Source organism: Actinacidiphila paucisporea (assembly GCF_900142575.1).
Classification (GTDB): domain Bacteria; phylum Actinomycetota; class Actinomycetes; order Streptomycetales; family Streptomycetaceae; genus Actinacidiphila; species Actinacidiphila paucisporea.
In genome coordinates this window covers 112,132-169,114 of record NZ_FRBI01000010.1, presented here as the reverse complement: position 1 = coordinate 169,114, position 56,983 = coordinate 112,132, and the positions used below count along the sequence as shown (strand labels likewise).

Below are 56,983 nucleotides of genomic sequence, written 5' to 3'. Positions count from 1 at the left end.
GGAGCTGGAGATCCTCCGCCAGGCCCCGGAGCTGCGAGCCCCCGGGCGGGTCCAGTAGCCCGGCCCGGAGGGGGCGGACCGGCCGCGGCGAGCGCCGCCGAGAAGGGTCCGGGGCGGCGGTTCCTGACGCCGCGTGAGGTGGTGGATCAGCTCCGTGTCATGATTGGTGACGCACTGTGCGAGCCCGTCCCGCGGGTTGCTCCGTACGGGACGGCGTGAGCACTCCCGCATCACCTTCACCAGCTGTTCCGGTTCGATTCCACCGCGAGGAGCACTCCACACCATGTCCACGCAGGTCAGCATTCCCGGTTACCAGGCCGGCACGTGGGTGATCGACGCCGCCCGCAGCGAGATCGCCTTCCTGGCGCGCGCACTCGGCTTCTGGAAGACCCGAGGTACCTTCGCCGACGTCGAGGGCACCGTCGTGTTAAAGGAGGACCCCCTCGACTCGTCGGTCAGCGCGGTCATCCAGAGCGCCTCCCTGAACACCGGGATGCCCAACCGCGACCGGGACCTCAAGCGCGCCGGGTACCTGGACGCCGAGCGGTATCCGACGATCACCTTCACCTCGACCGGGGTACGGGCCGACGGCGACGGCTTCCTGGTCGACGGCGACCTGACCGTGCTCGCGGCCACCGAGAAGGTGACGCTGGCGCTCTCGCCCAAGGGTTTCGAGACCGGCGCCGACGGCACGTCGGTGGCCACCTTCTCGGCCTCCACCCAGATCAGCAACAAGGCGCTCGGCGTGACCAAGGGCTCGGCCTTCATCAACGACACGACCGCGATCAGCCTGGAGATCGTGGCGGTCCGCAAGGGCTGACGGCGTCCGGCGCGGAGCGGTTCGGCCCGCGCGGAGCCGTAAGGCGCCGTAGGAGGGGAGGGGACCGGTCGCGGTCCCCTCCCTCACTGCTTCAGCGCCCGGTCCACCAGCGGCCCCGCCGCCCCGGTGTAGGCGGCCGGGTCGAGCAGCGCGGCCAGCTCCTCCGCGCCGAGCACCCCGCGCAGCCGCGGCAGTTCGGCCAGCACGTCGGCCAGCTCCCGGCCCTCGCGCGCCGCCCGCGCCGAGGCGTCGGCCAGCAGCTCCTTCGCGGCGACCTTGCCCAGCCGCGGTGCCAGCACGGCCGACACGCGCTCGGCGGCGATCCGGCCGCCGGTGGCCGCGAGGTTCGCGCGCATCCGCTCGGGGTGCACGGTCAGGCCCTCGACCAGCTCCACGGCGGTGTGCGCGGCGCCCCCGGCCAGCCGCAGGCACTCGCGCAGCGGCTGCCACTCGGCCTGCCACAGGCCCGCCGCCCGCTCGTCCTCGGCCGGCATGCACTGGGGCAGGACCGCGGCCAGCGCGGGGACCTGCACGGCGGCGGAGCGGATCAGCGTCGCCAGCACCGGATTGCGCTTCTGCGGCATCGCCGACGACACGCCCCGGCCCGCGCCCGCGGGTTCGGCGACCTCGCCGATCTCGGTGCGGGACAGCACCAGGACGTCCGCGGCGATCTTGCCGAGCGCGCCCGCGGTGTGCGTGAGGACGGCGGCCAGGTCGGCCATCGGGGTGCGCAGGGTGTGCCAGGGCAGTACGGGGACCGCGAGCCCGGTCTCGTCGGCGAAGGCGGCCACCAGGTCGATGACGGCGTCGGCCGCCGCGTCGTCCCCGGCGTACTGCTGGTAGCCCGCGAGGGTGCCGGCCGCGCCGCCGAGCGACACGGGCAGCCCGCCGTCCACCACCCGGTCGACGCGCTCGGCCGCCTCCAGCACCACCTGCCGCCACCCCGCCGCCTTCAGGCCGAAGGTGGTCGGCACGGCGTGCAGCGCGAGCGTACGGCCGGCCATCACCGTGTCCCGGTGCGCGGCCGCGGTGGCGGCCAGGGACGCGGCCACCGCCCGCAGGTCGGCGCCGATCAGCCGCAGCGCCCTGGCGGCCACCAGCATCGCGCCGGTGTCGAAGATGTCCTGACTGGTGGAGCCGCGGTGCACGTACTCCGCCGCGGTGGGGGACTGCGCGGCCACCACCGACGTCAGCGCCGCGACCAGGCCGACGACCGGGTTCGCCGTCTCACGCGCGGCCAGGGCCAGCCGGCGAACGTCCAGGTTCTCGGCGCGGGCCGCGGCCGTGATGGAGGCGGCCGCGTGCGCGGGGACCGTGCCGCAGCGGACCTGGGCCCGGACCAGCGCGGCCTCCGCGTCGAGCATCGCCTGCAGCCAGGCGGTGTCGCCGACCGCCGCCTCGACGGGGGTGCCGACCCGCACCGGCGAGAGCAGGCCCGTGTCGGCGTACGGTTCCGCGGTCATGACGTCACCCCGGCGGCGGTGCCCTGCCCGGTGAGGACGACCTGCTCGGGCAGCCGCACCGGCGGCGGCTGCGGCGCGGGCAGCGCGAGGACGGCGGCGGCGATCACGTCGGAGTCCTCCAGGGTGACCGAGCCGACGCCCGGCCTGATGCCCGCCGCGGTCACCCAGTGCACGGACTCGGTGGGCACCCCGTAGGCGAAGCGCCGCGGATGCGCGCGGCCGCAGGCGTCCAGCAGGTTGTACGGGCGCTCGGTCACCGCGAGGCCTCCGGTCTCGTAGTCGCGGCCGTCCGCGCCGGGGACGCGGTAGGGGCGGCACTGGCCGGTGCGCAGCAGCTGGCCCATCAGCGGGTCGGCGGTGCGGCGCAGGTCGATGTCGGGCAGCCGGCCCTCGACCAGTGCGGTGGCCCGCACCAGCACGTCGGGGATCTCGCTGGAGGTGCACACGAACGCGGGTCCTTCGGGGTCGGTGCCGACCCGCATGCCGGGCCCGGTCACTTCCAGCACCCCCGCGTCGATGAGCGCGGCCATCTCCTCGATACGGGAGGCGGGCGGGCCGATCGACAGGTAGGCGTTGAGCGGGGTGTACCAGCCGTCCAGCTCGTCGCGGTGCGACGCGGCGTCGAGACCGCCGTGGTCGACGGCCAACCGTACCTCGTTGCGCAGGTCCCGCAGGATGTCCAGCGCCGCCTTGAACGGCCCGCTGACGTTGCCCTCGTGGGCCTTGCGCACGTCCTCGTCCAGGTAGCCGCGCAGCCAGGCGCGGAAGGCGGCCAGGTCGCGCAGGTCGCCGGTGTCGTACGGGCGGGCGACCCGCTCCCAGTCCCAGCGCTCGGCCGGGGCGATGCCGGCCTCGTCGAGCAGCCGCTGCTCGTCCTCGCCCGGCGCCGCGTCGAGGTAGCGGTTGGCGAAGTCGGCGATCCTGGCCGGGGTTTCCCGGGTGGCGAGCAGCGTCTCGTAGTAGACGCTCTGCACCTCCATGGCGATCAGCGACCACAGCCCGGTGCCGAAGCGGATCGGCTCGCGGGCGGTCGCGGGGGTGCGCAGCGCGGCGACGTACTCGGCGGTCAGCAGCCGGGGGGCGTAACGGCCGTGCGGGCCCTTCTCGTTCTCGCCGCGCGCCTGGTAGGGCACGCCCCGCCGGGAGCCGGCGAACAGCCGCGGCTCGCGGCCGGAGGGGCGGTAGACCAGGCGGTCCCCGACGCGTGCGAAGGTGCCGCCCCTGCCGTGGCTGAACAGCGCCATGTAGTCGAAGAAGTTCAGGCCGAGGCCGCGCAGCAGGACGCTCTCGCCGGGGGCGATGGACGACAGGTCCACGTCCGCGGGGTTGGCCGGCGGGATGTAGGTCAGGCCGTGCCCGGCGGCGAAGCCGGCCAGTTCCTGCTCGGCGGGGGTGAGCCGGACGGGGACGTGGCCCTGCGCCAGCACCACCGCGGACAGCCCGGTCAGCAGCGTTCCGTCGTCCAGCAGCACGGTCTGCGGCCCGGAGCCGCCGATCGTCGCGTCGCCGTCGACAAGGCCGACCGCCCGCGCCTTGTGGACCTGCACCGACACGTGCGCGGGCGCGTTCGCGGCGACGTGCCGGAAGGCCCAGGTCAGGTACTGCCCGTAGAGGGCCCGGGTGGGGTAGGTGTCGGGGCCGAGCGCCCGCGCCTCGGACAGGGCCGCGTCGTTCAGGGACGTCGCGCCGGAGGCGGCGGCGATGTCGCCGAGCGCCCTGGCCCACTGGTAGAGGCTCGGGCCGGGCTCCAGCGGCCCCTTGATCTGCACGCTGGCGTCGGTGAAGACCGTCACCTGGGAGGCGACGGTGTTCATCAGCAGGTGCCGGGACTGGGTGGGCCGCCACACCCGCCCCGCGCCCGGCGGGTCGGGGTCGATCACATGCACGGTGACGGTACCGCTGCGGGGAGACCTGCGCTCTTGCGCGCACAGCCGTTCCAGCAGCGACAGGCCGCGGGGTCCCGCGCCGACGAGGCACACTTCGATGCGTCCGCCGCTCACAAGGGCACTCCGATCACGTGGTGGTGGGCGGCTCGAAGGTGAGCGGGGTGATCTGGTGGACGTCGTAGCGGTCCCGCAGCCGCTGTACCGCGCCGGAGTCCACGGTCCTGCCGTCCGCGAAGATCTCGCAGATCTCCTCGAAGTAGCGTTCGTGGTCCGGCGGCGGCGACGCCTGGAAGAGCATCCGCACCGGCGCCTGGGTGGCGTTGGTGAAAGCGTGCGGGGTGCCGGTGGGCACGAACATGCAACTGCCCGCGCCGGCCCGCAGGATCTGGTCCCCGTCGGGGGACTTCCAGTCCCGCCAGTCCTCCGGCGTGCGCTCCACCGGCTCGAACGCGAAGACGTCCAGCTCGCCTTCGAGGACGTAGAAGAACTCCGTGGAGTGCTCGTGGACGTGCGCCCCCACGTTGAACCCCGGCGGCACGACGACCTCGAAGGTCGAGGCGAAGCCGCCGTCCGCCCCGGTGACCTTGAAGGTGACGTCCTGCGCCTTGGTCAGCAGCTTCCTGCCCTGCCCCGGCGGGACGATGAGGCCCTTCATACGATTGCCCTCCCTGTCGCGCTGACGAGATCGCACCCGGCGGCGGCGTCCGCGCCGCCGCCGGGTGTTGAGCGGCTCACACCCGCTTCTGCAACTGGTCCCGGAGCAGCTGCGACAGCTCGACCCTGCGGACCTTCATCGTCGCCGTCCTGGGCAGTTCGGCCTGCGGGATCTGGACCGGGTCGGCCAGCTGCGGGAAGTCCGCGGCGGCCGCGCGCCAGCGCTCCCGGTCCAGCGGCAGGTCGCCCTCGGTGCAGACCACCGGGATCGGCTCGGCCTTCGGGCCGATGACGACGACCAGTTCGGTCAGCTCGTCGAGGCGGCTGAGCATCCGGTCCTCGATCTCCAGGGTGCTGCTGGTGTCGGGCACCATGTCGACCTCGCGGTCGAGCATGTGCAGGCAGCCCCGCCTGGTGCGGTAGCCGACGTCGCCGGTACGCCACCAGCCGTCGTGCCTGTTGGCCTCGTAGCGCTCCGGCTCACCGAAGTAGCTGTGCGCGATGCCGTCCCAACGCACCTCGATGGCACCGGGGTTGGCCTTCGACGGCGCCTTGCCGTTCCGGCTGACCACCCGGACCTTCGCGCAGCCCGGCATCGGGTAGCCGACGCAGCGGCCGTCCATGCGCTCCGCGGACTTGCTGAAGTACGGGCGGCCGACCGCGGGGCCGACCTCGCTCTGCCCGTAGATCTGGAAGAACAGCGGCACCCGCCGCTTGGAGGCCGAGACGAGCCGGGTGATGGTCCTGGGGTGGATCGCGTCGAAGGTGCTGCTGAAGTACTTGACCGAGGCGAACGGCCGCCGCGGGTCGTCGGCGAGCGGCTCCCAGTCCATGAACGCGTTGGGCAGCGCCTCGATGAAGGTCGGCTTGTGCGCGGCGAACAGCCCCGCGGCGTCGTCGGGCTTCGGGTTGTTCATCAGCAGCACCGGCATGGCCTTGAGCAGCACCAGCGACATCGCCGCGTACATCCGCGAGTGCACGAAGGGCAGGTTGATCGCCACCGTGTCGCGCCGCCACATCAGCGACAGCAGCCACCACTGCGGCCGCAGCCGTACGCCCATGGTCCGCGGGGTGTGCACGACCAGCTTGGGCACCCCGGTGGTGCCCGAGGTGTGGGTGATCATCGCCGGGTCGTCCAGGCCGCGGAAGACCGGTTCGACCCGCGGCGACCCGGCCAGCTCGGTCAGCGTGACCGCGCCCGCCCACTCGCCGGTCGCGGTGATCACCGTCTTCGCCAGGTCCTTGACCGGCACGTCGGCCAGCACGTCGAGCTTGGGAAGGTCGGTGAGCAGGTGGGGCTGGTCGAGGCGGCCGAGCAGGATGCCGACGGTCCTGCCGTCGAGCGCCGGCGAGAGCATCACGGGCACCGCTCCGACGCGGGCGGCGGCCGAGGCCAGCATCCACACGTCGAAGTTGGGGGACTTGTAGATGGCGATGGTGTCGCCGGCCCCGACCCCGGCGACTGCCAGCCGTCCCGCCAGGTCGTCCACCAGCTCGGCGAGCCGGCCCACGGTCAGGCGCCGGCCCGCGTCGGGAAGCACGTCGAGGTCGTGGTCGAGGGTCAGTTGCGTCGAGCTGTTCTTGGCCGCGGCCATTTCCGGCATGCTGCCGAGCTGAAGACCGTGTTCGGCTATCTCACGGTCGACCATGAAGCCCATCATCGGGACCAGCTCCCTTTCCAGGAATGAGAGGGAATTTCGGGCCGTCGCCGGCTCGGCAGGCGCGCGTGGACGCGCTCAACGGGCTCCGAGGCGTCCAGCATCGGCCACCCGGCTTGCGCGGCACTGTCGACCGGCTTGGCGCCGGCTTGGGGGTGAACTGGTGTGCCCCGCAAAGCGGCAGGCGCCCGCGGTGCCGGAAGCGGTGGGGCAAGCATGACGCGTGGTGACAGGCCGCCTTGACATGGAGTCACCGGGTGGACACGCTCGTCTCCGGCCGTTAATCGGTGGCTGTCTGTGGGAATCACGGGGGTGCGACCATGTTCGTGGTCGGGCAGGACAGCGGCGTCGGCGGCGGGTGCGATGTCGCCTCCCACGACCAGGGCACCGGGCGCGGCAGGGTGGAATTCCGGGCGCTCGGACCGGTGGAGGCCGTGGTCGACGGCCGGATGGTCGATCTGGGGACGCCCAAGCAGCGCGCGCTGCTCGCCCTGCTGGTCAGCCGGGTCGGCCGTACCGTCACCGTCGACGTGATGCTGGAGGAGCTGTGGGAGGGGCGGCCGCCGCCCTCGGCCCGTACCTCGCTGCACGCCTACGTCGCCAACCTGCGCCGGGTCCTTGAGCCGGCCAGGGCCCGCAGGACGCCCGCGACCGTGCTGCGCACCCACGGGCAGGGCTACCTGCTCGACAGCCGCGAGGTCCAGGTCGACGTGCACCGGTTCTGCGAGCGTGCGACGGCCGGCTGGCACGCGTGGGGCCGCGGCGACCGGCGGCAGGCCCTCGGCGAGTTCGAGGCGGGGCTCGCGCTGTGGCGCGGGCCGGCCTACGCGGAGGTCGCCCACGCCACGCACGTGGTGCCCGAGGTGGAGCGGCTGGAGGAGCTGCGCCTCTCGCTCGTCGAGGGGCGCTGCGCCGCGCTGCTGGCCGCCGGCGCCCACGAGATGGCGGTGGCGGAGCTGGAGGCCTTCACCCAGGCCCACCCCTTGCGCGAGTACGGCTGCGAGCTGCTGAGCCTGGCCCTCTACCGGGCCGGCCGGCAGGCCGACGCGCTCGCGGTGCTGCGCACCAACCAGCGGCGGCTGGCCAGGGAGCTGGGCATCGACCCGCGGCCGGCGCTCCAGCACCTGGAGAGCGAGATCCTGAACCAGGCCCCGGCCCTGGAATGGCGCCCGCCGACCGTACCGGTGGCCCGCGGCGCCGCCCCCGTCGTGCCCGCGCCGCGCGTCGGCGGGACCCGGGCGTCCGCGCGGGCCGCGGCCGCCGAGGTCTTCGTGGGACGGGAGCCGGTGCTGCGGCAGCTGGCCGACACGCTGCCCGCGGTCGCCGGGCGCGGGCAGGTGGTGACGGTGTCGGGCGAGGCGGGCATCGGCAAGACCGGCCTGCTGCGGCACTTCGCCGCGTCCGCGCCCGTACCCGTGCTGTGGGGCGCCTGCCCCGAGCACGTGGCGGCGCCGCCGCTGTGGCCCTGGCAGCAGGTGCTGCGCGTGCTGGCCGCCCGCCTGCCGCAGCCGTCCGTGCCAGGACCGGTGGCCGAACTGCTCGACCGGGACGCCCGCCGGCCGGCGGACGGCGGCGACGCGGACGCCGACACGCTGCGGCGCTTCGACGCGATCGTCGACTACCTGACGCGCGCCTCGCACCACACACCGCTGGTCGTGGTGCTCGACCACATGCACCGGGCCGACGCCGCCTCGCTGCGGCTGCTGGCCCACCTCGCCGAGTCGGTGCCGGCCGGCCGGCTGCTGGTGGCGGTCTGCCACCGGGCGGGCGAGGCGGCCCTGGTGGACACCTCGGCCGCGCTGGCCCGGGTGGAGACCACCCGGATCGTGCTGGACGGCCTGACCGTCCAGGACACCCAGCGGCTCGCCACCGCGATGCTGCACCGCGAGGTCGGCGGGCACACCGCGGAGGGCCTGTGGGAACGCACCGAGGGCCACCCCTTCTACCTGCGGGAGCTGATCAAGCAGCTGGCCGCCGACCAGCGCATCGACCAGCGGCTGGAGCAGCCCCACACGGTGCCGGTGCCCGTGCCGGTACGCGAGGTGGTGCTGCGCCGGGTGGGCCAGCTGCCGCAGACCGCGGCCTGGCTGCTCGCCGTGGCGGCGGTCGCCGGGCGGCACTTCGACATCGGGGTCGTCGCCGAGGCCGCCTCGGTCGACATCGAGGCGGCGCTCGAAGCGCTGGACGCCGCGGTCGCCGCGGGACTGGTCGCCGAGGACCCGCAGCGCCTCGGCTGGTTCCGCTTCACGCACGGGCTGACCGCCGAGGTGCTGCACGGCGCCACCGGCCGGCTGCGCAGGGCCCATCTGCACAGCAGAATCGGTACTGCGGCGGCCCGCACCTGGCCGGGCAGCGCCTACGCGGGACCGGGACCCGTGGCGACCACCAGATACCGGCCGCAGGACCGGTGATCCCGTCGGCATGCCTCAGCCGAGCCGGGAGAACCAGTCGACGGTCATCGCCAGGCCCTTGTCGAAGTCGACCGCCGGCTGCCAGCCCAGCTCCGCGCGGGCCAGCGCGATGTCCGGCCGCCGCAGCCCCGGGTCGTCGACCGGCCGCTCCACGAAGGTGACCGGCGACGCCGAGCCGCACAGGTCGCGGACCCGGTGGGCCAGCTCCAGGATGGTCAGCTCGACGGGATTGCCCAGGTTGACCGGGCCCGGATGCGGCCCGGCGGCCGCGGCGAGGATGCCGCCGACGGTGTCGTCCACGTAGCACAGCGACCTGGTCTGCGAGCCGTCGCCGGCGACCGTCAGCGGCTCCCCGGCGAGCGCCTGCGTGACGAAGGTCGGCACCGCCCTGCCGTCCTTGGGCCGCATCCGCGGGCCGTAGGTGTTGAACAGCCGCACGATGACGGTGTCCACGCCCCGGGAGGTGCGGTAGGCGGTGGTCAGCGCCTCGGCGTAGCGCTTGGCCTCGTCGTACTGACTGCGCGGGCCCACCGGGTTGACGTTGCCCCAGTACAACTCGGTCTGCGGGTGGACCAGCGGGTCGCCGTAGACCTCGGAGGTGGAGGCGAGCAGGAAGCGGGCGCCCTTGCGCATCGCGAGGTCCAGGGCGTTCGCGGTGCCGTGGGCGCCCGCCCTGAGGGTCTCCACCGGGTACCGGGCGTAGTCGTGCGGCGAGGCGGGCGAGGCCAGGTGCAGCACCAGGTCGACCGGACCCGCCACGTCGAAGGGCTCGCACACGTCGCGGACGTCCAGGACGAAGCCCGGATCGCCGTCGCGTGCCGCGATGTTGTCGACGCTGCCGGTCAGCAGGTTGTCGACGCAAGTGACCTCGGTCCCCTCCGCACGCAACCGGTCGCACAGGTGCGACCCGACGAAGCCGGCGCCGCCCGTGACGACCGCGCGGCGCACCGGCGGCAGCCCGCCCATATCCGTCTCCTTCGTGTCCCTCGTCCGGTCGGGATCGAGCCGTGTCATGGTCAGGACTCCCGCAGCGACCGGCCGGTCCTGGTCAGGAACACGTCGTCCAGCGTCGGCCGGTGCAGCTCGATGGTGGTCAGCTCCACGCCCACCTCGGCCAGCGCCCGCATGATCCGCGGCATCGCCGTCTCGCCGGCGTCCACCGACAGCCGCAGGTCGCCCTCCTCGCGCAGCTCCGCGGACCGTACGCAGTCCTGCTGGGCCAGCACCTCGACCGCCTTCGCGGCGTGCTCGGCGACCTCCACGGTGACCACCTCGCCGGCGATCCCCCGCTTCAGCTCGGCCGGGGTGCCCTCGGCCACGATCCCGCCGCCGTCGATGATGGCGATCCGGTCGCACAGCGCGTCGGCCTCGTCCAGGTAGTGCGTCGTCAGGAAGACGGTCATGCCCTCGGTCCGCAGCCGGCGGATCTCGTCCCACATGTGCGCCCGGCTCTGCGGGTCGAGGCCCGAGGTCGGCTCGTCGAGGAACAGCACCTTCGGCCGGTGGACCACGCCCAGCGCGATGTCCACCCGCCGCCGCTGCCCGCCCGAATACGTACGGCAGTGGCGGTCGGCGTACGCGGTCAGGTCGAAGGCGTCCAGCGCCGCGGCGGCCCGCGTCTGCGCCTCCGCCCGGCCGACACCGTGCATCCTGGCCTGCATGACCAGCTCCTCGCGGGCCGTCACCTGGTCCCAGGTGCCGCCGCCCTGCGCGACGTAGCCGATGTTCCTGCGCACCGCCGCCTGGGCGGTCCGCAGGTCGGCGCCGGCGACGACCGCCTCGCCGCCGTCGGGCGGCAGCAGCGTTGCGAGCATCCGCAGGGTGGTCGTCTTGCCGGCGCCGTTCGGGCCGAGGAATCCGAAGATCTCGCCCTCGCCCACGGTCAGGTCCAGGCCGGAAACCGCCTCCACGGTCGTGGACTTGCGGCGCCGCCCGGTGCGGAAGGACTTCCGCAGTCCCCTGGTCTCAATCATCGAGGCGTCCTTGTCGTCAGTACGTGCAGCGGAGTCGTCACCGGGCTCGCCGGCGGGGCCGTCACCGGGTTCAGCAGCGGAGGGGTCACGGGAACAGGCGGACGGGTCAGGGGAATCGGTGGACGGGTCAAGGGAGTCGGCGGAGCCGTCACCGGAATAGGCGGTGCCGTCACCGGACTTCAGCGGACCGAGCGGGCGAACAGCCGGGCCGACCACGCCAGCGCCAGCACGGCGACGGCGGCCAGCAGCGCGATGCTCTGCCAGACCGAGGCGTCGCCGGTGTGCCCGGCGAACAGCGCGCGCATGCCGACGACCGCCCGGCTGAAGGGATTCCAGTCCGAGACCCGGCGCAACCACAGCGGCGCCAGCGCCAGCGGCAGCAGCGTCCCCGACAGCAGCATCAGCGGCTGGGCGATGTTGTTGACGACCTGGCCCAGCGCGTTGGGGTCGCTGACCTTCAGCGCGATCCCGTAGCTGACCGCCGAGCTGCTCAGCGTGATCAGCGCCAGCAGCGCGTACGCCAGCAGCAGGTCCTGCACGTGGACGAACAGGCCGAGCGGCATGGCCAGCACGATGATGATCGCCGCCTGCACCACCAGCACGACGACGTCGCGCAGTGCCCGCCCCAGCAGCAGCGCCGCCCGGCTGACCGGCGTGACCCTGGCCCGCTCGATGACACCGGAGGCCAGCTCGGCCAGCAGGCCGAACCCGACGTAGAGACCGCCGCCGAGCGCCAGCGCGACCAGCATGCCGGGCACGTAGATGCGGTAGGCGTCGGTCATCGAGTCGGCGCCCATGGAGCTGAGCGCGGGCTTGAGCAGCGGGGCGAACAGCGCCAGGTAGACCACCGGCTGGGCCACGCCCAGCAGGATCGACAGCGGCGACCTGGTCAGCAGCAGCATGTGCCGCTGGAAGACCAGCCAGGTGTCGCGGAGCGTTTTCACGACGGTGTGCCCCTTCGTCCGAGGAGTTGTTCGAGGTGCAGGGCCGCCGCCGCGGCGCCGCCGGCGGCGGCGAAGGAGTCGCGTACGCGGTGCGCGGCGGCGCGGTAGGAGGGGTCGTCCAGGACGGCGAGCAGTTCCTCGCGCAGCGCCTTGGGGCGCACGCCGGCGAACCTGACCCGGCGGCCCGCGCCGACCGCCGCCACCCGGGCGGCGTTGATGGGCTGGTCGCCCTTGATCGGCGCGACGACCAGCGGCACGCCGTGGGCGAGCGCCTCGCACACGGTGTTCAGGCCGCCGTGGCTGACCACCGCGTCCAGCCGCGGCATCAGGTCGAGCACGGGCGCCCGCGGCCGTACGAGGACGTCGCCCTCGGGCGCGTCGGGGACCGTGCCGTCGGGCGCCACCACGATGGCCTGCACGCTGCCGCCGATCGGGCGCAGCGCCTGGACGACCCGGGTGTGGAAGTCCTGCGCCAGGTCCATTGCCAGGGTGCCCACGGTGACCAGGACGTGGCGGCGGCCGGGGTCCAGCCAGTCCCAGGGGAAGGCGGGGTCCGGCGGGCGCGGGGCCAGCGCCGGGCCGACCAGCACGGCATTGCCGGGCCAGTCGAGCGGGCCGTTCAGGGCGGTGCCGGTGAAGGCGATCAGCAGGTGCGGGGAGAAGCGCAGGTCGTGCGGCGGCTCGCCGGGCATGCCCGCCGCGGTCCAGGCCGCCGCCATCTGCCGGTGGAGCCACGCCTCGACCTCGGGCAGCGCGCGGTAGGGCCGGGTCAGCTCCATGGTGGTCGGCGCCAGGCTCGCCCAGGGCAGCCCGGCCCGGTGCGCGGCGATCGCGCCGGCCACCGCGTGCTGGTCCACCGCGAGGACGTCGGGCCGGAAGGCGGCGACCGCCCGCTCGATGCCCGGCAGGGTGACCTTCGCGTGCGGGACGATGTAGCCCTCCCAGCGCGACTTCGCCGCGGCCATGCCCCGGTCGGCCTGGCCGCGGTGAGCCCGCAGCGGGATCGGGGCGATCGCGGTGCCGGGGCCGAGCACCGGCCGTAAGAACGACTCGGAGCCGGCCCACATCACCTCGTGCCCGCGGTCGGCCAGCTCCCTGGACACCGCGGCCATCGGGTGCACATGGCCGGTCAGCGGCAGCGAGACGAACAGGTAGCGGCCCATCAGCGGCCGTCAGGCCCGCCGCTGCCGCGCCGGGCGGCGACATAGGCGGCCACGTCGGCGACGGTCAGGGCGATGAGCTGGTCGACGCCGAGGGCGCAGACGTGGCCGAGCAGGTCGACGCCGTCGCCGTACGTCTCGCGCAACGCCGCGCTCCACGCGGCCAGTTCGTGGCTCTCGACCAGCAGGTCGCCGTCCACGCGGGTGCCGGGGACGACCGAGTCGAGCCACGCGTCGTCCTCGCCGACGATGCCGCGCAGCAGGTCGGCGACCGGGCGTATCAGCGCGGCCGCGGCGGCGTCGCCCGGCTCGGGCCTGGTGGCCCGCAGCGCCCCGTAGGTGATGACGCCGGTGTCGAAGCCCCTCTTCATCAGCGGCCCCGCGTGGAAGAAGCCCAGCACGTCCACCCCGCGCTCGCGGGCCAGCGCGCGCATCTGCGTGCGGCCCTGCTCGAACCGCCTGATCTGGGCGAAGGACGGGTCCCAGGAGTTGGCGACGGCCCGGCTCCAGTCGACGGTGGCGACGTCGGTGAAGCCGGCGGCCCGTGCCTGCCGCTCGTGCTCCTCCAGGGACGAGAAGTCGGGCATCACCTGGTGCTGGAGTATCTGCCGTACGAGATCCTGCTCGGCCTCGTCCAGCTCGCCGTCCCGTACCGACCAGGTGGCGACGGCCAGGGTGCCGCCGGGCCGCAGCAGGCGCATCGCCTCGGCGAAGAAGGCCGGCCGGTCGGGGAGGTGCATGAGGCTCTCCAGCGCCCAGACGGCGTCGAAGGACGCGTCGGGGAATCCGGTGGCCAGGGCGTCGAGCTGGTGGAAGCGGGCCCGGTCGGCGACGCCGGCGGCCCGCGCCTTCTCGTTGGCCCTGGCGGCCTGCTTCGCGCTGAGGGTGACGCCCTCGACCGCGCAGCCCATCGCCCCCGCCAGGTGCAGCGCGGGGCCGCCGATACCGCAGCCGACGTCCCAGACCCTGGATTTCGCGGGGAGGCGGGCGAATTCGACCAGCTCACGGACCAGCCGGTCGGTGGCGGCGTGGCGGTCCGGACCATTGACGCCGGGCACCTCTCCCGGGTCCCAGAAACCGTGGTGGACGTGTTCGCCCCACAGGTCCTCGTAAAGATCAAGAGTGATGTCGTAGTAGCGCTCCACGGCCGTGTTCAGGCCGGCGCCGATCCCTGGTTCCACTGATGGCCAATCCTCGAAAGCTGGCAGGAATGCGGAATACGAAGGCAGCACGAATAGAGCCGGCAGCTTCGGAAATGTTGCACCTGGGGGTGCGTACGCGAGTGCTGCTGGAGTTCGTGAACAAGTGCGTGGGCAAGTGCGCATGAGGCAGTGCAGAGGCAGTGCGGAGGCAGTGCGTGAGCAGTGCATGGGGTGCTGTGTGGAGATGCGCGCAGGAGGGTGCGAAAGTGCAGGCCGCGACGGTGGCACCAAGAAAAGGGACCACCCAGCCGTGAGGGGCGGCTAGGGGATCACCCGCAAGTTGGACAGGTGTTCTGGGCTGGCAACTTCCTGCCGGATCACGGCAGTTGGCCAATTGGCGCCATGCTAGCGGCGGGTGTTGCCGTCGTCAATACGGAGAATTTGTGTCGTGAGTGACTGATTGATACGCCAGAGATTATTGGGAAGTTCCGCCGGTCGGACCGGGTCTTGACAGCGATGAATTCAGAGTTGACAGTTCGGCGTGAGAATTCAGTCGGCTCTTTTGATCACGTCGGGAAAGAGGTTCGGGTTCTTCATGAAGGCTGCATCGACAACTCCGCAGAAGGGCCGGGCGCCATCGCCGCCCGACCCTTCATGGGTGGACGAGGTCCTTCTCGCCGGCCCCGGCACCGACGTCTGCCTGGTCCTCGACGCACCCGTCAGCAGGGACGAGCTGCGCCGCCTGGTCGCCGGCCGGCAGGCCGCCCTCACCGCGGCCGGCCTGCGCGCCGGCGGCTCGGCCGCCCTGTGCCTGGCCCCCTCGCTCGCCCTGGTCGCCAACCTGCTGGCGGGCTGGCGGATCGGGGCGCAGGTCGCGTTACTCGACCACCGGCTCACACCCTTCGAGACGGAACGGGCGCTGAGCCGGCTGGAGTCCCAGGTCGTCGTCTCCGCGGAACCCGTCGGCGCCGGGCCCGCCCGCGGCTTCTACGACCAGCGCGACACCCCCAGGGCCCGCCCCGGCAGCCCCGCCCGCACCCCGCACGCGCTCGTCCAGCTCAGCTCGGGATCGACCGGGCCGTCGAAGATCATCGGGCGGACGGCCGCCGACCTCATCGCCGAGATCGGGCGCTACGCCCTGATGGACGGCGTCCCGCGGGCCGGCGAGCGCATCGTGTCCATGGCCTCCATGGTCCACGTCCTCGGACTCGTCGGCGGCCTGCTGCACAGCCTGCACGCCGGCGTCCGGCTCGCCTTACCGCGGCGGGCCACCGGCGAGGGCATCCTCGCCACCGTCGCCGCGGGCCCCGAGCCGACCACGCTGCTCGGCGTGCCCTTCCACATCGAGCTGCTCACCTGGGTCACCGAGCCGCCCCGGCTGCCGCAGCTCACCGGCATGACCACCGGCGGCGAGCTGGTCAGGGCCCAGGTCCACGACGCCTTCACCGCCCGCTACGGCGTCCGGCTCGGCAGCATGTACGGGATGACCGAGGTCGGCGTCATCGCCACCGACCTCTTCGGCGAGCACCGCCCCGAGGTCACCCCCGCGCCCGGCATGACCGTCACCGAGTCCGCCGGCGAACTGCTCATCGCCACCGCCCACTCGCCCTACCTCGGCACCACCGACCCGGCACGCTGGTCAGACGGCTGGCTGCACACCAGGGACGGCGGCACCGTCGACCCGGCCACCGGCCGCATCCGCGTGCTGGGCCGGCTCGACTCCCAGGTCTCGGTCGGCGGCCTCAAGGTCGACCTCACCGAGGTCGAGCACACCCTCGCCGCGCTGCCCGAAGTGGCGGAAGCGGTCGTCGTCTTCGGCACGTCGATCGAGGCGTACGCGGTGCTCCGCGAACCCGGCGCCGCCGCCTCGGTGGAAGCGGGCCTCGCCTCCCGGCTGGCCGCGTACAAACGCCCCCGCCTGCTGCACTTCGTCGAGCGCCTGCCGCGTACCGCCACCGGGAAGCTCGTACGCGACCACGCCGCCCTGCGTGCCGCCGACCGCGGCGCGCACCGCCAACCCGCCACCAGGGAAGGGAATCCCCGCGATGTCCACTGACGAGATCCGAGCCTTCGTGCTCACCTCGCTGACCGAGATGAACTACAGCATCGCCGGCGTCGATGACGACACCCCCCTCGGCCCTGCCGGCGTCGACCTGGAATCCCTCTCCCTGGCCGAACTCGGCATCCGCGTCGAGGAGCGCTTCGGCGTGATGTTCGAGGAGGACGAGGCGGAACTGCTCGGCACGATGACCGTCGGCGAATTCGGCGCGGTGCTCGCGTCCCGTATCGCGTCCCTGCCGGCCGCGGGCCAGTGAGCGCTCAGCCCGCTCCCGGGCCCGTTCCCGACCGGGCCGAGATCCTCTCGATCCTCGCCGCCTTCGGCGACCGCTCCCCCGAGGACGTCCCCGAGGGCATCGACTCGATGGAAGTGGCCTGGCTGGTGCACCAGATCGAGCAGCGCTACGGCGGCAGCGTGGACGACGAGGCGATGGCGCGGATGACCACCGTCTCGGCGGCGCTCCAGGTCCTCGCCGAACTGCGCCAGGGGGCGGGCGCCTCCGGCGGTGCCGAACGGGACGGGCATGGCTGAGCAGTGGCGGCAGGACGGGGCGGGCCCCGCGCGCCCGGGGGTACGGCGGGGGGCCGAGGCCGTCGTCGTCACCGGGATCGCCGTCCTCAGCGCCTTCGGGGACGGGGTCGGGGCGGTGCTCGAGGCGGCGCTCGACGGGACGCCCGGCTTCGCGCCCGTACGCCGGTTCGCCGTCGAAGGGCGGCGGTCCGTGCACGCCGCCGTACACCCCGGTGCGCCGGTGCTGGCCGACGAGTTGGCGCGGATGGTCGGGCAGGCCTGCGACCAGGCAGGGCTCAGCGCCGCACAGCGCGCCTGTTGCCCGCTCCACCTGGCCGTGCACGGCGACCCGGCGCTGCCGCGCGCAGCCGAGGACGAGCGGCCCGGGCACGGCGCGGACACCTTCGCCGGCGCCGTCGCCCGGCGCGGCGGGCTGTCCGGGGCGGCGCGCGCCTACACCTCGGCCTGCGTCGCGTCGAGCACCGCGGTGGCGGACGCCGCCGCGGCCGTCGCCCGGGGGCGGGCGGAACGCATCGTGGTGGCCGCCGGATACCTGGTCGACGCCGACCAGTTCGCCGTCTTCGACGCCGGGCGGGCGCTCGCCCGCGACGGGCGCGTACGGCCCTTCAGCGCCGGACGCGGCGGGCTGCTGCTCGGCGACGCGGTGGTCGCCGCGGTGGTCGAGTCGGCGTCCGCCGCGCGGGCCCGCCGGGCGGAGCCGCTGGCGCGGCTCGCCGGCTGGGGGCGCACCGGCGACGCCCACCACGTGATCCGGCCGCGGCCCGACGGCGCCGGCCTGGCCCGCGCGATCGCCGACGCGCTGACCCGCGCGGCGCTGCGGCCCGAGCAGATCGGCTACGTCAACGCCCACGGCTCCGGCTCCCCGGCCGGCGACACGGCCGAAGCCGTCGCGCTGCACCGGGTGTTCGGCGACGCGGCCGCGTCCTTACCCGTCAGCTCGACCAAGTCCGTGCACGGCCAGGCGCTGGAAGCCGGCGCCCTGCTCGAACTGGCCGTCACCATCGCGGCGCTGCGCGCCGGCCGGCTCCCGGTCAACGCCGGCTACCTCGGCCCCGACCCGGACTGCGACCTCGGCCTCATCCTCGACCGGCCGGCACCGGCCCGCTCTGCCTACGGGCTGAGCCTGACCACGGCCTTCGGCGGCGCGAACACCGCACTCCTGGTGGCCGCCCCATGACCACCCTCACCGCCCGCCGCCCGCTGCCCGCCCAGGCCGAGTCCGCCGGCCTGCGCGTCCTCGCCGCCGCCGCGTGGCCCGAACTCCCGGGCGACGCGGCGCCACCCGAACTCCCCGGCTTCGTCCGGTCGTCCTTCAGCCCCCTGGCGGCGGAGACCGCCCACCGCTGCCTCACCCGCCGGCCGTCCGCCGCCCCGGGTGACGCCCTCGCGGACCCCGGGCGGCAGGCGGACGCCGAGCCGGCAGCCGGCGGCGCCCGCGTCACCGCCGTGGTCGTCGTCAGCGCCTTCGGCGACCTCGCCGGCGCGAGGCACGTCGCCGAGGTCGTCGACCGCGGCGGGGCGCTCAGCCCGCTGATGTTCTTCCAGGCCGTGCCCAACGCCGTCGCCGGCCACGTGGCCGCGCGCTGGGAACTCGACGGCCCCGTCGTCTGCGTGGCGGACGCCGCCGCCGGGATCGACGTGGCCCGGCTGCTCATCGAGGACGGGGACGCCGACGAGGCGCTGCTGATCCGGGTCGAGCAGGGTCTCGGCGCCGCGGCGCAGGACCGGGCGGAGGCCGTACTCGTGACGGGGACGACATCGCACAGTGGAGGAGAGCAGCCGTGACAGGTGCGGACAAGCGCGGAGACGTCGTCATCACCGGGATGGGCATGGTCACCCCGGTGGGGACCAGCGCCGCCGAGGTCATGGCGGCGATGTGCGAAGGGCGGTCGGGGCTCAGCCGGCCGCCGGCGGGGAGCCTGCTGGACGGCAGCCTCGACGTGGGCGCCTTCGGGCCGCCGATCGACCCCGAGTCCGTGCTGGCTGGGCCCGAGGCCCGCGTCGTGGACCGCTACATCGTGATGGCCCTGCGGGCCGCCGGGGACGCGCTGGCCGACGCCGGGATCGAGGTCGGCCGGGACGTGGACCCCTACCGCACCGGGGTGATCCTCTCCGGCACGGGAGGGCTCGCCACCCTGGAGGCGCAGGTCATCACCCGAACGCAGCGCGGGCGGCTGGGAGTCAGCCCGTACCTGCTGCCGGGGATGCTGCCCAACATGGGGGCGGCCAGGGTCGCGATCAAGCACGGCATCCGCGGCTACAGCTCCTCGATCGGCACCGCCTGCGCGGCCGGCGCGCAGTCCGTGGGGGAGGGGCTGCGGCTGCTGCGCGCGGGCGAGGCGGACGTCGTGGTCTGCGGGTGCAGCGAGGCGCCGCTCTTCCCGACGCTGGCCGACACCTTCAACAACGCCCGTGCCCTGGCCCGAGGTTGGGCCGCCGACCCGACCGGCGCGAGCCGGCCGTTCGACCGGCGGCGCAACGGCCTGGTGCTCGGCGAGGGCGCCGGCGTGCTGGTCCTGGAGCGCACCGAGCACGCCGACGCGCGCGGCGCGGCCGGCTACGCGAACGTACTGGGATGGGGCGCCACCAACGACGCCCACCACCCGACCACCCCGCACCCCGAAGGCGAGGGCGCGGCCGCCTGCATGCGGCAGGCACTGGCCGACGCCGGCCTGGAGCCCGCCGACATCGGCTACATCAACGCGCACGGCACGAGCACCAAGATCGGCGACCGGGCGGAAGCCCTCGCGATCCGCCGGGTGTTCGGGTCGGCCGGACCGCCGGTCAGCGGCACCAAGGCGGTCACCGGGCACATGCTGGGCGCCTCCGGCGTGGTCGAGTCCGCCGTCGCGGTCCTGGCGCTGCGCCGCGGCCTGCTGCCGCCCACGCACAACCTGGACGACCCGGACCCGGCCTGCGACCTCGACCACGTCCGCAAGAGCCCGCGCCCGGCGCCCGGGATCGGCCAGGTGATGTCGAACTCGTTCGGCTTCGGCGGCCACAACATCAGCCTCGTCTACGGCCGTCCGGGGACGCGACTGTCCCGCGCGGTCTGACGGCACGACAACACCGAGCACGGCGTCGGCAACTAAGGAGCGGAAATGGACTACCTCGGCATCGATCATGTCGAGTTCTACGTGGGTGACGCGCGCCAGGCGGCGTTCGTCCTGTGCTCCGCCTTCGGCTTCCGCCTCCAAGGGCAGGGCGGTCCCGAGACCGGCCTGCCCGGCCAGCGCAGCCTGCTGCTGGGCCAGGGCGACTGCCGGGTGCTGCTGACCTCGGGCCTGCTGCCCGACCACCCCGCGGTGGACTACGTCTCCCGGCACGGCGACGGGGTGGCCGTGGTCGCCTTCGGCACCCGCGACGCCGGGTCCGCCTTCGCCGCGGCCGTCGCGGGCGGCGCGACCGCGATCGACGCACCGCGGACGTACGAGGGCAAGGACGCGTCCGTGCGGATCGCCACCGTCTCCGGCTTCGGCGACGTCATGCACCGGCTGGTCGAACGGCACGGCGCGGAAGGGGACTTCCTGCCCGGCGCCATCGAGATGCTGGACGGACCGCCGCCGCCCGGGACGGACCTGCTGCGGACCATCGACCACGCCGCGGTCTGCCTGGAGGCCGGCACCCTGGACGCCACCACCCGCTTCTACCAGCAGGCCTTCGGCTTCGACCTGATCTTCGAGGAGTACATCGAGGTCGGCGGCCAGGGGATGTTCTCGCAGGTGGTGCAGAGCCCCGGCGGCGGCGCCACGCTCACCCTGATCCAGCCCGACCTGAGCCGCTCTCCCGGCCAGATCGACGACTTCCTGGCCTGGCACGCCGGCCCCGGCGTGCAGCACCTCGCGCTGAGCAGCAACGACATCGTCGCCGCCGTCGACGCCCTCGGCGAGCGGGGCGTCGGCTTCGCGCCCACCCCTGACAGCTACTACCGCTCGCTCGACGGCCGGCTCGGGGCCGTCGACCTGCCGGTGGAGCGGCTGCGGCCGCGCGGCATCCTGGTCGACCGCGACCACTGGGGCCAGATGTACCAGATATTCGCCAAGTCCCTGCACGTGCGGCGGACCTTCTTCTGGGAGCTGATCGAGCGGCACGGCGCCCGGACGTTCGGCACCAGCAACATCCCGGCGCTCTACGAGGCCAAGGAGCGGGAACTGGCCGCCGTCCGCGAGACCACCCAGGCAGGCCTGTGATGACGACGACCGACGAGGCGAACACCTTCGTCCTCAGCCCCGCCGAGGCCGCGCTGCTGCCGGACGACGACGACGTCGCCTTCTACGCCCGGCACGGCTGGTACCTGACCGGGAAGCTGCTGGCCGACGAGGAGGTGGACGAGCTGGCCGCGGCGAGCGAGTGCTACTACGCCGGCGAGCGCAGCCGTACGCTGCCGGTCCGCCCGCCGCGGCTGGCGGCCTGGCAGCCCTCCGACGGACCCGTGCAGCGCCACAACGACTACGTGCACGTCGAGAGCGACCCGATCGCCCGCATCCTGCGCAAGCCGCTGATCGGCGCGGTCGCCGCCCGGCTGGCCGGGGCGGCGGAGATCCGGATCTTCCAGTCGACGCTGATACTCAAGCCGGCCGTCGACGGCGAGCCCAGCAACATCGTGCCCTGGCACTTCGACAAGCACTACTGGTCGACGTCCACCTCCGAGCGCATGCTCACCGCCTTCATCCCCTTCCACGACTGCGGCGAGGACATGGGCACCCTCACCGTGGTCGACGGCAGCCACCAGTGGAAGGAGACCGGCCGGGACGACTCGATGACCCGGCACTTCGCCGAGCGCGACAAGGACGACCTGGAGCGGGTGCTCGCCGAGAACGCCGCCTACAACGGGGCCGTGATCCGCAAGGTGCCGCTGGTCATCCCCAAGGGCCACATGAGCTTCCACCACTGCCTGACCTACCACGGCAGCGGCCCCAACCGCAGCGACCGGCCGCGCCGCGCCGTCTCCCTGCACCTCCAGGACGGCGACAACGCCTACCGCCGCTTCCCGCTCAGCGACGGCAGCACGGCCGCGTACAACCACGACGTCCTGGTCCGGCGGCTGCCGGACGGTCGACCCGACTACGCCGACCCCGCCTACTGCCCGGTGCTGTGGCGCACGCCGTGACCGCCGCCGACCTCTACCGTACGGTCGCGCTAATCCGCGGCTTCGAGCAGCGGGCCGTCGAGCTGGTGCGTACCGGCGTGATCCGCGGCGGTATCCACCCCTGCACCGGCCAGGAGGCCGTCGCCGCCGGTACGTGCGCCGCGCTGCGCCCCGACGACGTCATCACCAGCACCCATCGCGGCCACGGCCACGTGCTGGCCAAGGGGGCCGACCCGGCCAGGATGATGGCCGAGCTGGCCGGCCGCACCACCGGGCTCAACCAGGGCCGGGGCGGCTCGATGCACGCCGCCGACTTCGGCGCGGGCGTCCTGGGGGCCGACGCGATCGTCGGCGCGGCCGTGCCGATCGCGGCGGGCGCCGCCTGGGCGATGCGGCGCAAGGGCTCCGACCGGGTCGCGCTCGCCTACTTCGGCGACGGCGCCGTCAGCCAGGGCGTGGTGCTCGAGACCTTCAACCTGGCCGCGCTGTGGCGCGTCCCGGTCGTCCTGGTCTGCGAGAACAACGGCTTCGCCACCTCCATGCGCCCCGCCGACACCATGGCGGGCACGGTCCTCGGCCGCGCGGCGGCCTTCGGCATCCCGGCGAGCACCGTGGACGGCATGGACCCGCAGGCGGTGCTCGACGCGACCGCCGAGGCCACCGCCCGTGCCAGGTCGGGCGGCGGCCCCACGCTGCTGGAATGTGTCACCTACCGCTTCGACGCCCACCACACCTGGGAGCACACCGCCCGCCCCCGCTACCGCACCGACGACGAGGTCGCGGCGGGCCGGGCCCGCGACCCGCTGGAGATCCAGGGCGCCCGCATCCCCGCGGCCACCCGCGCCGCGATCGACACGCAGACGGCGGCGCTGCTGGACGAGGCGGTGCGTTTCGCGCTCGCCGGCCCGCACCCCGACCCGGCCGGCGCACTGGACCACCTGTACGCCACCGGGCTGCGGCCCAGGGCGGGGGCGCTGTAATGCCCAACCTCTCCTACCTCAAGGCGCTGAACCGCGCCATCGGCGACGAGATGGAACGTGACCAGGACGTCTGCGTCCTCGGCGAGGACATCGGGGTCGCGGTCACCTACGCCACCGCCGGGCTGCTCCGCCGCTTCGGCCGGGACAGGGTGCTGGACACGCCCATCTCCGAGCAGGCGTTCACGAGTTTCGCGACCGGTGCGGCGATGGCCGGGATGCGGCCGCTGATCGAGTTCCAGATCCCCGCGCTGCTCTTCCTGGTCTTCGAGCAGATCGCCAACCAGGCGCACAAGTTCTCGCTGATGACCGGGGGCCAGACGAAGGTGCCGGTGACGTACCTGCTGCCCGGGTCCGGCTCCCGGGACAGCTGGGCGGGCCAGCACTCCGACCACCCGTACAGCCTGTTCGCGCACGTCGGCGTCAAGACGGTGGTGCCGGCGACGGCGTCGGACGCCTACGGGCTGCTGGTGACGGCGATCAGGGACGACGACCCGGTCGTCGTCTTCGCCCCGTCCGGCGCGCTGGCCTCCCGCGAGAACGTCGACTTCGACACGCTCGCCCCGGTGCCGCTCGGCTCCGGCCGCGTCCACCGCTCCGGCACCGACGTGACGGTGGTGGCGGTGGGCCACCTCGTGCACGACGCGCTGGCGGTGGCGGACGACCTGGCAGGCACGGTGTCGGTGGAGGTCTTCGACCCGCGCTCGCTGTACCCCTTCGACTGGCAGGGGCTCGCCGCGTCGCTGGAGCGCACCGGCCGGCTGGTGGTGGTGGACGACTCCAACCGCTCCTGCGGCATCGGGGCGGAGATCGTCGCGACGGCGGCGGAGGAGATGCGCCTCACCGCGCCGCCGCGCCGGGTCACCCGGCCCGACGGCGCGGTGCTCCCCTTCGCCCGCGAGCTGGACCTGGCCTGCCAGCCGACCCGCGCCCAGGTGCGGGCGGCGGTGGAGAAGGCGGTTGGGGTCTGACCATGACAAGGCGATACGAAGGAGGAACGCTGTGACCGGCAGCAACATCCGGGCCAGACTGGCCGCCGACCCCGAACTGGGCGCGGGCAACGTCCTGCCCAAGCTGTTCGAGCACGGGGCCGACCCGGACGGCCCTGGGGCCGCCTTCGACACCCCGGTCGACGGGTATCCCGCCTGGCAGCAGCTCAGCCTCGGGCAGCTGCGCGAGCGGGTGGCGGCCAGGGCCGCCTGGTGGCACGCGCACGGCATCGGCCCGCGCGACCCCGTCGCGATCCACGTCTCCGACGCGGCGGACTGCCTGCTGAACTTCCTGGCGCTGGCCTGGCTCGGCGCGATCCCCGCGCTCATGAACACCTACCTGCCCGGCGACATCGCCGCCGAGTACATCCGGCGGCTGCGCGGTGTCGCCCTGGTCACCGACCCCGAGCACCGCGACCGGCTGGCCGGCCTCGACCTCGGCCTCGCCCTGCACGCCGACGCGGCGGCGGTCGGCACCGCGGACCCGGCGGCGGCGCCGGCGCCCTACCGCCACCACCCCGACGACCCGATCGCCATCACCCACTCCTCGGGCACCACCCGGATGCCCGCCGCGGTCGTGCACTCCAACGCCAGCCTCTTCGCGGCCACCCGGCTCTTCCGGCTCACCGCGCCCCGCGCCCGCGGCGCCGAGCGGATACTCAGCGCGCTGCCCGCCGCCCACGCCGCCGGCATCTCGGCGCTGAACATGGCGCTGTGCCTGCGCAGCGACCTGCTCCTGCTGTCCACGCAGAACGACGGTCCCGCGGTGGTGCGGGCCATCGAACGCTGGCGGCCGAGCGGCGTCCTCGGATTCGCCGCCACCTGGGCCCAGTTGGCGCGGCAGGACCTGACCGCGCACGACCTGGACTCGGTGTCGCTGTGGTTCAACACCGGCGACTGCGCCCACGAGCCGCACATCCGCCGACTGGTCGCGGCCGGTTCGCGCGAGACCGTCACCCGCGAGGGCGTCCGCCGCACCCCCGGCTCCAGCTTCGTGGACGGCCTCGGCTCCACCGAGATGGGCCACTCCGCCTTCCACATCACCCACACCACGGCGACCTCGCGCTACGGCCGCTGCGTCGGCGTACCCCACGGCTTCGCCGACGTCGCGCTGCTCGACACCGCCACCGGCGAGCAGGTGCCGGTCGGCGAGGTCGGCCAACTCGGCCTGAAAGCACCGACGCTGGCACCCGGCTACTGGAACGACTCGGCGGCCACCTACCGCAACCGGCTAAGGGGCTACTACCTCACCGGCGACCTGATGTACCGCGACGAGGAGGGCTACTACTTCCACGTCGACCGGGCCGTCGACGCCGTCGACCTCGGCGGCGGCGAGTGGCTCTACACGGCCATGTCCGAGGAGCGCATCCTCGCCCGCTGCCCCGACGTGCACGACTGCACGGTGGTCTCCGCGGAGGTCGGCGGCCGGGTCGTCACCGACGTCCTGCTCGCCCTGCACGCCGACGCCGACCCCGGCCCGGACCGTACGCCGGCGGTCCGCGCCGCGCTGACGGACGCGGCCGCCGCGACCCTGCGCCGGGTCGTGCTCATCTCCGAGGCCGACCTGATCACCGGGCCGACCGGCAAGGTCCGCAAGTTCCTGATGCGGCAGCGGCATCGTGCCGAGACGGCAGGGGTGTGACATGGCAGAACCGGACGACAAGCAGGCCTTCGCGCCCACCGTCACCGAGCGGGTGACCGTCGACTTCGCCGGGGAGGGCGAGGGCGAGGACGAGATGTCCTGGGGGATGTGGGAGATCTGGTACGCCATGGGCCGCCAGCGCAGCGCCCTGCCGATCGGCGGCCGGGCCCCCCTCGAACCGGGCACGACCGTCGCCGACCTGGCCGAGGAACTGCGGTACCTGATGAGCCGCTTCCAGTCCATGCGCACCCGGCTGCGCTTCGACGCCGACGGCCGCCCCACCCAACGGCTCTTCGCATCGGGCCGGACGACCCTCGACGTCTACGACGCCGCCCCGGACGCCGACCCCGACGAGGTCGCCGCAGCGGTCGAACAGCGCTACCGGGACCGGGAGTTCGACTTCGCCGACGAGTGGCCGGTCAGGATGGGCGCGGTACGGCAGCACGGCCGGCCCACCCACCTGGTCACCGTCATGCACCACCTGGTCACCGACGCCATGGGCGGCGCGGTCATGCTGCGCGAGGTCAAGGCGCGCGAGACCGCGCCGGTGGCCGGCATGCAGCCGCTCGAACAGGCCAGGTGGCAGCAGTCCCCGGCCGGGCAGCGGCACAGCGACCGGACGCTCCGGCACTGGGAGGGCGTCCTGCGGGCCGTCCCCGCCCGCCAGTTGCCCGGCCCCACCGACCCGCGCACCCCGCGCCACTGGGGCGCCGAATTCCGCTCGCCCGCGCTGGATGCGGCCCTGCCGTCGATCGCCGCCCGCACCGGCGCGAACTACTCCGCCGTCCTGGTCGCCCTCTTCGCCCTCGGGCTCCACCGGGCCACCGGGATCAGCCCGGCCGTGGTCAGGCCCGTCGTGAGCAACCGCTTCCGGCCCGGCCTGTCCGACGTGGTGTGCATGCTCGCCCAGGCGGGCGTCTGCGTCCTCGACGTCGAGGGCGCCACGGCCGACGAGGTGGTCGAACAGTCCCGCCGCGCCGGCATGTCGGTCTACAAGCACGCCTACTTCCACCCGGGCCTGCTGGACGAGCTGACCGCCCGGATCTCCCGCGAGCGCGGCGAGGACGTCACCGTCGGCACCTACTTCAACGACCGCAGGGCCCAGGTCGCGATGGGGGACGTCACCGTGCCGGCCCCGGAGGAACTGGCCGCGACACTGCGCGCGGCCCGCGGAACGGGCACCTTCCGCTGGTTCGTCCAGCAGGACACCCAGATCGAGCGCTTCTTCGTCCACGTCGACGACACTCCGGAGGGCGTGGGCTTCGAGATCCGCATCGACACGCACTACATCTCCCCGGCCGACACGGAGGCACTCGCGTGGGCGATGGAGGCGGCGGCCATCGAGCTGGCACTCGGCCCGCAGACGGCGGAGTCCGCGCCGCCACCCGGATCCGAGGCCGCACGTGCCGACGCCGCGCGTAGCGACGCGGCACGTACCGACGCCGCGCGTGGCGGTGCGGCTGAGGTGGGGCGGTGACCGCGGTGGTGGCGGTGGCGGCGTACCTGCCGGAGGGGCGGGTGCGGATCGAGGAGGTGGCCGGGCGGCTCGGGCTGAGCGGGATGCAGGCCAAGATATTCCGGCGCTACCACAAGCTCGGGGAGGTCGCCCTCGACCCGCACGGCGGGCTGGCCGATCTGCTGCGGGGCGCGCTGCGCCGGCTCGACGGGCTGCGCGGCCAGGAGCACCGGGTGCGGTACGTCCTGCACGCCAGGACCTTTCCCACCGTCGTGCCCTATCCGCACGATCCGGTGGGGGAGTTGTGCGAGGAGTTCGGGCTCGGCCACGCCGCCGTCTTCGCGGTCGGCCACCACGCCTGCGCGTCCGGCCTGCTCGCCGTCGACGCGGCGGGACGGCTGCTGGCCGCCGACGACGACCGCGACGGGCTCGCCCTCGTACTCACCGGCGAGAAGGCCTTCACCGGTGAGGCCCAACTCGTCCCCGAGACCTCCTTCTTCGGCGAGGGCGCCGCCGCCTGCCTGGTCTCCGCCGCCGGCGAGCGGGACCGGATGCTCGCGTACGCCACCGATCCGCGCGGGGAGTTCGACACCGACGACCAGGAAACGGCCCTGGAATTCCAGCGGGTGTACGCCGACACGCTCGCCGCCGCGATCACGGCCGCGGTCGGCCGGGCGGGGCTGGCGATGGACGAGGTCGGCGTGATCCTGCCGCACAACGTCAACCGCGTGGCCTGGCACCAGGTGTGCCGGACGCTCGGCTACCCGCGCGAGCGGGTCGTGCTCGACAACGTGGCCACCACCGGCCACGTCTTCTGCGCGGACGGCTTCATCAACTACCTCACCGCGCGGGACCGCGGGCTGCTGCGGCAGGGCGAGCCGTACGTGATGGCGGCCGCCGGCGCCGGGAGCGGCGCCACCTTCTCGGCCATGGTCTTCGCGCACTGACATCCGGGCCGGACCACCGCCACCACCCACCACCGAAGGGACCACCGATGACGGAGCAGGACACCGCCCCGAGCGCCGCCGCCGCCGACCCGGCGCTGCGCGACCGCCTGGTCGACAGCATCCGCGAACTCCTCCCGCACGTGCTCAAGCGGGAGGTCGCCGAGGTGACGGCGGACACCGAGCTGATGGACGCGCTCGGGCTGAGTTCGACCACGGGCCTCGAACTCGTTCTCGAACTGGAGGAGCGCCTCGAACTGGAGATCAGCGTCGAGGAACTGGGCCGCGACGACTTCGGCACGGTCGGCTCGCTCGCCGACTACGTCGCGGGAAACCTGCTCACGGAAGCGTGATGATGCGCACCTTCGTCCCCTACGGCGCCGCCGCCGACGAGGTCCCCGCAGGCTGGGGCGTCCGCCGAGCGGTCCGGCTTGACTTCCCCGGCCCCGCCGCCCTGGCCGCCGACCCCGTCCACACCGAGCGGCTGCGCGTCTACCTCACCGACCTGCTCCGCCCTTACGGACTCGCCCTGGACGCGGCCGCCTTGGCCGGCGCCGGCCACGCGTACGGCGAGATGGCGGAGGTGCTCATCGAACGGGCCGTGCCGACGGGCGAGTCCGTCGACCTGCTCGTCCTCGCCTACTCCGTCCCCGACATCGCACCCGGCCGCGCCACGACCACCCGCCTGAGCCACGTATGCCCCGGCACGCCGATGGCCTTCGCGGTCACCGACCAGGGCGCGGCCGCCCCCTTCACCGCGCTGCGCCTGATCCGCGCCTACGCCGGCCGGCTGCCCCGCGCCCTGCTGCTGGTCGTGGAGCAGCCCTCGCTGCCGTACGACTCCGGCATCCCGGTCGACCTGCCCGCCACGTCCTCGGGCGTGGCCCTCCTCCTCGGCCCCCCGACGCCGGGCACGCCCACGACCCCGCTGGGACGGGTGACCACCGGCCCGGCTTCCGCGGCGCAGGCGCGTACCGCCCTCGCCAAGTTCGCCGGGCCGGCCACCGGCGCGGACCCCCTGGCCGAACCCGCCGCCCCGGCGGCCGTGATCCTCGGCTCGGCCCTCGCCGCCCAGGCCCCGCCACTCCCCGGCGCCCCCCGGGTCCGTACCGCCGCCCCCGGCCGCCCCACCACCGGCGTGTGGTGGGAGCTGGCCGCTGAACTGTCCGCCCCGCCCGCGGAGCCCGCCCCGCTGATCGTGGCCGACCACGACCCGCTCTCGGGCACCTTGTCGGTGGCCGCCTTCGCCGCGGCCACCGAAGAAGCGCTCGCCGCGGCGGCGGCCCCCGGGAGGGCGTGATGACCGCACCCGAGCGGCACGTCCGCCCGCCGCAGGCGCCCGCGCGGGTCGAGGACTACCGGCGCACCGCGCGGCGACGGCTCGACCGTCCGGTCTGGGACTTCATCGACGGCGGCGCCGAGAGCGAGCGGACCGTCGGGGCGAACCGGCGCGCCTTCGGGCGGGTGACGCTGCGGCCGCGCGTGCTGGTCGACGTGTCGCGGTGCGACACCGGGACGGAGCTGCTCGGGGCGCGGCTGGACACGCCGATCGGGGTCGCGCCGACCGCCTACCACCGGCTCGTGCACCCGGACGGCGAGGTCGCCACCGCCCGGGGCGCCGGGGCGGCCGGGGCGCTCTTCGTGGTCAGCATCTACGCCAGCCGCACGCTGGAGGACATCGCCGCCGCGGCGGCGGGACCGCTCTGGATACAGCTCTACTGGCTGCGCCGCCGCGAACTGCTCGCCGAACTCGTCGGCAGGGCGGCCGCCGCGGGCTGCCGCGCGGTCGTCCTGACGGTGGACGCGCCCCGGTTGGGGCGGCGGCACCGCGACGCGCGCAACGGCTTCGCGCTCGGCCCCGGCATCCGTGCCGCCAACCTCGACGCGGCAGTGACGGCCGCCGCCCACCTGCCCGCCGCCGGGCGCTCCGCGCTGGCGGCGCACGCGGCCGAGGCCGTCGACCCGTCGGTGACGTGGTCCGACCTCGCCTGGCTGCGGGCGCGCAGCGACCTGCCGCTGGTGCTCAAGGGCGTCCTCACCGCCGAGGACGCCGCCGCGGCGGTACGGCACGGCGCCGACGCGATCATCGTGTCCAACCACGGCGGCCGCCAGCTCGACCGCGCGAGCGCGAGCCTGGACGCGCTGGCCGAGGTGGTGGACGCGGTCGCGGGCGCGTGCCCGGTGCTGCTGGACGGCGGGGTGCGGGGCGGCACCGACACCTTCGCTGCCCTCGCGCTGGGGGCGAGCGCGGTGCTGCTGGGCCGGCCCGTGCTGTGGGGGCTCGCGGCCGACGGCGCCGCCGGGGTCGCGGGCGTCCTCGACCTGGCCACCGAGGAGTTGGCCCACACCATGGCGCTGGCCGGACGGCCGGACCTGGCGTCGATCGACAGATCAGCGGTCACGCTGAGGGCGGAGGCACGATGACGGTGGAGCTGCGACGCGACGACCTGCACGCCTCCGTCTGTGATCCGGAATCCGCGTCGATGAACTTCCTCAACGAGGTCGCCGCCCGCTTCCCCGACGCTATCTCGCTCGCCGCGGGCCGTCCCTACGACGGCTTCCACAGCACCGACGAGCTGCCCCGGTACCTCGCGACCTACCTCGCCCACCTGGCGGCGCTCGGCCTCACCCACGAGCAGCGGGAGCGCCAACTCCTGCAGTACGGCAGGACCAACGGCTACCTGGGCGCGCTCATCGCCCGCATGCTCGTCGTGGACGAGGACATCTCGGTGCCCGAGCGGGCGGTCATGGTCACCAGCGGCTGCCAGGAGGCCATGGTCATCGCGCTGCGCGGCCTGTGCGCGCGGCCGCAGGACGTGGTGCTGGCCGTCGAGCCGTGCTACGTCGGGCTCACCGGGGCGGCCCGGCTGCTCGGCGTCGAGGTCGTGCCGGTCCCGGAGTCCGCGGACGGGCTCGACCCGGAGACGGTGCCGGCCGTGGTGGCCGCGGTACGGGCCGCCGGGCGGCGGCCGCGCGCGCTGTACGTGGTGCCGAGCTTCGCGAACCCGTCCGGCGCGTCCATGCCGGTGGCGGCGCGGCGCCGGCTGCTTGAGGTCGCCGCGGAGACCGGGCTGCTGATCCTGGAGGACGACCCGTACGGCCTCTTCGGCCTGGACGACGAACCCCGGCCCACCCTCAAGGCGTTGGACACCGGCGGGCACGTGGTCTACCTCGGCTCCTTCGCCAAGTCCTGCTTCCCCGGCGCCCGGGTGGGCTTCCTGGTCGCGGACCAGACGGTGGTCGCCGCGGACGGCGGGCGGACACTGCTGGCCGAGGAACTGTCCAGCGTCAAGAGCCTGTTGACGGTCAACACCTCGCCGGTGGCGCAGGCGGTCATCGGCGGCTTCCTGGTCGAGGCCGGGTGCAGCCTGCGGGCGGCGGGCAAGGAGAAGACCGCCTTCTACCGCGGCAATCTGCGCACGCTGCTCGCCGCGCTGCAGCGCCACTTCGGCGACGACCCGCGGGTGCGCTGGAACGCCCCCGCGGGCGGCTTCTTCGCCGTGGTCGACGTGCCGCTGACGGCGGACGAGGCGATGCTGGAGACCTCCGGCCGCGACTACGGGGTGCTGTGGACCCCGATGAGCTTCTTCTACGCTCCCGGGTCCGGCGGCGGCCGCCGCTCGATCCGGCTGTCGTGCAGCGCGCTGCCGCCGGACCGCGTCGAGGAGGGCGTCCGCAGGCTGGCGGAGCTGGTCAGGGACCGGGCGGTGCCGGCGTGACGGACGTCGTCGAGGTGTGGCTGGTTCCCGACCGGCGCTCGGAGCCGGCCCTCGCCGCCCTGCTCGCCGTGCTCGACGCGGACGAGCGGCGACGTGCCGAGGCGTACCGCTCGGCCGACGACCGGCGCCGCTTCGTGCTGGCGCACGGGGCCCTGCGCCATGTCGTCGCCGGGCGGCTCGGCGCGCCCCCGGACGAGATCCGCTGGGCGCGCGGCCCGCACGGCAAACCCGAGCTGGCCGGCCGCTGGCGCGGCACCGAGGTCAACCTCTCGCACTCCGGCGACGTGGCGATGGTCGCCCTCACCGACTCGCGCCGCGTCGGCGTCGACGTGCAACGCGTGCTCCCGCACCTGGACGCCGCCGCGATGGCGGCCCGCTACTTCCCCCCGGAGGAGGCCGCCGCCGTCCGCGCGACCCTCGACCCCGCGGCCCGCGCCACCCTCTTCGCCCACCTCTGGTCCCGCAAGGAGGCCCTGACCAAGGCCCACGGCGGCCGCCTCACCCAGGGCCTGCGCATCCCGGTGACGCCATCTCCTGGGCAGGCGGCCGGCTTGGGCGCCTGCGCCCCGTACGTCGACGGTCCGCGGGCGGACGGCCTGTACGTCGACGGTCCGCGCGCGGCGGCCCCGTACGCCAACGGGCTACCCGTCATCGGCCCACTCGCGGACGGTCCACGTCGGGACGCCCCGTGCGCGGCCGGTCCGGCGGCCGCCGACCGGCACGCGGCCGTACCGTCCGCGGACCGCACCCGGCCGTCCCCGCACCCCGACGACGCGTGGGCCGGGGACTACCGCATCAGCGACGTCCCCGCCCCGCCCGGCTACCGGGCGGCCGTCGCCCTGTCCGGGCGGTCGGGCTACCGGGTGACCTGCCACCGGTGGACCTGGCCGGTCCCGGCACGCTGACACCCCCGCGTACCCGAACGCGGGTCACCCGGCGTCCGGGTAGCACCGAAGGCACCGACTCCCAGGAGGTATCCGACATGCCGCTCGACCCCCAGATCCAGGCCCTGCGCGACGAGCGTGCCCGCAGCGGTGAGCCGCCCCTCTACCTGCTCACCGTCGGGCAGGCCCGGGATGCGGACCTGGCCGCGATCCGGGCGGCCGGGGGGAGCCCTCGGGCCCTGTACGGCGTCGAGGACCGGAAGATTCCCGGGCCCGACGGCGTCCTGCCGGTGCGGGTGTACCGCCCCAGCGGCGAGGCCCAACTCCCCGTGCTGCTCTACTTCTTCGGCGGCGGCTGGACGCTCGGCAGTATCGACACCGCCGACGTCGTGTGCAGGACGCTGGCCGCCGAGGCCGGGTGCCTGGTGGTGAGCGTCGGCTACCGGCTGGCGCCCGAGAACCCGTTCCCCGCGGCGGTGCACGACTGCCATGCCGCCTTGCGCTGGGTCGCCGCGCACGCGGACGAGATCGGCGGCGATCCGGCGCGGCTCGCGGTCGGCGGGGACAGCGCGGGCGGCAACCTCGCGGCCGCGGTGACGCTGCTCGCCCGGGACCGGGGGCGCACCGCGCTGGCCGGGCAGCTCCTGGTGTACCCGAACACCGACCAGCTGGCCGGCGCCGCCCCGACGGGCGACGGCGAAGGCGACGGCGACAGTGCCGACCCGTACCTCTTCAACCACCACTCGGTGGCCTGGTACGCCCGCCACTACCTGCGCGACCCGGCCGACGCCGCCGATCCGCTGGCGTCACCGCTGCGGGCCGCCGACCTGAGCGGGCTGCCGCCGGCGCTGGTCATCACGGCCGAGTACGACCCGTTGCGCGACCAGGGCGAGGCGTACGCCCGCCGCCTCGCGGAGGCCGGCGTGCCGGTCGAGGCCACCTGCTACCCGGGCATGGCCCACGGCTTCTTCGCCATGGCCGGCGCGGTCGACGCCGCCACGACCGCCAACCTCCAGGCGGCCCGCCACCTGCGGCGCTGCTTCGGCTTGCCGGACGCCGACTAGACTCCCAATTTCGGTGCGAGCCAGCCGAGTTGGCGGCGGGTATGCAGTGCCTCGCCGCCCTCGTGGTGGTTGAACGGGTAGACGTGGACGGTACGGTCCGCGCGCCCGGGGCGGGCCGAGCCGTAGTGGTTGCAGGCGGCGAAGACCGTGCTGGGCGGGCAGACCGTGTCGCGCAGGCCGACGCCGACGTGGACGGGGGCCGTGGCGCGGCGGGCGAAGAGGACGCCGTCGACGTAGGACAGCGTGCGGCGGACCTCCGCCTCCGCCTCGCGGTGCACGGCGAGGTAGCGGACGATCTCGCCGTAGGGGTCCGCGTCCGTCAGGTCGAGGGCGCGTTGGATGTGGCACAGGAAGGGCGCCGAGACCATCAGCGCGGCCAGGTCGGGGACGAGGCCGGCGACCGCGAGTGCCAGGCCGCCGCCCTGGCTGTTGCCCACCGCGGCCACCCGTGCCGGGTCGACGCCCGGGAGCGCGCGGGCCGCGGTGACGGCGCGGACGGCGTCGGTGATCAGGCGGCGGTAGTAGTAGTCGTGCGGGGAGCGGATGCCGCGGGTCGCCACGCCGGGGCCGCCGAGGGCGCCGCCGCCGTGATCCGGGGTGTCGCCGCCGTTGCCGTACAGGTCGCCCTGGCCGCGGCTGTCCATCAGCAGGTGCGCGTAACCGGCGGCGGCCCAGGTCAGCCGCTCGTGCGGGAGGCCGCGGCCGCGACCGTACCCGAGGTACTCGACGACCGCGGGCAGCGGGGCTGCGGCCTCGCGGGGGCGGGTGAACCAGCCGCGTACGGGCTGGCCGTCGTAACCCGCGAAGGTCACGTCCCAGGTGTCGACCAGGCTCAGTCCCGCGTCCACCGGTGCGACGTCGACGAGCACCGGCGCGGCGTCCGCCTGCTTCAGCGTGGCGGCCCAGAAGGCGTCGAAGTCGTCGGGCTCGGGCACCGCGGGGGCGTACCGCTCCAGCTCGCCGAGCGGAAGGTCGAACAGGGCCACAGGTCCTCCATCGGGTACGTGCCGCGCGGGCGGGGTCCGGCCGGCGTACGCGGCACGGGCCGGGAAACGGGAATCGGGAAGGTCAGCGGTCCGGTCCCGGCGGCGCGGTGCTCTCCCGTACGACCAGTTCGGTGCCCAGGTCGATGCGGCTGGTCGGCACCTCGACGCCGGCCGCCAGGTCGAGCAGCATCCGGGTCGCCGTGCCCGCCATGTCGTGCAGCGGCTGGTGGACGGTGGTGAGCGCCGGCTCCATCCACTCGGCGACCGGCAGGTTGTCGTAGCCGACGACGGACAGGTCGCCGGGCAGTTCCAGGCCGAGATGCCGGGCGGCCCGCAGCACGCCCATGGCCTGCGCGTCGGACCCGGCGAAGACGGCGGTCGGCGGTTCGGGGAGCCGCAGCAGCTCCATGCCGTGCTCGTAGCCGGCGTTGAGGTAGAAGTTGCCGTGCCGGACCAGGCCCGGGTCCATCGCCAATCCCGCCTCGTCGTGCGCGGAGCTGAATCCGGCCACCCGGGCGCGGCTGCACAGCAGGTCCTCGGGGCCGGAGATGACGGCGATCCTGCGGTGGCCCAGCTCCAGCAGGTGGCGGGCGGCGATCAGGCCGCCGTTCCAGTTGTTGGAGCCGACGGTGGGGACCGAGGCGGGGGTCGCGCTGTCGGTGTCGACGGCGACGAAGGGGATCCGCTGCCTGCGGAGTTTCTCCTGCTGGGCGGGCGTCAGGCCGCACTGCACCAGCAGCACGCCGAGCGGCTGCCGGCCGACGATCAGGTCGAGCCAGGTGTCGGAGGGGCGGTGCCTGCCGCCCATCTGGGTGAGCACGAGTTCGACCCCGGCGGCGGCCGCCGCCTCCTCGACCCCGCGGATGATCTCCATCGCCCAGGCGGAGTCGAACTCGTGGAAGACCAGGTGGATCTGGTGGGTCGCCTCCGCCGGGCGCCGGGTCCTGCGGCGGTAGCGGTGCCGTTCGAGGCTGGCCTCGACCCGTGCCCTGGTTTCCGGCGCGACATCGGCGCGGCCGTTGAGGACCTTGGAGACGGTCGCCACCGACACGCCGACCTCGGTGGCGATGGTGGCGATCGTCGCGGCGCGCGGCCCGCCTGCTGAAACGGAACTGGTCAAAGGGGGAGCCCTACGCTGCTGGGTCTGCTGGGATGTCGAAACATTCGGTCTTCGTGCTGAAACCGACTGGGCAAAACTCATGGCCAGGCCGTGAATATACGCCACCAGGCACCCTCCGGCCAGGCCGGAAACCCGCTGTCGGACCTATTGACACCCGTTCTGACAGCTCCTTAGGCTGCCCGACACATTAAGCAAGAGTTTCGAAAGTTTCGACTCCGCCCGCTGTTTCTCACGCCGCCTCCTGGAAGGGCCTCCCCGGCCGCACCAGTGCCAGCGGCGGTGGGCGCGCGTCGCCCATCCACCGCACGGAGGCCCGACGATGAGCACGATCAGGACGGTGGAGGCACCGCCCGATGCGCGCGGCGCGGTGCGGCGCGGGAGGTCCGACCGGGCCCGCCCCCGCCGCCGCACCTGGCGCCAGTCGCTGCGCCGCGACTGGCAGTTGTACTCACTGGCGGTGCTTCCGCTGCTGTTCTTCGCGGTCTTCCGCTACCTGCCGATGATCGGCAACGTGATCGCCTTCCGCCGCTTCCAGCCCGGCGGCAGCATGTTCGGCGAGAACTGGGTCGGCCTGCGGTACTTCAAGCTCTTCTGGCACGACCCGACGTTCTGGGACGTCTTCACCAACACCCTGGTGATGGGCCTGCTGACGCTGGTCTTCTGCTTCCCGATGCCGATCGTGCTGGCGCTGCTGCTCAACGAGGTGCGCAGCCGCAGGTTCAAGCGGCTCGTGCAGTCGGTGTCCTACCTGCCGCACTTCCTGTCCACGGTGATCGTGGCCGGCGTCGTGATGCAGTTCCTGGCCGCCGACGGACCGGTGAACCAGGCGCTGCACCACTTCGGGCACTCGCCGGTCCTCTTCATCCAGCAGCCCGGCTGGTTCCGGTCGATCTACGTCTCCTCGGAGCTGTGGCAGACCGTGGGCTGGGGGACGATCCTCTACCTGGCCGCCCTCACGTCCATCGACGACAACCTCTACGAGGCCGCCAGGATCGACGGCGCCAACCGCTGGAAGCAGACCTGGCACGTCACGCTGCCCGGCATCCGGCCCACCATGGTGACGCTGCTGATCCTCAACATCGGCACCTTCATGGCCGTCGGCTTCGAGAAGATCCTGCTGCTCTACAACCCGCTGACCTACCCCACGGCGGACGTGGTCTCCACCTACCTGTACCGGATGGGCGTGCTCTCCAACAACTTCAGCTACGCGGCGGCGATCGGGCTGTTCGAGTCCCTGATCGGCCTGGTGCTGATCGTGTCGGCCAACCAGATATCCCGTCGCACGGTGGGGACGAGCCTGTGGTGATCCTGGACAGAACGCGTATCGAGACGGGCGAGGCCACCCGGCCGCCCGGGGTGCGGGTGTCCCGCGGCTACCGGGTCTTCCAGGTGGTCAACGCGCTCATCCTGACCGGGATCGTCGTCGCGACGCTCTACCCGATCGTCAACATCGTGGCCCGCTCCTTCAGCGGGGACGGCTACATCCGCTCCGGCAAGGTCAGCCTGATCCCCCGCGGCTTCAACGTCACGACCTACAAGGCCGTACTGAGCAACGGGGCCTTCTGGACGGACTACCGCAACACCGTCTTCTACACGGTGGTGGCGACGGTCGTCGCGATGTTCCTGACCACCTGCTACGCCTACGTGCTGTCCAAGAAGGACCTGCGCGGCCGGGGCGTGCTGGTCGGCGTCGCGGTCTTCACGATGTTCTTCTCCGGCGGCCTGATCCCGAACTACATCCTGGTCACCACGATGGGCCTGAGGAACAGCGTGTGGGCCATCGCGCTGCCCAACGCCGTCAGCGTCTTCAACCTGCTGGTGATGAAGGCGTTCTTCGAAGGGCTGCCGGCCGAACTGGAGGAGGCCGCCGCGATCGACGGCCTGAACACCTACGGCACCCTGTGGCGGGTCGTGCTGCCGCTGTCGAAGGCCGTGCTCGCCACGATGGTGCTCTTCTACGCCGTCTCCTTCTGGAACTCGTGGTTCACCGCCTTCCTCTACATGGACCGCTCCGACCTCTTCCCGGTCACGGTCTACCTGCGCAACCTCATCGCCGGTGCCACGACCTCGACGTCGGTCGGCTTCAGCGGCGCCGACGCGGGGGTGGCCGGCGCGAACATCCAGTCGGTGACGATCATCCTCACCACGCTGCCGATCCTGGCCGTCTACCCCTTCGTCCAGCGGTACTTCGTCTCCGGCGTCACGCTCGGCGCGGTCAAGGGCTGACGCCCCGCGGCACCCATCCGCCGGGCCCCCGCGCCCCCTTGGCACCGTCCCACCCCACCCCGAACTCCCGCACCGGCGGGAATGGAGTCTGACATGAACCACATCTCGCGGCGCTCGATGCTCGCGATCGGCGCGGCCACCCTCGGTACGGCCGCCCTCGGCCTGACCGCGTGCAGCAGCGACAGCGGCGGCGGCGACAAGGGCACGGACCTGTCGAAGAACAGAGCCGACGCCATGGACAAGTTCGCCGTCGGCGACCAGTTCAAGGCGGCCGAGCCGATCGCCTTCACCACGCTGCTCAACGACAACCCCGGCTACCCCGAGAAGGGCAGCTGGCTGTTCTGGTCCGAGCTGGCCAAGCGCACCAACGTGACGCTCAAGCCGACCGTGGTGCCGCTCAGCGACTACGAGAACAAGCGCAGCGTCATCATCGGCGCCGGCAGCGCCCCGTTCCTGATCCCCAAGACCTACCCGGGCCAGGAGGCGCCGTTCGTCGCCTCGGGGTCGATCCTGCCGATCAGCGACTACGTCGACCTGATGCCGAACTTCAAGGACAAGGTCGCCAGGTGGAACCTGCAGGGTGACGTCGACACCCTGCGGCAGGACGACGGCAAGTACTACGTCCTCCCCGGTCTGCACCAGGACGTGTGGATCGACTACTCCTTCGCGATCCGCACCGACGTGCTGGACGAGCTGGGCCTGCAGATCCCCAAGACGCTGGACGACCTGCACAGCGTGCTCACGGCGATCAAGGCGGCCAAGGGCGGCTTCCCGATGTCCGACCGCTGGAACCAGCCGACGCCCGGCGGCGCCCTGCTGCAGACCGTCGGCCAGGCCTTCGGCGCCGGTTCGGGCGGCGGCTGGGGCTACGCGAACGCGACCTTCGACACCGCGTCGGGGAAGTTCGTCTTCACCGGCTCCATGGACCAGTACAAGCAGACGCTCAGCTACGTCGCCTCGCTGGTGAAGGACGGCCTGCTGGACCCGGAGAGCTTCACCCAGACCGACGACCAGGCCAACGCCAAGTTCACCTCCGGCAAGACCTACGTCATCAGCACCAACGCCCAGGAGCTGGTGAACACCTACCGGGTGGGCCTGGCCAAGTCGGTGCCGAGCGCCAAGGTCGTCAAGATCCCGGTGCCCACCGGCCCGGCCGGTGACGTCAAGGTGGGCATCCGGCTGGAGAACGGCCTGATGATCTCCAAGAAGGCCCGCGACTCCAAGGACTTCGTGGCCCTGATCCAGTTCGTGGACTGGCTGTACTACTCCGACGACGGCCAGATCTTCGCCAAGTGGGGTGTCGAGGGCGTCACCTACACCCGCGACGCGGCCGGCAGTTTCCACCTCACCAACGACGTCGACTACGTCGGCCTCAACCCGACCGCCACCAAGAAGCTGAACGTCGACTTCGGCTTCTCCAACGGCAACTTCGCCTACGGCGGCAGCACCCAGCTGCTGGAGTCGACCTTCTCCCAGGAGGAGAAGGACTTCCAGAAGGTGATGACCGCCCGCAAGACCCTCCCCGTGCCGCCGCCGCACCCCCTCAACGCCGACGAGCAGGAGCAGTCCGCGCTGTGGGACGCGCCGCTGAAGGACTACGTCCAGCAGCAGACGCTGAAGTTCATCCTCGGCGAGCGGGACTTCGGCCAGTGGGACGCCTACGTCAGCGAGCTGAAGGGCAAGAACAGCGACGCCTACATCGACCTGGTGAACAAGGCCTACCAGCGCTTCAAGGACAACCAGGGCAAGCCGGCCGCCGACAAGAGCTGACCGCACCCCCACCCGGCCGGTCCAGGACCGGCCGGCACCGGACGTAAAGGACCATCACTGTGCGTATCGTTGTTCCCCACCAGCCCGCGGGACGGCTGACGGACGCGTGGCGCTTCTGCGTCGGGACCGGCCGGTTCGATCTCGCGCTGCGCCGCGACTACCAGGACTCCCTCGCGCTCGTCCAGCAGGACATCGGCTTCCGGCACATCAGGGGCCACGGGCTGCTGAGCGACGGCGCCGGCGTCCACCAGCCCTACGAGCACGACGGCGTGCGGCGGGTGCGGCACTCCTTCACCTACGTCGACCAGGTCGTCGACGCCTATCTCGACCTGGGCGTCAAGCCGTTCGTGGAGCTGGGCTTCATGCCCTCGGCGCTGGCCTCCGGCGACCAGACCGTCTTCTGGTGGCAGGGCAACGTCACCCCGCCGCGCGACTGGCGCGAGTGGGCCGCCCTGGTGGGCGCCACGGTCCGGCACCTCGTCGACCGCTACGGCCTGGCGGAGGTGCGGACCTGGCCGATCGAGGTGTGGAACGAGCCCAACCTGAAGGACTTCTGGGCCGGCGCCGACCAGGACGCCTACCACCGCCTCTACGAGGTCACCGCCGCCGCGGTCAAGGACGTGGACGCCGAACTCCAGGTCGGCGGGCCCTCGCTGGCACCCGGCTACCAGCCCGAGTGGCTGACGCGCTTCGCCGACTTCGTCGCCGGCAGCTCGGCTCCGATCGACTTCGTCAGCCGGCACGCCTACAGCTCGGGCCCTGCGCAGCAGGTGCCCTTCGGCACCCACCAGACGCTCGGCCCCGCCTCGGTGCTGCTGGAGCAGTTCGCGGCCCCCCGGCAGCAGCTGCAGGGCACCGCGCTCGCCGAACTGCCGGTGCACATCACCGAGTTCAACTCCTCCTACCGGCCCGACAACCCGGTCCACGACACCGCGCTGCACGCCGCCTACCTGGCGCCGGTGCTCGCGGCCGGCGGCGACCTGGTGGACTCCTTCTCCTACTGGACCTTCAGCGACGTGTTCGAGGAGGTCGGCATCCCCACCACCCTCTTCCACGGCGGCTTCGGGCTGCTGACGCACCGCCAGGTCAAGAAGCCCACCTACCACCTGTACGCCTTCATGGCCCGGTTGGGCGACACCGTGCTGGCCCGCGGCGAGGACCACCTGGTCACCCGCCACCCCGACGGCCGGATCGCCGTCCTGGCCTGGGCGCCGGTCGACGTCACCGGGGGCGAGGGCGTCGCCGGGCACACCGTGCGGCTGTCCGTCCCGGTCGGCGGCCCCGCCGGCGCCACCGTCTACGCCCAGCGTTCCTCGGTCAGCGACGACGCGGGCAACGCGTATGCCGCCTGGTGCGAGATGGGGCGCCCCGCCTCGCCCTCCCGGCGCGCGCTCGACGCGCTGCGGGAGGCCGCCGAGCCGGCCCGCAGCCACCGCTCGCTGCCGGTGGCCGGCGGCCGGGCCGACTGCGACCTGGTCCTCGGCCGGCACGAGGTCACGCTGCTGGAGCTGACCCCCGTCCACGACGAGACACCACCATGGTGGGACGAGGGCCGGCTGCTCGGCCTGGGACCGGCCGGGTCCGGTGACGCGGGAGGCGCCGGATGAGCACCCCGTCCGCGGCCCGCAGGGCCGCCGGTGACTTCGGCGAAGGACCGCTCGCGCGCGCCGCCGCCCTGGTCTACAGCCTGCTCGTGCTCGAAGTGCTGCTCGCGGTGGCCGTCGCGCCCGGCCTGCTGCTGCTCGGGCTGCTCGACCGGAACGCCGGCAGCGTGCCGCTGGCCGCGCTGTGCGCGCTGCCCGCGGGACCCGCCTGGTCCGCCGCCCTCTACGCCTGGCACCACCGCGGCCGCGACCTGGCGGAACTGCACCCGGCACGGGCGTACGCCCGCGGCTACCGGGCGGCGGTGCCCGGGGTCTTCAGGGTCTGGACGCCGTGGCTGGCCGCGACGGCGCTGTTCGGCACCGTCCTGACCCACCGCGACGCGGCCGGCGTGCCCGGCTGGTGGGTGGGGCTGCTCGCGGCCGCCGCGGTGGTCTCCGCGCTGTGGATCACCAACGCCCTGGTGATCGACGCGCTCTTCACCTTCAGGGCCGTCGACACCGCCAGGCTCGCCGCGTACTTCCTGGTCAAGTCCTTCAAGGCCACGCTCGGCAATCTGTGCGTGCTCGCCGCGGCCGTCGTCGTCACCGCGTCCGGCGCCCAGGTGCTGCCCTTCCTGCTCGCGTCGGTGATCGCCGCCGCGACGCTGCTCAACAGCCGTCCGATGATCACCGAGATCCGCGGGGAATTCACCGCATGAACCTGCCCGTCAGCTCCAGCACGCCCTTCGGCGGGGACTACAGCCCGGAGCAGTGGCCGCAGGACGTGTGGAAGGAGGACTACCGGCTCTTCGACACCGCCCGCATCGACACCGTGACCCTCGGGGTCTTCACCTGGGCCCAGACCCAACCCGCGGAAGAGCTCTACGACTTCACCGTGCTCGACGGCATCGTCGCGGAAGCGGAGGCGCACGGACGCCGGATCTGCCTGGCCACCGGCACCGGCGCGCACCCCGCGTGGATGGCCCGCGCCCACCCCGAGGTCACCCGCACCGACTTCGAGGGCCGCAGGCACCGCTACGGGCAGCGCCACAACTCCTGCCCCAGCTCACCGGTCTTCCGCCGGCTGTCCGCCGAGGTCGCCGGCCGCATCGCGGAGCGCTACGCCGACCGGCCCGCCGTCATCGCCTGGCACGTCGGCAACGAATACGGCGGCGCCTGCTACTGCGAGCGCTGCACCGCCGGCTTCCGCGGCTGGCTGCGGGAGAGGTACGGCACGCTGGAGGCGCTCAACACCGCCTGGAACACCGCCTTCTGGTCGCACACCTTCTACGACTGGGACGAGATCGAGGCGCCCTCGGCGCTCACCGAGCACTGGCGCGGCCCCGACCACACCGCCTTCCAGGGCATCACCCTGGACTACCTGCGGTTCATGTCCGACGCCATGCTCGCCAACTTCCGCGACGAGAAGGCGGCGATCCGCCGCTTCAGCGCCGGCACCCCCGTCACCACCAACTTCATGGGCATGTACCGCCCCCTGGACTACCACCGCTGGGCGCCGCACCTGGACTTCGCGTCCTGGGACAACTACCCGCCCGAGGACGGGTCCCCGGCGTGGATGGGCCTGAGCCACGACCTGATGCGCGGCCTGAAGGACGGGCAGCCGTTCTGGCTGATGGAGCAGGCGCCGACGACCACCGCGTGCCGGGACGTCAACCCGGTCAAGCGCCCCGGCGTGATGCGGCTGTGGAGCTGGCAGGCCGTCGCCCACGGCGCGGACGCGGTGCTCTACTTCCAGATGCGCGCCTCGCGCGGCGCCAGCGAGAAGTATTTCGGCGCCGTCATCAACCACGCGGGCCGCGACGACACCCGGGTCTTCCGAGAGGTCGCCTCGCTGGGAGCCGAGTTGGAGCGGTTCGGCGGCGTCGCACTGGGCGCCCGCACCCCGGCCAGGACCGCGCTGCTCTTCGACTGGGACAGCTGGTGGGCGCTGGAGATGTCCGACGGCCCGTCGCGGCTGGTGCGCTACCAGCAGGTGGTGCTCGGCTACTACCGCGCGCTGTGGGAAGCGGGCGTCGACGTCGACGTCGTGCCCGTCACCGCCGACCTGTCCGGTTACGACGTGGTCGTCGCGCCCGTGCTGCACATGCTCAAGGGTGACCTGGCGGCCCGCCTCGAAGCGGTCGCCAGGCGCGGCGGCTCGGTGCTGGCCACGTACCTGTCGGGCCGGGTCGACGAGTCCGACAACGCCTTCCTGGCGGACGTGCCGGGGCCGCTCGCCCCGCTGATGGGCGTCAGGGTCGACGAATGGGACGCCCGCGGCCCGGACTTCGCCAACCCGGTGCGGCTCGGGGAGGGCCCGCAAGGGCTGGTGGCCGAGGCGCGGCTGCTGTTCGAGCTGGTCCAGCCGCGGGGCGCCGAGGTCATCGGCACCTACCAGGCCGACTTCTACGCCGGGACGCCCGCCGTCACCAGGAATTCCTTCGGCGCCGGCCACGGCTGGTACGTCGCCGCCGGCCTGGACCAGGCGGGCGTCGGCTGGGTCGTCCGGCAGGTGCTCGACACCCACGGGATCGCCGGCCGCTACCCCGGACTGCCCGGCCTGGAGACCGCCGCGCGGGTCGCGCCCGACGGGACGCGGCTGCTGTTCCTGCTCAACCACGCGGCCGAGCCCGTCGAGGTGCCCGCCGAAGCCGGCGGCCTGGACCTGCTGACCGGCGAGCGTATCGAACCGGGCCGCCCGTTCGGCCTGGACGCCTACGGGGTGCGGGTGCTGCGCGAGGACGACTGAACCCGCGCCCCGACCCAGGACGCCGCCGCCCCCGTCCGGAGGGCGGCGGCGTCCGCCTTTCCGCGCCGCGGGCCCTACGGGATGTGCCGCCCGTGCGCGTCCGGCACACCGGACTTCCGCAGGAAGTAGGCGTTCACCTGGTCCCGCCACTCCCGCGCGCACCGCACCTGCTCGTCGAGGCGCTCCAGCACCCGCGCGTGCAGGGCCGCGTCCACCAGGCCCGCGCCGGCCAGCTCACGCCAGTGCGAGCGCGTGCGCGCCGCCTCGTCGGCACCCGCGAAGTGCGTGTCGTAGATGTGCTGGACCACCGTGGCACCCGAGTGCAGCACATGCCCGTACGGCACATGGTGGAAGAACAGCAGCAGCTCGTCGGGGCACCGCTCCTGCGACTCGTAGACCTCCGACCACGGCTGCGGATACTGCCCGGTGTAGCCGGTGCCCGTCGCGCGGGTGCGGTCCACACCGACGCCGTCGCGGTCGGCGTAGTGGTAGGTGCCCCACGGGGTGTACTCGTAACCGTCCACGTCGGGGCCGTAGTGGTGGCCGGGGCGGACCATGAAGCCGACGCCGAGCGGCGCGGTGTACCGCTCGTACGTCCGCCACGAGCCGTCCATCATCGCGTGCAGCGCACGGCGCAGCGGCGCCGGGTCGCGGGACAGCAGCGGGACGAAGGTCAGGTCGATCCACTCGTCCAGCAGCGCGACCGGGTCGGCGTGCGGGGCCCAGGCGAGCCGCCCGAAGGCGTAGAGGTTGGCCTGCGCGAGCGGGTGCCCGGTCCAGTACGGGTCGTCGCCGACGTTGGACACCGCGACCAGGCCGCCGCCCGCTGCGGGGTCGGCCACCAGCGCCGCGACCGTACGCCGCCCGTCGTCGGCCCCGCCCCACGGCTGGAATCCGAGGATCTCGCTCCACATCGGGCCCAGATAGCAGACGTGCCGCTGCTGCCCGGTGTATTCCTGCGTGACCTGGAATTCCACCGCGAGCCTGGTGGCCGGCATCGCCGCGATCACCGGCGAGACCGGCTCGCGGGTCTGGAAGTCCATCGGGCCGTGCTTGACCTGGAGCACCACATTCGCGGCGAATTCGCCGTCCAGCGGGGCGAAATGGTCGTAGGCGGCGCGCGCCCGGTCCGTCGACCGGTCGCGCCAGTCCTGCGTGTGGTCGTAGACGAAGGCCCGCCAGTGGACCTCGCCGCCGAAGGGCGCGAGAGCCTCGGCGAGCATGTTGGCGCCGTCGGCATGGCTGCGCCCGTACGTGAAAGGCCCCGGCTGGCCCTCGGAGTCGGCCTTCACCACGAAGCCGCCGAAGTCCGGTATCGCCTCGTACACCCGGGCGGCGGCCTTGCCCCACCACGCCCGGACGTCGCCGTCCAGCGGGTCGGCGGTCGGCAGCCCGCCGAGCACCACCGGCGAGGCGAAGTTGACCGACAGGTGCAGCCGGATGCCGTACGGGCGGAAGGCGTCCGCGAGGTCGGCGACGTCGCCGAGCCGCTCGGTCAGCAGCCGGGTCTCCGCGGCGTGCACGTTGACGTTGTTCACCGACACCGCGTTGATCCCGACGGCCGCGAGCAGCCGCGCGTACGCCCGTACCCGCGGCAGGTCGCCGCGCGGGCCGCCGTCGCGCCAGAAGATCGACCCGCCGGCGTACCCGCGCTCCACCTGGCCCATCACCGGGTGGACGTCGAGGTTGTCCCAGTGGTCCAGCATGCGGGTGCGCAGGGCGGGGCGGTGGACCGCGGCGGGGAGGTCGTCCTTGCCGTCACCGCCGTCCTTGCCGTCGCCGCCGTCCTCGCCGCCGAAGGCCGACTCGCCGAGCCGCACCACGTGGAAGAGGCCGTACAGCAGACCGGCCGGCGCGTCGGCGAGCACGACGGTGACGCCGCCGCGCCGGGCGAGCAGGAAGCCCTCGTCGCCGAGTGTCCCCCGCGCGCTGCGGGCCTGCGCCCGCGCCGGCTCGGGCAGCGCGGACCCGGCGCCGGTCAGCGCCAGGACCAGGTCGTACGGCCCCGTCTCGCCACCCGGCCCGCGCCCCACCCGGCCCCCGTAGGCGGCGCAGGCCCGCGCCACCTCCTCGTGGACCGTCCCGGCCGGCGCCCCCGCCTCCGCCCCCTGCACGAGGACCCGACGCGACCCGAGCGCCCGGAAAGCCTCCGGCGGCAGCCAGGCCGCGTGCACGCCGGTCGTTACGTCACCATTCACGGAAATTCCCGTTCCACTCGCTGCCCGGCCGTTGTGGCGCCGGCCCGCGTCCGAATCTACAGAAGGCGAATAGGCGGGTAAATGCCGAGGTCATCACGGGTGGGAAAAGCCTGCGGCAGCGAAATGTTTCGAGGTTCCGGTATTCGCGCCGGTAAGTCGTGGACCTTTTTCCCCGGGTGCCGGAATTCCGCCGGGACGGCGCCTTCGCCGGTCATCGACAGGCGCCCCCGACCGTGACCACGCGGGCCCAGTCGGGCGGACCGCCGCCGGTGTAGTGGGGCGTGGCGTCGTCGTACCGGCGGGTGGCGGGGGGACGGTCGAAGAGGCCGATAACGGTCCTGCACGGCGGGCGGGCCTCGGGCCACGACGTGTGCCCGTCGGTCAGGACCACGATGACGTCGGGAGCCGGCCGGGAGCGCAGGGCCCGGGCGAAGCCCGCGCGCAGGTCCGTACCGCCGCCGCCGACCAGCGCGATGCCCTCCGCGCGGCACAGCCGGTGCACGGGACCGGCCGCCGCGTCGCACGACAGCACGCTCACCAGGTCCCGGCGGCCGCCCACCGCACGGGAGATGGCGGCGACTTCGAGCAGCGCGCTGCCCAACTCGTCGTCGCTGACCGACCCGGAGGTGTCGACGACCACGCACACCCGGGGCGGCCTGCGCCGCAGGCTCGGCAGGACCGCGCCGGGCACGCTCGCCGAGCGGCGCGACGGACGGCCGTAGCTGTAGTCCTCGCCCGCGCCGCCGGAGGAGGCCGCCGAGCGGATCGCCGCGCCCAGCAACTCCCGCCAGGGCTGCGGCGGATGGAAGGCCTCCTCCGCCCACCGCCGCCACGATCCGGGCGCGTCCCCCGGACGGGCGTTGATGCCCTGCGCCACCCGGAAGCGCACCGCGTCCCGCTCCTGCCCGGTCAGCCCGTGCGCGCCCTCCGGCCCGAGGTCCCACTCGCGGTCCGCGCCGTCGACACCGCTGCCGCAGTCCAGCCAGGCCAGCGCCTCGGTGCGCCGCCCGAGCCGGATCTGCCGCAGGTAGTCCTCCATCAGCTCGCCGTTGGGCAGCCCCAACAGGCCCGGTGTCACGGCCCCTTCCGGCCTGACCAGGCCCTCGCCGAAGACGTCGTCGTTGATCTCGCAGTCCGCCGCGATGTTCATCCGCAACCGCTCCGCCGGCCCGGTCAGCCCCTGCCCGCGCGCCAGCCGCTCGCCGCGGCCGTGGTGGTCGCGCAGCAGGTGCGACACCTCGTGCACCCAGACCCCCGCCAGCTCCTCGACCGGGGTGATGTCGACGAAGACCGGTGAGACGTAGCACCGCCAGTGCCGGTCGACGGCCATCGTCGGCACCGCCCGCGAGGGGAGCGCGTGCAGGGCGAAGAGGGCGGACGCCAGGTAGGGACGGGCGCGGGCGGCGTAGAGGCGGGCGGTGAAGAGCTTGTCGAAGTCGAGTGCGGGAAGCGGGAGTTCGGCGTCCCCCGCACGGGGGGCGGGCACGGGGTCGGGGGCGGCGGCGTGCGGCCTGCGGAGGTCGCGGGGCGTCGGGAAGCGGCGGGCGGCGTCCTGGGGGGTGGGGATCGTACGGCCGGTCATCGGCCGGCCTTCGCCGTCTGCGCGACCCGGGCCGCCGTGCGGTCGGCGCGGCGGGACATCGTCACCGCTCCGGCGAGCCGCTCGATGGACGCCGGCACGTCCCAGTCCTCGCGCCGCAGGGTGGCCAGCGTGGTCGCCGGCACGACCACCAGGTCTGGGGCGCCGGTCTCCAACGCCCGCACCAGCACCGCCCACGCGGCGTCCCAGCGCTGCCGGTCGGGCCGCTCGCGCACCGCGGCGACCACCCCGTCGAGCACCGCCTGCCGCAGGTCACCCCGCTCGGGCAGCACCGCACCGGCGGGGTCGGCGAGCAGCGTCTCGGGGTCGGGCAGGTCCATCCGGTCGAGCCCGGCCAGCAGTTCGAGCCCGGGGCCGTCCCCGACCGTGCCGCGGACCAGCAGCGACAGCACCTCCCGCGAGGAGTCCGCCGCGGTGGCGAAGGCGATGAGCCGCAGCGTCATCTCCCAGCTCCTGGGTGACGGCCAAGCCCCGCCCCGGCGGGCCTCATTGGCGGGCAGCCGGTGGACGAGTCCGGGTCGCGCGGTCAGGAAGTCGCACACCGCCCGGCGGGCGAAGGCGACGGCGTCCACCAGGCCGACGGCCCCGAGCCGCGGTAGCGTCGCCCGCGGCCACGTACCGCCCAGGCCGCGGACGACGACGTCGTGGTCGTGGGTCCACTGGAGGTGGACGAACCGGTTGGCCAGCGGCGGGCTCAGCTCCCAGCCGTCCGCGGCCGAGGACCGCGGATTGGCCGCGGCGACGATCCGTACGCCGGGCGGCAGTTGGAGCGCGCCGATCCGCCGTTCCAGCACCAGTCTGAGCAGTGCGGCCTGCACGGCGGGCGGCGCGGTGGACAGCTCGTCCAGGAACAGCAGCCCGCGCCCCGCCCGTACCAGCCGGACCGCCCAGTCCGGCGGGGCCATCGGCACGCCCTGCCCGGCGGGGTCGTCACCCACGACCGGCAGCCCGGAGAAGTCGGACGGCTCGTGCACGCTGGCGATCACGGTGGTGAGGGGCAGTTCGAGTGCCGCGGCGAGCTGGTTGAGCGCCGCGGTCTTGCCGATGCCCGGCTCGCCCCAGAGCAGCACCGGCAGGTCGGCGGCGACCGCCAGCGTCAGGGCCTCCAGCTGGATGTCGGGTCGCGGTTCGGTGGCCGTGTCGCCGAGCAGGGCGAGGAGGTCTGCGGCGAGGTCGAGTTGGGAGGTGGAGCCGGTGAATGGCGTCATATGTGGTCACCTTGGGGTCGTGGCGGGCCGCACGAGGGCGCGGCGGGGCGGACTTCGGCGGGGCCTGGGCGGGGTTGCCGGGTCGTGGCAGGGCGGGATTCGCGGGGGGTAGGGGTCTTGGCGGCTCGGTGGGCCTTCGCGGGTCGGCGGCCTTCGCGGATCGGTGGATCGACCCGCTCAGCGGAGGTGGGCGAGGCGCGGGTGGGTGCGGAAGCCGGCGAGGCGGCGGATTTCCGCCGGGGACGAGCGGTGGACGGGGCCGGCTTTCGGGCCGGGCCACGGATTCCACAGGTCAGCCCGGTAGAGGCCGTGGACGACCTTGCGCAGCGCAGCGGACTCCCACTCGTCCTGCAGACCGCCCTCGCGCAACACCGCTCCGCGGCCGAGCAGCCCCTCGACCAGGTCCACCGCCGCGGCGGTGTCGCCGTGGTCGAGGCGCCCCCGTACCTCGGGCAGGCAGTCGGGGTGCCGGTGGGCGGTGTCGATCGCCAGCAGGCAGGGCATCGGCCGACCGGTCAGCGCCGCCAGCAGCCCTTCCCTGCGCAGCTCGTCCCGGTCGTGGTCCAGTGCGGTGAGCACACCGTCGACCAGGCCGATGCGGTGCCGGGCGCCGCGGCACTCGACGAGCCGCGGCTGTCCGGCCGGGTCCGGCGGCGCCGACCAGCCGGCCGCCGGGCGCCCGGGTACGAGGGCCTCGGCGACGAGCGGGTGCAGCAGCTCGGGAGCGATCAACCCGGCGCCGAGCAGTTCCAGATCGGGTGCTGTCCAGGTCGCCGCGTCGGGCAGTACCGGCATGGCGGTGCCGCCCTTCGCGGGCCACGGCGTCATGCGTGCTGCCCGGCTGCCGTCGCGGTCGGCGCTCCGGTCCGCGCCGCCGTCCACGTGGAGGACCAGCCGGCGGCCGCTGCTGAGGCGTACGGCGACGGCACCGGTGGAACGCCCTTCGGCCCGCAGCACGATCGCCGCCTCGGCCGGCCAGCGGTCCACCGCGCAGGCGAGCCCCGACGGCACCATGGGGTCGTCGCCGTGTACGGGCGGCAGGCCGGTCCCCGCCCGTATCGGCAGCTCATGGGCCAGGTCGGCGTCCCACAGGTGCCGGTGCAGGTCGAGCCGGAAGCGCCGGTCGGGGCGGCGGTGCGGGTGCCGCCGCGCGCTCGGCCCGATCCGGGCGCCGTCCCACAGCGCGAGGCTGATCCGCTGCCCGGCGTCAGCCCACGCGGGCGGTGTCCTGGCCACCAACTGGACCGGGCCTTCGGCGGTTTCGTAACGCGCCAGGGAGACGGTCAGCCCCGGCCGCAACAAGCCGTCGGGCGCGATCCTCGGCATGTGCCAGCGCAGCAGGTCGGGAGCGAGCCGCCGCAGATCGGCCCGCACGCGCGCGGCCGACTCCCGGCCGTAGGTGCGCGCGAGGGAGCGGGGAGTGAATTCGACGTCGAAACCGGCGGCAGCACAGGCCCCCGCCCAGTCGCCGGTATGCCGGCGGGCGGTCGCGGTCTCGATCATGGGGGCCGGCACGGCGAACGTGCGCACGCGCAGCCACAGGGAAAGCCGGGACTCCGTCGTCGCGATCTCGGTGAGCATCAGCACTCACCTTGCGCGGACGGGTCCCCCAATCTACTGAGAGAGGAAGTCATCGCCGAAAGCGTAGCGCCGACCGCGGCGGACTGCCAGGCCCTTCCCGCGTCAGCTCGACGCCGTCCGGGCCCGGCTCCGACCGTGCCGCCACGCCGGACCGGGGCTCAAAGGCCCAGGTCGAGGGCCAGGCAGGAGTACGAGATGAAGGAGCGCTCGGGGGCGTAGTCGTCGGTCGGCTTCGGGGCGGAGGCCTGCTCTTCGACCATGGATGCGAAGGGGATACGCGCGGGCAGGGTGCCGAAGCGGGCGTGGCGCGCTGCCGCCGCGGTGTCCCCGGTGCTGACGCTGATGGTCTCCATCGTCGCTCTCCGCTCTGTGCTGGGTTGGCGCGTCGCGGCGCCTGCGCTCAGATTCCCACCACGTGCGTCACCTGTCAAGGTGGTGACGGAGGTGGTCTCGGCTCAGCGGATGCCGGCGAGCAGATTGCGCACGAGCGTGTCGGCGAAGTCCGTGTCGAGCGGGCACGCGGGCAGCAGCAGGCGGTGGTAGCAGGCGCCCCAGAGCTGGTCGACCACGCTCTCCAGGTCCACGTCGGGGCGGAGCTGGCCGGCGTCGCGGGCGGTGCGCAGCCGGGTCACCGCCAGGGCGCGGCGGGGCAGGGTGTAGCGCTCGGCGAAGGCGGCGGCGAGGTCGGGGTCGGACTGGGCGGCGCCGACGAGTTCGGCGACCACCGGGCCGTGCTCGCGAGAGGTGAGGAAGCCGACGAAGGCGTGCAACTGGCGGGTCAGGTCGGCTTCGAGGTCGCCGGTGTCGTCGAAGGCGAGGGTCTGCTCGGTCGCGGCGAAGTAGGCGTCGAAGGCGAGCGCTCCCGGCGAGGGCCACCACTTGTAGAGGGTCATCTTGCTGGCCCCGGCCCGGGTCGCGACCTTCTCGAAGGTGATGTCGCGCAGGCCGTTCTCCAGCAGCATCGCGCCGGCCGCGGCGAGGACGGCCGCGCGGACCTCGGCGGCCGGGCGGCGGCCCCGCCCGGGGCGTGCGGCGGCGGGTTCCACGGTCATCGCGTGCTCCTTCCGGCCCTGGGGGCCCTGGTGGGGCCCGGCTGTTTGCATTATATGGACGATCAGTCTACATTCATAGATGTGGACGGATCGTCCACATAGTGCTTTCGCGAGGAGGTCCCGCCATGACAACCACCCCGACCACGCAGGCCGACAGAGTCGCCCTGGTCACCGGTGCGTCGGGCGGCATCGGCCGCGCGGTGGCCGAGCGGCTGGCCGCCGACGGCGACGCCGTCGTCCTGCTCTACAGCGGCGGCCGGCAGCGCGCCGACGAGACGCTCGCGGCCATCACCGAACGCGGCGGCCGGGCGATCGCACTGCGGGCCGACGTCGCCGACGAGACGGAGATGGCCGCCGCCTTCGACCGCGCCGAGCAGGAGTTCGGCGGCGTCGACGTCGTCGTCAACACCGCGGGCGTCATGGTGCTCGCCCCGGTCGCCGAGCTGGACCTCGCGGACCTCGACCGTATGCACCGGGTCAACATCCGCGGCACCTTCGTCGTCTCCCAACTGGCCGCGCGCCGGCTGCGGTCCGGCGGCGCCCTGATCAACTTCTCGACGTCCGTGACCCGGCTCCAGCAGCCCGGTTACGCCGCCTACGCCGCCTCCAAGGGCGCGGTCGAGGCCATGACCCTGATCCTGGCGCGCGAGCTGCGCGGCCGCGACATCACCGTGAACACCGTCGCCCCCGGCCCGACCGCCACCCCCCTCTTCCTGGAGGGCAAGCCCCAGGACCTCGTCGACCGCATCGCCGACCTCAACCCGATGCAACGCCTCGGCACCCCGGCGGACATCGCCGACTCCGTCGCCTTCCTGTCCGGCCCCACCGGCCGCTGGACCAACGGCCAAACCCTGTACGTGAACGGCGGCGCCGCCTAACCGTCTCGCGCAGGACCCGCGGTAGGACCCGGCGTCCGGCGCCGGGCCGTCCCGGGCGGCCCGGGCCCGGCCCGGTGGGCGGCGGGCCCGGCCCGCGGGGGCGGCCGGTGACCCGCATCCCGCCGCCCCCGGCGGCGCACGCTTCCCCGTATCCGCCCTGGTACGGGGGTGTTTCGGGTGCTGGGCAGGGGGGCGATCAGGATGCGGACGGCCGTTGACGTTGCGTGCAGGATCCAGCTAGCTTCCTCGGCATGCGGCAGCCCCTGCTCCTTCTGACGACTCGCGGTCATGTCGACCTCATGCGTGTCTGTTCCGCCGCCTGTTGCTCCTGCTGAGCCACACTCCACCTCTCCCGTAGGGGAGTTCCGCCGCTCATGACGCGGCCGCCACAGCGGATACGTCCGTCCTGATCGATCCGCGGCACCTCTCTCCGTCGGCCCACGCCGGGTCACGGCCTGCCCTCGTACGCCCGCGACGGGCGGCGCCGAGGTGTGCCGCCGTGCTCGCGAACCCCCGTCGCCCAGGCCCGGCTTCCGGCTGCCTGCTTTCCGAAGGATCACCATGCGCAAGAAGTCCCTGACCCGATACGCCCTGGCCGCGGCCGCCGCCGCGGTCGTCCCCGCCACCGTCGCGGCAGCGGCACCCGCACCGGCTGACAGCCTTCCCCTCGCGCCGGTCACCGTCCTCACCGACAAGCCCGGCACCGCCCACGGCGACCTGTTCGTGTCGCCCAACGCCGTGGCCGGGAAGTACGCCGGCGGGGTGGAGATCCTCAGCCAGGACGGGCGCGAGACGGTGTGGTCGCACGCGCTGCCCGCAGGGCAGTCGGCCGCCGACTTCCGCAAGCAGACCTACCACGGCAAGCCGGTCCTCACCTGGTGGGAGGGGACCGGCCTGGGCGGGGCCGCCCAAGGGGTCGACGTCGTCTACAACGACCACTACCAGAAGATCGCCGAGGTCAGGGCGGGCAACGGCTACTCCGCCGACGGCCACGAATTCCTCATCACACCGCGCAACACCGCGCTGATCCTCGCGTACACGGTCAAGACCGCGGACCTGCGTTCCATCGGCGGGGCCGCCGACCAGAAGGTGATCGACGGGGTCGTGCAGGAGGTCGACATCCGTACCGGCAAGGTGCTCTTCGAGTGGAACAGTGCCGACCACGTGCCGTACGCGCAGAGCGAGCAGCCGCTGCCGGCCTCGGCGGACACCCCGTGGGACTGGTTCCACGTCAACGCCGTCAAGCTGGACACCGGCGGGAACCTGCTGGTCGACGCGCGCAACACCTGGACGGCGTACGAGGTTTCGCACCGCACGGGAAGCATCCTGTGGCAGGTCGGCGGCAAGGCCGGCTCGTTCGCGCTGAAGGCGGCGCCGGGGCAGGTGCTGAACAGCAAGGACACGATCTTCGCCTGGCAGCACGACCCGGAGCCGCTCGGCGGCGGCCTCTACAGCTTCTTCGACAACGAGTCCGCCGGCATCGCCAACACCGGTTCCGGCGCGGTCTCCGAGCTGCCGTACAGCCGGGTGGCCACCGTACGCATCAACCCCCGTACGCGTACCGCCACGTTGGTGGCCTCCGAAGCCCAGCCGTCGACGCTCGTCGCGTCGTCGCAGGGCAATGCGCAGCCGCTGGGCGACGGCCACACCGTCGTCGGGTGGGGCTCGCTGCCGTACGTCTCGGAGTTCGGCCGCCGCGGCGAGCTGCTCTTCAACGCCCAGTTCCCGGCCGGGGTGAACTCCTACCGGGCCTACCGCTTCGACTGGCGGTAGCCGGCCCGGTAGGCGCGCACCCCGGGGGCGGGACCCGTCAGACCGGGTTCCGCTCCCGCAGCCGGCTGAGCAACTGGTCGCCGACGCGGGCGATCTCGGACCGGTAAGGGGTGTCGGACAGCACGAAGTGCGTGATGCCGAGCTTGCCGTACGCGCGCAGCGCCTCGGCCACGTCGTCGGGGGAGCCGACCAGCCAGGTCGTGCCCGCGCCGCCGCCGCCGAACTTGCCCGGCGTCGTGTAGAGGCAGGAATCGAGCACCTCGCCGCGCTCGGCCAGGTCGTGCAGCCGCTGCTGGCCGACCGCCTGCCGCCGCTGGCGGGTGATGGTGGAGTCGGCGGCGCGGTCCGCCATCGAGGCGACCTTCGCCTCGGCGTCGTGCCAGGCCTCCTCGGTGGTGTCACGTACCAGCGTGGTGATCCGCAGCCCGAACTCCAGCGGTGCGTGGGCCCGTTCGAGGGACGCGCTGAGCGTCCTGAGCCGGTCGATCCGCTCGGCGACGCCGTCGAGCGGCTCACCCCAGAAGAGCTGCACGTCGGCTTCCGCGGCCGAGACCTTCTCGGCCGCCGCCGAGGCTCCGCCGAAGTAGAGCCGCGGGGTGCGGCCTTGCTCGGCGCCGTAGGGCCGCGGGCTGACCGTCGAGCCTTCGACGGCGTAGAAGTCGCCGCGGTGGGTGACGTTCTCCTCGGTCCACAACCGCCGCACGAGCTGGAGGAATTCGAGCGTGCGGTCGTAGCGGCGGGCCGGGTCGGCCTCCCCGTCGCCGTAGGCCGCCGCATTGTCCAGGCCGCTGACGATGTTGATCAGCAGCCGCCCGCCGCTGAGTTGGTCGAGGGTGGCGGCGGAGCTGGCGAAGTGCGCGGGCTGCCAGTAGCCGGGCCGTATCGCCACCAGCGGCTTGAAGGTGGTGGTGCGGGCGGCCAGCGCGGTCGCCACGGTGAAGGTGTCGGGCCGCCCCCATCCGGTGCCGAGCAGCGCACCGCCCCACCCGTGCCGCTCGGCGGCCAGGGCCAGCTCGGTGGAGAAGTCGAGCGTGCCCCACCCGGTGGTCGTGTCGTCGCCGCGATGGCCGGGCTCGACGGTGTTGGGGATGTACCAGAGATGTTCGTGGCTCATGCCGGGACTCCGTTGCGCAGCAGAGAGCAGGGCGCTGCCGGTGATCGCCCTGGAGGGATGTCCGAGGAGGTGTCGGGAGGTGCCCGCGCGCCGGGGCGGCGCGGTGATACGACGAGCGACCGTCGGGCGGTACTACGGCGCCGGCGGCCCTACGGACACAGTGCGCTCGCCGACCGCAGAAGGTCGACGTGGAGGCGGCAGACCAGCCTCATTCCCTGATGCACAAGGGAGACGGTAATCGAGGCCGGGACCCCTGGCAATGCGCGCCCGGCCGCGCCCCGGAAGGGTGATGGTGCAACTCCTGGGTTGCACCTCGGGGCGGGACGTGCAACCCTGGAGTTGCACTGATCGTGGGTGGACGGACGAAGGAGCTTGCCATGGCTGAGGACCGTATCGAGCGCGAGACGCTGATCGAGGCGTCGGTGGAAAGGGTCTGGTCGCTGGTGGCCGAACCGGGTTTCTGGGCGGCGGACGCGGGGAGTGTGTCCGGGACGGTGGCCAGGGAGGGCGAGCTGGTGGTGGCCAAGCACGCGGAGTACGGCGAATTCCCGGTGCGGGTCGAGAAGGTCGACCCGCCGACGTATCTGGCCTACCGCTGGGCCAGCGCCTTCGCCGGGCAGGAGCCGGGGGAGGGCAACAGCACGCTGGTGGAGTTCACCCTCACCGCGGAGGGGAGCCGGACGCGGCTGCGGGTGGTCGAGAGCGGGTTCGCGGCGCTGAGCGGCTCGGAGGAGCTGCGCAGCGGTGCCCACCGGGACAACACGGGCGGCTGGGCACAGGTCATAGACGACCTCCGGGCACGCGCGGAACAGCAGGCGGGGTGACCGACAGGGAAAGCGGCGCCGGGACCGGCGAGGGCGCCTCGGATGCCGAAGGCGTCGACGTGGTGCTGGCCGCGCTCGCCGACCCGACGCGGCGCCATCTGCTCGACCTGCTGGCCGCGCAGGGCGAGGTGACCGCCACGACACTGGCCGAGCGGCTCCCCGTCACCCGCCAGGCGGTGGTCAAACACCTCGCCGTGCTGGACGCGGCCGGGCTGGTCGGCGGCCGCCGCGTGGGCCGCGAGGTGCGGTACGAGGTCCGCCCGGCGGCCCTGGACGCGACCGCCCGCTGGATGGTCGCCCTGGCGGCCGACTGGGACCGCAGGCTGGCCCGCATCAAGCGGGTCGCGGAAGCGGCGGAGGCCGCGGAACGGGAGGAGTGAGAGGCCGCGCGGCCGTCCACCTGACCAAGCCCTCCTAGAGGCCGGTCACGGAGGCGGCGGCGGTGATGTCGTAGGCCAGGGTGATCTCGCGGTGGGCGCCCGGGGGCAGGCGAAGGGTGTAGCGGGCGATGCCCTCGGCGTCGAGGCTGTCCGGCGGGGGCTGGCAGTCGGCGGTGCGGAGGTCGACCTCGACGGCGGAGACCTCGGAGACCGGGACGCGTTCGCGCACGGTGATCTCGTGCTCGGGGTCGCCGGGCCGGGCGTCCAGGCGGGAGACGAACAGGCGCACCTTGCGGGACAGGACGGTGCGCTGGTTGATGGCCGCCAGGCCCGTGGTGTCGCGGCTCTCCTCGGTGTGGCGGACGACCCGGAAGGTGTCCTCGCTGCCGAAGGGGACCTCGAAGTCCTCTCCCGCGCCCGCGAAGTCGAGCTTCCCGCGGCCGACGAAACCGCTGCCGCGGACCAGGTCGACCGGT

General features: G+C 73.6%; 51 protein-coding genes (2 of these 51 running past the window's edge). 32 read left to right on the top strand and 19 right to left on the bottom strand.

What is annotated here, in order from left to right:
• Positions 1-58, top strand: partial view of an AfsR/SARP family transcriptional regulator gene (locus tag BUE44_RS17360; protein ID WP_265737161.1) — the 3' portion only. The gene continues 1,028 nt to the left of window position 1, outside the view; 58 of the gene's 1,086 nt are visible here — the last part of the coding sequence; the start codon falls outside the window, past its left edge; it ends in the stop codon at positions 56-58.
• 225 nt (positions 59-283) lie between these two features.
• On the top strand, positions 284-820 hold the full coding sequence (locus BUE44_RS17355; RefSeq protein ID WP_073499303.1) for a YceI family protein: 537 nt from the start codon (positions 284-286) through the stop codon (positions 818-820).
• Positions 821-903: 83 nt separating this feature from the next.
• On the opposite strand, the gene BUE44_RS17350 is transcribed toward BUE44_RS17355, so the two are convergent.
• The 4 genes from BUE44_RS17350 to BUE44_RS17335 form a co-directional block, all read right to left on the bottom strand.
• Positions 904-2,283: a class-II fumarase/aspartase family protein gene (locus BUE44_RS17350; protein WP_073499301.1), complete on the bottom strand. Its 1,380-nt coding sequence runs from the start codon at positions 2,281-2,283 to the stop codon at positions 904-906.
• Positions 2,280-4,283 carry an FAD/NAD(P)-binding protein gene (locus BUE44_RS17345; protein ID WP_073499299.1) on the bottom strand — a complete coding sequence of 668 codons (2,004 nt, stop codon included), beginning with the start codon at positions 4,281-4,283 and terminating at the stop codon, positions 2,280-2,282. Before BUE44_RS17345 ends, BUE44_RS17350 begins: the two co-directional genes overlap by 4 nt.
• Before the next feature lie 13 nt (positions 4,284-4,296).
• Complete coding sequence (locus BUE44_RS17340; RefSeq protein ID WP_073499297.1) at positions 4,297-4,824, bottom strand: cupin domain-containing protein; 528 nt, start codon at positions 4,822-4,824, stop codon at positions 4,297-4,299.
• Positions 4,825-4,900: 76 nt separating this feature from the next.
• Entirely contained in the window at positions 4,901-6,484 is a 1,584-nt protein-coding gene (locus tag BUE44_RS17335) for a class I adenylate-forming enzyme family protein (RefSeq protein WP_073499295.1), read from the bottom strand.
• Positions 6,485-6,801: 317 nt separating this feature from the next.
• Here BUE44_RS17335 and BUE44_RS35850 point away from each other — a divergent pair, with 317 nt between their 5' ends.
• A complete protein-coding gene (locus tag BUE44_RS35850) occupies positions 6,802-8,892 on the top strand; it encodes a BTAD domain-containing putative transcriptional regulator (protein ID WP_079189826.1) in 2,091 nt (696 codons plus the stop codon).
• A 15-nt stretch (positions 8,893-8,907) separates the two neighbouring features.
• On the opposite strand, the gene BUE44_RS17320 is transcribed toward BUE44_RS35850, so the two are convergent.
• The 5 genes from BUE44_RS17320 to BUE44_RS17300 form a co-directional block, all read right to left on the bottom strand.
• Positions 8,908-9,858, bottom strand: coding sequence for an NAD-dependent epimerase/dehydratase family protein (locus BUE44_RS17320; RefSeq protein WP_073499292.1), 951 nt, complete (start codon positions 9,856-9,858; stop codon positions 8,908-8,910).
• A 50-nt stretch (positions 9,859-9,908) separates the two neighbouring features.
• The gene (locus tag BUE44_RS17315) at positions 9,909-10,865 is read right to left on the bottom strand and encodes an ATP-binding cassette domain-containing protein (RefSeq protein ID WP_073499289.1); all 957 of its coding nucleotides are present in this window, start codon (positions 10,863-10,865) and stop codon (positions 9,909-9,911) included.
• Between the two features lie 179 nt (positions 10,866-11,044).
• Complete coding sequence (locus BUE44_RS17310; protein WP_073499287.1) at positions 11,045-11,809, bottom strand: ABC transporter permease; 765 nt, start codon at positions 11,807-11,809, stop codon at positions 11,045-11,047.
• The gene (locus BUE44_RS17305; protein WP_073499285.1) at positions 11,806-12,972 is read right to left on the bottom strand and encodes a glycosyltransferase; all 1,167 of its coding nucleotides are present in this window, start codon (positions 12,970-12,972) and stop codon (positions 11,806-11,808) included. Before BUE44_RS17305 ends, BUE44_RS17310 begins: the two co-directional genes overlap by 4 nt.
• Positions 12,972-14,150, bottom strand: coding sequence for a methyltransferase domain-containing protein (locus BUE44_RS17300; protein WP_200804449.1), 1,179 nt, complete (start codon positions 14,148-14,150; stop codon positions 12,972-12,974). The genes BUE44_RS17305 and BUE44_RS17300 overlap by 1 nt, the downstream gene beginning before the upstream one ends.
• Before the next feature lie 619 nt (positions 14,151-14,769).
• On the opposite strand from BUE44_RS17300, the gene BUE44_RS17295 reads away from it, so the two are divergent.
• The 19 genes from BUE44_RS17295 (at position 14,770) to BUE44_RS17205 (ending at position 33,465) form a co-directional block, all read left to right on the top strand.
• Positions 14,770-16,167: a class I adenylate-forming enzyme family protein gene (locus tag BUE44_RS17295; RefSeq protein WP_235002214.1), complete on the top strand. Its 1,398-nt coding sequence runs from the start codon at positions 14,770-14,772 to the stop codon at positions 16,165-16,167.
• A complete protein-coding gene (locus BUE44_RS17290; RefSeq protein ID WP_073499281.1) occupies positions 16,157-16,426 on the top strand; it encodes a phosphopantetheine-binding-protein in 270 nt (89 codons plus the stop codon). Before BUE44_RS17295 ends, BUE44_RS17290 begins: the two co-directional genes overlap by 11 nt.
• Entirely contained in the window at positions 16,423-16,701 is a 279-nt protein-coding gene (locus BUE44_RS17285; protein ID WP_079189824.1) for an acyl carrier protein, read from the top strand. Before BUE44_RS17290 ends, BUE44_RS17285 begins: the two co-directional genes overlap by 4 nt.
• Positions 16,694-17,878, top strand: a complete 1,185-nt coding sequence (locus BUE44_RS17280; RefSeq protein WP_079189823.1) for a beta-ketoacyl synthase N-terminal-like domain-containing protein — start codon at positions 16,694-16,696, stop codon at positions 17,876-17,878. Before BUE44_RS17285 ends, BUE44_RS17280 begins: the two co-directional genes overlap by 8 nt.
• On the top strand, positions 17,875-18,486 hold the full coding sequence (locus BUE44_RS17275; protein WP_073499279.1) for a beta-ketoacyl-[acyl-carrier-protein] synthase family protein: 612 nt from the start codon (positions 17,875-17,877) through the stop codon (positions 18,484-18,486). Before BUE44_RS17280 ends, BUE44_RS17275 begins: the two co-directional genes overlap by 4 nt.
• Positions 18,483-19,757, top strand: coding sequence for a beta-ketoacyl-[acyl-carrier-protein] synthase family protein (locus BUE44_RS17270; protein WP_200804448.1), 1,275 nt, complete (start codon positions 18,483-18,485; stop codon positions 19,755-19,757). Before BUE44_RS17275 ends, BUE44_RS17270 begins: the two co-directional genes overlap by 4 nt.
• A 45-nt stretch (positions 19,758-19,802) precedes the next feature.
• On the top strand, positions 19,803-20,891 hold the full coding sequence (gene hppD / locus BUE44_RS17265; protein WP_073499277.1) for a 4-hydroxyphenylpyruvate dioxygenase: 1,089 nt from the start codon (positions 19,803-19,805) through the stop codon (positions 20,889-20,891).
• Entirely contained in the window at positions 20,891-21,811 is a 921-nt protein-coding gene (locus BUE44_RS17260) for a phytanoyl-CoA dioxygenase family protein (RefSeq protein ID WP_073499275.1), read from the top strand. Before hppD ends, BUE44_RS17260 begins: the two co-directional genes overlap by 1 nt.
• Positions 21,796-22,770, top strand: coding sequence for a thiamine pyrophosphate-dependent dehydrogenase E1 component subunit alpha (locus BUE44_RS17255; RefSeq protein ID WP_200804447.1), 975 nt, complete (start codon positions 21,796-21,798; stop codon positions 22,768-22,770). The genes BUE44_RS17260 and BUE44_RS17255 overlap by 16 nt, the downstream gene beginning before the upstream one ends.
• Complete coding sequence (locus tag BUE44_RS17250) at positions 22,770-23,738, top strand: alpha-ketoacid dehydrogenase subunit beta (RefSeq protein ID WP_073499273.1); 969 nt, start codon at positions 22,770-22,772, stop codon at positions 23,736-23,738. Before BUE44_RS17255 ends, BUE44_RS17250 begins: the two co-directional genes overlap by 1 nt.
• 31 nt (positions 23,739-23,769) lie before the next feature.
• Positions 23,770-25,398, top strand: a complete 1,629-nt coding sequence (locus BUE44_RS17245; protein ID WP_073499271.1) for a class I adenylate-forming enzyme family protein — start codon at positions 23,770-23,772, stop codon at positions 25,396-25,398.
• 1 nt (position 25,399) lies between these two features.
• On the top strand, positions 25,400-26,875 hold the full coding sequence (locus BUE44_RS17240; protein ID WP_073499269.1) for a condensation domain-containing protein: 1,476 nt from the start codon (positions 25,400-25,402) through the stop codon (positions 26,873-26,875).
• Positions 26,872-27,801 (top strand): 3-oxoacyl-[acyl-carrier-protein] synthase III C-terminal domain-containing protein, encoded by a 930-nt coding sequence (locus tag BUE44_RS17235; protein WP_073499267.1) that lies wholly within the window; start codon positions 26,872-26,874, stop codon positions 27,799-27,801. The genes BUE44_RS17240 and BUE44_RS17235 overlap by 4 nt, the downstream gene beginning before the upstream one ends.
• A gap of 47 nt (positions 27,802-27,848) precedes the next feature.
• Positions 27,849-28,151 carry a phosphopantetheine-binding protein gene (locus tag BUE44_RS17230; RefSeq protein WP_073499264.1) on the top strand — a complete coding sequence of 101 codons (303 nt, stop codon included), beginning with the start codon at positions 27,849-27,851 and terminating at the stop codon, positions 28,149-28,151.
• Positions 28,151-29,098 carry a hypothetical protein gene (locus tag BUE44_RS17225; RefSeq protein WP_073499262.1) on the top strand — a complete coding sequence of 316 codons (948 nt, stop codon included), beginning with the start codon at positions 28,151-28,153 and terminating at the stop codon, positions 29,096-29,098. Before BUE44_RS17230 ends, BUE44_RS17225 begins: the two co-directional genes overlap by 1 nt.
• Positions 29,098-30,222: an alpha-hydroxy acid oxidase gene (locus BUE44_RS17220; protein WP_073499260.1), complete on the top strand. Its 1,125-nt coding sequence runs from the start codon at positions 29,098-29,100 to the stop codon at positions 30,220-30,222. Before BUE44_RS17225 ends, BUE44_RS17220 begins: the two co-directional genes overlap by 1 nt.
• A complete protein-coding gene (locus BUE44_RS17215) occupies positions 30,219-31,517 on the top strand; it encodes an aminotransferase-like domain-containing protein (RefSeq protein ID WP_073499258.1) in 1,299 nt (432 codons plus the stop codon). Before BUE44_RS17220 ends, BUE44_RS17215 begins: the two co-directional genes overlap by 4 nt.
• Positions 31,514-32,422, top strand: coding sequence for a 4'-phosphopantetheinyl transferase family protein (locus BUE44_RS17210; protein ID WP_073499256.1), 909 nt, complete (start codon positions 31,514-31,516; stop codon positions 32,420-32,422). The genes BUE44_RS17215 and BUE44_RS17210 overlap by 4 nt, the downstream gene beginning before the upstream one ends.
• 77 nt (positions 32,423-32,499) lie before the next feature.
• Positions 32,500-33,465 (top strand): alpha/beta hydrolase, encoded by a 966-nt coding sequence (locus BUE44_RS17205; RefSeq protein WP_073499462.1) that lies wholly within the window; start codon positions 32,500-32,502, stop codon positions 33,463-33,465.
• Here the strand turns inward: BUE44_RS17205 and BUE44_RS17200 are convergent.
• Positions 33,462-34,451: an acetylxylan esterase gene (locus BUE44_RS17200; RefSeq protein WP_073499254.1), complete on the bottom strand. Its 990-nt coding sequence runs from the start codon at positions 34,449-34,451 to the stop codon at positions 33,462-33,464. The two genes, BUE44_RS17205 and BUE44_RS17200, sit on opposite strands and share 4 nt — an antisense overlap.
• Before the next feature lie 82 nt (positions 34,452-34,533).
• Positions 34,534-35,571, bottom strand: a complete 1,038-nt coding sequence (locus tag BUE44_RS17195; protein ID WP_073499252.1) for a LacI family DNA-binding transcriptional regulator — start codon at positions 35,569-35,571, stop codon at positions 34,534-34,536.
• Between the two features lie 319 nt (positions 35,572-35,890).
• Here BUE44_RS17195 and BUE44_RS17190 point away from each other — a divergent pair, with 319 nt between their 5' ends.
• The 6 genes from BUE44_RS17190 to BUE44_RS17165 all read left to right on the top strand — a co-directional run bounded on the left by BUE44_RS17190 (position 35,891) and on the right by BUE44_RS17165 (position 43,899).
• The gene (locus BUE44_RS17190; protein ID WP_073499250.1) at positions 35,891-36,877 is read left to right on the top strand and encodes an ABC transporter permease; all 987 of its coding nucleotides are present in this window, start codon (positions 35,891-35,893) and stop codon (positions 36,875-36,877) included.
• A complete protein-coding gene (locus BUE44_RS17185) occupies positions 36,877-37,797 on the top strand; it encodes a carbohydrate ABC transporter permease (protein ID WP_235002226.1) in 921 nt (306 codons plus the stop codon). The genes BUE44_RS17190 and BUE44_RS17185 overlap by 1 nt, the downstream gene beginning before the upstream one ends.
• A gap of 93 nt (positions 37,798-37,890) precedes the next feature.
• Positions 37,891-39,567 (top strand): ABC transporter substrate-binding protein, encoded by a 1,677-nt coding sequence (locus BUE44_RS17180; RefSeq protein WP_073499248.1) that lies wholly within the window; start codon positions 37,891-37,893, stop codon positions 39,565-39,567.
• A 59-nt stretch (positions 39,568-39,626) separates the two neighbouring features.
• The gene (locus BUE44_RS17175; protein WP_073499246.1) at positions 39,627-41,174 is read left to right on the top strand and encodes a GH39 family glycosyl hydrolase; all 1,548 of its coding nucleotides are present in this window, start codon (positions 39,627-39,629) and stop codon (positions 41,172-41,174) included.
• Complete coding sequence (locus tag BUE44_RS17170) at positions 41,171-41,869, top strand: hypothetical protein (protein ID WP_073499244.1); 699 nt, start codon at positions 41,171-41,173, stop codon at positions 41,867-41,869. The genes BUE44_RS17175 and BUE44_RS17170 overlap by 4 nt, the downstream gene beginning before the upstream one ends.
• Positions 41,866-43,899 carry a beta-galactosidase gene (locus BUE44_RS17165; protein ID WP_073499242.1) on the top strand — a complete coding sequence of 678 codons (2,034 nt, stop codon included), beginning with the start codon at positions 41,866-41,868 and terminating at the stop codon, positions 43,897-43,899. The genes BUE44_RS17170 and BUE44_RS17165 overlap by 4 nt, the downstream gene beginning before the upstream one ends.
• 74 nt (positions 43,900-43,973) lie before the next feature.
• On the opposite strand, the gene BUE44_RS17160 is transcribed toward BUE44_RS17165, so the two are convergent.
• The 6 genes from BUE44_RS17160 to BUE44_RS17135 all read right to left on the bottom strand — a co-directional run bounded on the left by BUE44_RS17160 (position 43,974) and on the right by BUE44_RS17135 (position 51,538).
• The gene (locus tag BUE44_RS17160; protein ID WP_322940219.1) at positions 43,974-46,097 is read right to left on the bottom strand and encodes an alpha-glucuronidase; all 2,124 of its coding nucleotides are present in this window, start codon (positions 46,095-46,097) and stop codon (positions 43,974-43,976) included.
• Between the two features lie 211 nt (positions 46,098-46,308).
• A complete protein-coding gene (locus BUE44_RS17155) occupies positions 46,309-47,679 on the bottom strand; it encodes a vWA domain-containing protein (protein WP_079189821.1) in 1,371 nt (456 codons plus the stop codon).
• Positions 47,676-48,905, bottom strand: coding sequence for an AAA family ATPase (locus tag BUE44_RS17150; RefSeq protein WP_073499238.1), 1,230 nt, complete (start codon positions 48,903-48,905; stop codon positions 47,676-47,678). Before BUE44_RS17150 ends, BUE44_RS17155 begins: the two co-directional genes overlap by 4 nt.
• Positions 48,906-49,082: 177 nt before the next feature.
• Positions 49,083-50,486, bottom strand: a complete 1,404-nt coding sequence (locus BUE44_RS17145; protein WP_079189820.1) for a hypothetical protein — start codon at positions 50,484-50,486, stop codon at positions 49,083-49,085.
• Positions 50,487-50,644: 158 nt separating this feature from the next.
• Positions 50,645-50,839, bottom strand: a complete 195-nt coding sequence (locus tag BUE44_RS17140; protein ID WP_073499234.1) for a hypothetical protein — start codon at positions 50,837-50,839, stop codon at positions 50,645-50,647.
• Between the two features lie 102 nt (positions 50,840-50,941).
• Positions 50,942-51,538 carry a TetR-like C-terminal domain-containing protein gene (locus BUE44_RS17135; protein ID WP_073499232.1) on the bottom strand — a complete coding sequence of 199 codons (597 nt, stop codon included), beginning with the start codon at positions 51,536-51,538 and terminating at the stop codon, positions 50,942-50,944.
• 125 nt (positions 51,539-51,663) lie between these two features.
• Between BUE44_RS17135 and BUE44_RS17130 the strand changes: the two genes are divergently transcribed.
• Together BUE44_RS17130 and BUE44_RS17125 are read left to right on the top strand one after the other, a co-directional pair.
• Positions 51,664-52,416 (top strand): SDR family oxidoreductase, encoded by a 753-nt coding sequence (locus BUE44_RS17130; RefSeq protein WP_073499230.1) that lies wholly within the window; start codon positions 51,664-51,666, stop codon positions 52,414-52,416.
• 561 nt (positions 52,417-52,977) lie between these two features.
• On the top strand, positions 52,978-54,189 hold the full coding sequence (locus tag BUE44_RS17125) for an arylsulfotransferase family protein (RefSeq protein WP_079189819.1): 1,212 nt from the start codon (positions 52,978-52,980) through the stop codon (positions 54,187-54,189).
• A gap of 37 nt (positions 54,190-54,226) precedes the next feature.
• Here BUE44_RS17125 and BUE44_RS17120 read toward each other — a convergent pair whose 3' ends face one another.
• A complete protein-coding gene (locus BUE44_RS17120; RefSeq protein WP_073499228.1) occupies positions 54,227-55,303 on the bottom strand; it encodes an LLM class flavin-dependent oxidoreductase in 1,077 nt (358 codons plus the stop codon).
• A 377-nt stretch (positions 55,304-55,680) separates the two neighbouring features.
• Here BUE44_RS17120 and BUE44_RS17115 point away from each other — a divergent pair, with 377 nt between their 5' ends.
• Both BUE44_RS17115 and BUE44_RS17110 read left to right on the top strand, forming a co-directional pair.
• Positions 55,681-56,127: an SRPBCC domain-containing protein gene (locus BUE44_RS17115; protein WP_073499226.1), complete on the top strand. Its 447-nt coding sequence runs from the start codon at positions 55,681-55,683 to the stop codon at positions 56,125-56,127.
• A complete protein-coding gene (locus tag BUE44_RS17110) occupies positions 56,124-56,507 on the top strand; it encodes an ArsR/SmtB family transcription factor (protein WP_073499224.1) in 384 nt (127 codons plus the stop codon). Before BUE44_RS17115 ends, BUE44_RS17110 begins: the two co-directional genes overlap by 4 nt.
• A 34-nt stretch (positions 56,508-56,541) precedes the next feature.
• Here the strand turns inward: BUE44_RS17110 and BUE44_RS17105 are convergent, their stop codons facing one another.
• Positions 56,542-56,983, bottom strand: the 3' portion of a protein-coding gene (locus BUE44_RS17105) for a mucoidy inhibitor MuiA family protein (protein ID WP_265737160.1). Its footprint extends 1,184 nt past the window's final position; only the last 442 of its 1,626 coding nucleotides appear in the window; the start codon falls outside the window, past its right edge; its stop codon occupies positions 56,542-56,544.

Excerpts from the sequence above, each read along its gene's own strand:
- BUE44_RS17355 (WP_073499303.1), top strand. The coding sequence starts at position 284 with ATGTCCACGCAGGTCAGCATTCCCGGTTACCAGGCCGGCACGTGGGTG.
- BUE44_RS17350 (WP_073499301.1), bottom strand. The coding sequence starts at position 2,283 with ATGACCGCGGAACCGTACGCCGACACGGGCCTGCTCTCGCCGGTGCGG.
- BUE44_RS17340 (WP_073499297.1), bottom strand. The coding sequence starts at position 4,824 with ATGAAGGGCCTCATCGTCCCGCCGGGGCAGGGCAGGAAGCTGCTGACC.
- BUE44_RS17335 (WP_073499295.1), bottom strand. The coding sequence starts at position 6,484 with ATGATGGGCTTCATGGTCGACCGTGAGATAGCCGAACACGGTCTTCAG.
- BUE44_RS35850 (WP_079189826.1), top strand. The coding sequence starts at position 6,802 with ATGTTCGTGGTCGGGCAGGACAGCGGCGTCGGCGGCGGGTGCGATGTC.
- BUE44_RS17320 (WP_073499292.1), bottom strand. The coding sequence starts at position 9,858 with ATGGGCGGGCTGCCGCCGGTGCGCCGCGCGGTCGTCACGGGCGGCGCC.
- BUE44_RS17315 (WP_073499289.1), bottom strand. The coding sequence starts at position 10,865 with ATGATTGAGACCAGGGGACTGCGGAAGTCCTTCCGCACCGGGCGGCGC.
- BUE44_RS17305 (WP_073499285.1), bottom strand. The coding sequence starts at position 12,972 with ATGGGCCGCTACCTGTTCGTCTCGCTGCCGCTGACCGGCCATGTGCAC.
- BUE44_RS17290 (WP_073499281.1), top strand. The coding sequence starts at position 16,157 with ATGTCCACTGACGAGATCCGAGCCTTCGTGCTCACCTCGCTGACCGAG.
- BUE44_RS17280 (WP_079189823.1), top strand. The coding sequence starts at position 16,694 with ATGGCTGAGCAGTGGCGGCAGGACGGGGCGGGCCCCGCGCGCCCGGGG.
- BUE44_RS17275 (WP_073499279.1), top strand. The coding sequence starts at position 17,875 with ATGACCACCCTCACCGCCCGCCGCCCGCTGCCCGCCCAGGCCGAGTCC.
- hppD (WP_073499277.1), top strand. The coding sequence starts at position 19,803 with ATGGACTACCTCGGCATCGATCATGTCGAGTTCTACGTGGGTGACGCG.
- BUE44_RS17260 (WP_073499275.1), top strand. The coding sequence starts at position 20,891 with ATGACGACGACCGACGAGGCGAACACCTTCGTCCTCAGCCCCGCCGAG.
- BUE44_RS17250 (WP_073499273.1), top strand. The coding sequence starts at position 22,770 with ATGCCCAACCTCTCCTACCTCAAGGCGCTGAACCGCGCCATCGGCGAC.
- BUE44_RS17240 (WP_073499269.1), top strand. The coding sequence starts at position 25,400 with ATGGCAGAACCGGACGACAAGCAGGCCTTCGCGCCCACCGTCACCGAG.
- BUE44_RS17230 (WP_073499264.1), top strand. The coding sequence starts at position 27,849 with ATGACGGAGCAGGACACCGCCCCGAGCGCCGCCGCCGCCGACCCGGCG.
- BUE44_RS17225 (WP_073499262.1), top strand. The coding sequence starts at position 28,151 with ATGATGCGCACCTTCGTCCCCTACGGCGCCGCCGCCGACGAGGTCCCC.
- BUE44_RS17220 (WP_073499260.1), top strand. The coding sequence starts at position 29,098 with ATGACCGCACCCGAGCGGCACGTCCGCCCGCCGCAGGCGCCCGCGCGG.
- BUE44_RS17215 (WP_073499258.1), top strand. The coding sequence starts at position 30,219 with ATGACGGTGGAGCTGCGACGCGACGACCTGCACGCCTCCGTCTGTGAT.
- BUE44_RS17205 (WP_073499462.1), top strand. The coding sequence starts at position 32,500 with ATGCCGCTCGACCCCCAGATCCAGGCCCTGCGCGACGAGCGTGCCCGC.
- BUE44_RS17190 (WP_073499250.1), top strand. The coding sequence starts at position 35,891 with ATGAGCACGATCAGGACGGTGGAGGCACCGCCCGATGCGCGCGGCGCG.
- BUE44_RS17180 (WP_073499248.1), top strand. The coding sequence starts at position 37,891 with ATGAACCACATCTCGCGGCGCTCGATGCTCGCGATCGGCGCGGCCACC.
- BUE44_RS17170 (WP_073499244.1), top strand. The coding sequence starts at position 41,171 with ATGAGCACCCCGTCCGCGGCCCGCAGGGCCGCCGGTGACTTCGGCGAA.
- BUE44_RS17165 (WP_073499242.1), top strand. The coding sequence starts at position 41,866 with ATGAACCTGCCCGTCAGCTCCAGCACGCCCTTCGGCGGGGACTACAGC.
- BUE44_RS17155 (WP_079189821.1), bottom strand. The coding sequence starts at position 47,679 with ATGACCGGCCGTACGATCCCCACCCCCCAGGACGCCGCCCGCCGCTTC.
- BUE44_RS17150 (WP_073499238.1), bottom strand. The coding sequence starts at position 48,905 with ATGACGCCATTCACCGGCTCCACCTCCCAACTCGACCTCGCCGCAGAC.
- BUE44_RS17145 (WP_079189820.1), bottom strand. The coding sequence starts at position 50,486 with ATGCTCACCGAGATCGCGACGACGGAGTCCCGGCTTTCCCTGTGGCTG.
- BUE44_RS17140 (WP_073499234.1), bottom strand. The coding sequence starts at position 50,839 with ATGGAGACCATCAGCGTCAGCACCGGGGACACCGCGGCGGCAGCGCGC.
- BUE44_RS17135 (WP_073499232.1), bottom strand. The coding sequence starts at position 51,538 with ATGACCGTGGAACCCGCCGCCGCACGCCCCGGGCGGGGCCGCCGCCCG.
- BUE44_RS17130 (WP_073499230.1), top strand. The coding sequence starts at position 51,664 with ATGACAACCACCCCGACCACGCAGGCCGACAGAGTCGCCCTGGTCACC.
- BUE44_RS17125 (WP_079189819.1), top strand. The coding sequence starts at position 52,978 with ATGCGCAAGAAGTCCCTGACCCGATACGCCCTGGCCGCGGCCGCCGCC.
- BUE44_RS17120 (WP_073499228.1), bottom strand. The coding sequence starts at position 55,303 with ATGAGCCACGAACATCTCTGGTACATCCCCAACACCGTCGAGCCCGGC.
- BUE44_RS17115 (WP_073499226.1), top strand. The coding sequence starts at position 55,681 with ATGGCTGAGGACCGTATCGAGCGCGAGACGCTGATCGAGGCGTCGGTG.